The sequence below is a fragment of the Brevundimonas sp. 374 genome, from assembly GCF_900102995.1.
Classification (GTDB): Bacteria; Pseudomonadota; Alphaproteobacteria; order Caulobacterales; family Caulobacteraceae; genus Brevundimonas; species Brevundimonas vesicularis_C.
Genome location: NZ_FNKT01000009.1, coordinates 1 through 57,671 on the forward strand (window position 1 = coordinate 1; position 57,671 = coordinate 57,671).

The window sequence follows — 57,671 nt, forward strand, 5'->3', positions numbered from 1 at the left end:
GACCAGGGCGACTTCGCCGGGTCCGAACAGGAGATGATCCGCACCCATCTGTCCGGCTATCCCCAGGCCATCGACGCCGGGGTGCTGTCGATCATGGCCAGCTTCTCCAGCTGGAACGGCGTCAAACACTCGGGCAACGAGACCATTCTGACCGACGTGCTGCGCGGCCCGCTGGGCTTCGACGGCTTCGTGGTGTCGGACTGGAACGCTCAGGGCCAGCTGCCGGGCTGTTCGAACGAAAGCTGCGCCCTGGCCTTCAACGCCGGCATCGACATGTTCATGGCGCCGGACAGCTGGAAGCCGCTGTTCGCCTCGACCCTGGCCCAGGTGAAGTCGGGCGAAATCCCGATGGCGCGCCTGGACGAGGCGGTGCGTCGCATCCTGCGCGTCAAGGTCAAGACCGGCCTGTTCAACGACAGCCGCCCGGTCGAGGGGCATCTGAACGAACTGGGCTCGCCGGCCCACCGCGCCCTGGCGCGCGAGGCGGTGCGCAAGTCGCTGGTGCTGCTGAAGAACGAGGGCTCGGTGCTGCCGATCCGCTCGGGCGCGCGGGTGCTGGTCGCCGGTCACGCCGACGATATCGGCCAGGCCTCGGGCGGCTGGACCCTGACATGGCAGGGCACGGGCAACTCGAACGCCGACTTCCCCAACGGCCAGTCGATCTGGGGCGGCATCCGCGAGGCGGTCGCCGCGGGCGGCGGTCAGGCGACGCTCAGCCCCGACGGGGCCTTCACCCAGAAGCCCGACGTGGCCATCGTCGTCTTCGGCGAAACCCCCTATGCCGAGTTCCAGGGCGATGTGGACACGCTGGACTTCCTGCCGACCGAACCGTTGGAGACGCTGAAGCGCCTGAAGGCGGCGGGCATTCCGACCGTGTCGGTCTTCCTGTCGGGCCGCCCGATGTGGACCAACCCTGAGATCAATGCATCCGACGCCTTCGTCGCCGCCTGGCTGCCGGGCACGGAGGGCGGCGGGATCGCCGATGTGCTGGTCGGCGATGCGGCGGGCAAGCCACGCAACGACTTTACCGGAACCCTGTCCTTCAGCTGGCCCAAGACCGCCAGGGGCGAGCCGCTGAACGTGGGCCAGCCGGGCTATGACCCGCAGTTCGCCTATGGCTACGGCCTGACCTATGCCCGCACGGCGCGTGTCGGCGCCCTGTCCGAAGACAGCGGCGTGGTCGGGTCCGGCAGCAATCTGGATCGCTATTTCGTCGATGGCCGCTTCGTGGCTCCTTGGTCGCTGATGCTGCGCGACGCCGGCGGCGAGTTCCGCCTGGGCGCCGAAAAGAGCGGCGCCAGTCCGCGCGGCGGCGTGTCGGCACGCGCCACCGACGGCGCCGGTCAGGAATCGGCGCGCGCCCTGACCTTCTCGCAGGGCGGGGGGCAGGCCATCATCGCGGCTCAAGCGGTCGATCTGACGCGCCAGTCGAACGGCGAGATGGCCATCGCCTTCCGCTATCGCGTCGATGCGCGCGCGCGCGGCCCGGTCTTCCTGACGCTGGGCGCCGGATCGGTCGACATCTCCAGCCTGATCAACGCCGCGCCCGTTGGTGAATGGCGCACGCTGAAGGTGCGGCTGTCGTGCCTGCGCGACCGCGGCGCTGACATCGCCGCCGTCGATCAACCCTGGGGCCTGCGCGCCAATGCCGACTTCGCGGTCACGGTCGAGGACATCCGCCTGGCGTCGAACGAGGGCGACGCCGTCTGTCCGACGCAGTAGGCTGGCGCTCGCCAAGGGGGAACCGGCCGCGTGACCAATGCTGAACTGAGCGTGGCCTTCTTCCTGCAGATGGCGATCATCATCGCCGCCTGCCGCATCGTGGGTTGGCTGGCCAAACGCTACCTCGGCCAGCCGCAGGTGGTGGGCGAGATGATCGCCGGAGTGGTCCTCGGGCCATCGCTGTTTGGCCTGTTGGCGCCCGATCTTCAGGCGGCCCTGTTCCCCAAGGAGTCGCGGTCGATCCTGTTCGTCGGCGCCCAGTTGGGCGTTGGCCTCTACATGTTCCTGGTCGGGCTGGGCTTCCGTCGCGACCACTTCCGGGCCAATGCGAAAAGTGCGGCTGCCGTGTCGCTGGCGGGCATGGCGGCGCCCTTCGTGGTCGCCGTCGCCCTTGCGCCCTGGCTGGTCGCTGAGGGTCTGTTCGGGCAGGGCATCCAGACCTGGCAGGCCATGCTGTTCATGGGCGCGGCCATCTCGATCACGGCCTTTCCCATGCTGGCGCGCATCATCCATGAGCGGGGGCTCAGCGGCACGCGGCTGGGTTCGCTGTCCCTGGCGGCGGGCGCCATCGACGACGCCGGCGCCTGGTGCGTCCTGGCCATCGTTTTGGCCAGCTTCGGCGCCGGGCCGATGCTGGCGGTGACGGCCATCGCGGGGGGCGGCGCCTTCGCCCTGTTCATGCTGACGCTGGGACCGAAGCTGCTGGCGCCGCTGGGCCGGATCGTCGAGCGGGAAGGGCGGCTCAGCCCGACCGTGCTTGGGATCGTGCTGATCCTGTTCATGCTCAGCGCCTGGGCCATGGACGCAGTCGGCATCCATGCTGTCTTCGGCGGGTTCATCCTGGGCGTCGCCATGCCGCGCGGCCTGCTGGGCGAGGAAATCCGGCGCCAGCTGGAGCCGTTCGCCGTCCTGGTGCTGCTGCCGATGTTCTTCACCTTCTCGGGCCTGAACACCCAGCTCACCATGGTCAACAGCCTGGGGTTGCTGGCCGTCACCGTCGTCATCCTGCTGGGCTCGATCCTGGCCAAGGGCGGCGCCTGCTGGGCCGCCGCGCGCCTGACGGGTCAGGACAACGCCACGGCCATGGGCATCGGCGCCCTTATGAACGCGCGCGGCCTGATGGAGCTGATCATCATCAACATCGGCCTGCAAAAAGGCGTCATCGGCCCGGCCCTGTTCTCCATCCTGGTGCTGATGGCCATCATCACCACCCTGATGGCCTCCCCCCTGTTCGAATGGGTTTACGGCCGGAAGGCGAGGGCGCGGGGCGAACTGGGCACGACCGGTGATCACGACGACGCTGCGCCGGTACGCGCCTAAATCCAGATCCATAACTCGAGGGCGACGCCTGTGAAGTACTTACACATCAAAGGTTTGGCGCTGGTCGCAACCCTCATCGGCGCCTCTATGGATGCGAACGCCCAGACGCCAGAACCAAGGGTGATTTCGATCGATGTCGGCGGTGCGTCCACGCCCCGCGATCGCATGGCCGAGTTCTCGGTCGGCGCCGACTATCCCGGCACGACGATCCGTCCCGAGACTTTGGCGCAGTTGAAAACGGCCCGCGACGAGCTGGGTTTCCGCTACATCCGCTTTCACGACATCTTCCATGACGACATGGGCGTCTATCGCGAGGTGGACGGCCGCCCCGTTTATGACTGGACCAAGATCGACCATCTCTACGACAGCTTCCTGGCCATCGGCATCAAGCCGTTCATCGAACTGGGCTTCACCCCCGATGCGATGAAGACGTCGGACCAGACGCTCTTCTACTGGAAGGGCAACACTTCGCACCCGCAGCCCGAAAAATGGGTTGGGCTGGTCGACGCCTTCGTGCGGCATCTGATCGACCGGTACGGTATCGACGAGGTTCGGTCGTGGTATTTCGAGTTCTGGAACGAGCCGAACCTGGACGGATTCTGGGAGCGGGCGGACCAGGCCGCCTACTTTGACTACTACGTACGGACGTCGCAGACGATCAAGGCGATCGATCCCGCGCTTCGCGTCGGCGGGCCGGCGACGGCCGGGGCGGCCTGGGTTCCAGAATTCCTCGCCTACGCCGATCAACACCGGGCGCCGGTCGATTTCGTCACCACCCATACCTATGGCGTCGAGGGCGGGTTCCTGGACGAGAAGGGGGAGGGGGACAACAAGCTGTCGCGCAATCCTGACGCCGTGGTCGCCGACGTGCGCAAGGTCCGGGCCGAGATCGAGGCTTCGACGCGTCCGGGGCTGCCGCTGTTCTTCACGGAATGGAGCACCAGCTACAATCCGCGCGATCCGATCCACGACGACTATTTCGGCGCGTCCTATATCCTGACCAAGCTGCGTCAGAGCGAGGGTCTGGCGCAGGGCATGAGCTATTGGGCCTACAGCGACCTGTTCGAAGAGCCAGGCCCGCAGACCAAACCATTCGATGGCGGCTTCGGACTGATGAATCCCCAGGGCGTGCGCAAGCCGACGTGGTTCGCCTACAAATATCTGAACAGCATGGGCGACCGCGAACTACCGACTGGCGACGACCAGAGCATCGCAGCGCTGAAAGACGACACGGTGCAGGTGCTGGCCTGGCGCTACGAACTGCCGGACCAGCCGATCAGCAACCGACCCTTTTTCCGCCAGGTGCGGGAGCCTGCGACGGCTGCGCCTTTGAGGATCGCATTGAGCGGCCTGCGCCCCGGCGTTCATGTCGCCACGATCCGCCGCGTCGGTTTCAAGTCGAATGACGCATACACCGCCTATCTGGAGATGGGATCGCCGGCGACGCTCAGTGAAGAACAGTTGGAGGCACTGCAAACGCTGACGCTGGACCAACCAGAGACCCTGACGGTCACCGCTCGTGCCGACGGTGAGGCCCAGATGGAGGTGCCTATGCGTGTCTACGACGTGGTCATGGTCGAGATCGCGGCCTCGCAGGGACGCTGAAGCTCAAAGGCGCGGCTGTGACTTCAAATCCCTCCAGCTCAATTCGCTAGCCGCCGTCTTGGCGGATGGGGCGAGCCGGGTGTCGTCCAGCCTATTTCCGCAGAGATAGTCAGCAGATGGGCGTCGTCCGTGGAGCCTGGACCGACGGGCATTGCAAATGGTGGACGTAACTGCGTGAGCGTGCTGCTGTCTCTGACGTGACTGATCAACAGAATCCCCGCCGCAACCACACCATGGGCGATATCGCGCGCCTAGCCGGCGTGTCGCCAATGACGGTGTCGCGCGTGGTCAATGGCGATGCGCGGGTGCGCGGGGCGACGCGTGAGCGCGTCGAGGCGATCATTCGAGAGACCGGCTACGTGCCCGATCCCGCGGCGCGAATCCTGGCGCGGGCCGGAGGTGGACGGATCGGCCTGCTCTACGCCAACCCGTCCAGCGCCTATCTGGCCGAACTTCTGTCGGGCGCCCTGGATGGGGCGCGATCGGTAGGTTTGCTACTGCTGATCGAGCCATCGCGGCCCGGCGCGCCTGATGAAGAGCGCGAAGCGGTTCAGCGGCTGGCGGCCGGCGGAGCACAGGGTGTGATCGTTCCGCCGCCGCTGGGCGAATCGGACGCCACCCTGGACGCTATCGGCAAGAGCGGGATGAAGGCGGTGGTTCTGGCGGCGCCCGCGCTTCGGGACGGTCTGATCTCCCTGCGGGTGGACGACCAGGGTGCGGCCCACGAGATGATGCGGCATCTGCTGGGGTTGGGCCACCGCGCCGTCGGCTTCGTCGAAGGGCGTCGGGATCAGACCGCCACTGCGGATCGTCGCCACGGCGCCCAAGTCGCGGTCGATGCGGTGAGGGGCGCGACGATGTGGGCCGAGGCGGGCGACTTCACTTATCGTTCCGGCTTCCAGGCGGGGCAGCGGCTGCTGGGGCGCTCACCCCGGCCGACGGCCATTTTCGCCAGTAACGATGACATGGCCGCAGGCGTTCTGGCGGCCGTTCACGCTGCGGGCCTGTCGACACCGGGCGACATATCGGTGGCCGGGTTCGATGATACCTATTTGGCCGCCAGCGTCTGGCCGACCCTGACCACCATCCGCCAGCCGGTCGCCGAAATGGCCCGATCGGCCGCGGTCATCCTGGGGCGGGGCGGCGAGGCGGACGGTCCAGTCCCCCACCAATTCATCGCCAGAGAAAGCACCGCGCCTCCATACGATTGACATCCATCCCTTGCTCAAAGATGTTAGCGCTAACACGTCCGAGAGCGTGGGGAGGATGAGATTGTTGCTTGCCGATTGCCTGCCGGCGGACTGGCGCAATGCGCGCCTGCTCGGACGGGTCCTTACCGAGGTCGGACCCTCGCCCGTTCTGGTGCGGGGCGGGCGGCTCTATGATCTTTCGAACCACGTCGCCACAACGGCCCAGGCAGTCGCGCGGGACGATCTGGACGCGGCCGGCATGGATATGGGGCCGCTGGACGAACTGACGGTCGCCTCGACGTGGTCGTCGAACGCGGCGGACGTGCGGCTGCTGTCGCCGCTGGACCTGCAATGCATCAAGGCCTCGGGCGTGACCTTTGCGGTCTCGGCCTTGGAACGGGTGATCGAGGAGCGGGCGCGCGGTGACGCCGACGCCGCCAACGCCGTGCGCCAGTCCATCCTCAACCGGATCGGCGGCGACCTGAAGAATCTGCGGCCGGGTTCGGATCAAGCCGAGGCCGTCAAGGCGCAGCTGATCGCCGAGGGCTTGTGGTCGCAATATCTCGAAGTCGCCATCGGCCCCTATGCCGAGATCTTCACCAAGGCGCCGGTGCTGGCCTCGGTCGGCTGGGGCGCCGAGGTCGGGGTGCGGGCGGACTCAGCCTGGAACAACCCGGAGCCGGAGGTGGTCGTCGTCTGCGATCCGTCCGGCCGCCCGGTCGGCGCCAGCCTGGGCAACGACGTCAATCTGCGCGACATCGAGGGCCGGTCGGCCCTGCTGCTGGGCAAGGCCAAGGACAACAACGCCTCGGCCTCAATCGGCCCCTTCATCCGCCTGTTCGACGACGACTTCACGATGGACGACGTGCGCTCAGCGACGGTCCGGCTGGAGGTCGAGGGAACGGACGGCTTCATGATGACGGGCGAAAGCTCGATGAGCCTGATCAGCCGCGATCCCGAGGAACTGGTGCGTCAGACCCTGAGCGCGCATCAGTATCCCGACGGTTTCGCCCTGTATCTCGGGACCATGTTCGCGCCGATCGACGACCGCGATGCGCCGGGCAAGGGCTTCACCCACAAGATGGGCGACCGGGTCCGCGTCTCGTCCGAGAAACTGGGCGTGCTGGAAAACATCGTCGCGACCTGCGACCAGGCCCCGCCCTGGAAGTTCGGGGTGCTGGAGCTGATGCGCAATCTGGCCGGTCGCGGCCTTCTCGGAGTTTCCGCATGAGCGGCGCCATCTATCCGTCGCTAAAGGGCCGTCTGGTCGTCGTCACCGGCGGCGGGTCCGGCATCGGCGCCGGTTTCACCGAGGCCTTTGCGCGTCAGGGCGCCCGTGTCGTCTTCTTCGACATCGCCGAGGCGGACTCGAAGGCGCTGGAGGCATCACTGGCCGAACTGTCGCCGGCTCCAAAATTCCACCAGTGCGACCTCATGGACGTGTTCGCCTTGCAGGCCTGCCTGGCCGAGATCGTCGCCGAACATGGTCCCATCGATGTCCTGATTAATAACGCCGCTAACGACGACCGGCACATGCTGGCCGAGGTCACGCCCGACTACTGGGACAATCGGATCAACGTGAACCTGCGTCACCTCTATTTCGCAGCCCAGTCGGTCGCCGCCGGGATGCGCGAGCAGGGCAGGGGGGTCATCATCAACCTGGGCTCGATCAGCTGGCATCTGGGGCTGCCGGATCTGTCGCTTTACGAAACCGCCAAGGCGGGCATTGAGGGCATGACTCGCGCCCTGGCGCGCGAGCTGGGCGGTGACGGCGTGCGTGTCGTCTGCATCGTGCCGGGCAATGTCCAGACCCCGCGTCAGATGAAATGGTACACGCCGGAAGGAGAGGCCGAGATCGTGGCGGCGCAATGCCTGCCGGGCCGGCTTCAGCCCGACGACGTCGCGGCGCTCGGCCTGTTCCTCGCATCCGACGATGCACGTTTGATTACAGGCCACGAGTATTTCGTGGACGCTGGCTGGCGATAGGTTTTCTGAGTTTCACGCCCGCGTCAGACGGGCATTCGGAGGGAATATCGAGATGGCAGGACCGACGGGGGGCACAGGCCCCGACATCGCGGGTGACGACCGCGTCAACATGGCGTTCATCGCCCTGATCGTGGCGGTCGCCACCATCGGCGGCTTCATGTTCGGCTATGATTCCGGCGTCATCAACGGCACCCAAGACGGGCTGGAGGCGGCCTTCAACCTGTCGGCCTTGGGCACCGGTTTCAACGTCGGCGCCATCCTCTTGGGCTGCGCCGTCGGCGCCTTCATCGCGGGACGTTTGGCCGACGCTATCGGCCGTCGCACGGTGATGCAGATCGCCGCCGGCCTGTTCATCGTCTCGGCCTTCTGGGCGGGTGCGGCCGACAGTTCGGCCCACTTCATCATCGCCCGGTTCATAGGCGGCCTGGGCGTGGGCGCGGCCTCGGTCCTGTCGCCGGCCTATATCTCCGAAGTTACGCCGGCCTCAATCCGTGGTCGACTGTCGTCGGTGCAGCAGATTATGATCATCACCGGCCTGACCGGCGCCTTCGTGGCCAACTACGCCCTGGCCAAGACCGCCGGCGGTTCGACGGCCGACTTCTGGCTGGGCTTCCCCGCCTGGCGCTGGATGTTCTGGCTGCAGGTGATCCCCGCCGCCATCTATCTGCTGGCCCTGCTGGTCATCCCCGAAAGCCCGCGCTTCCTAGTCGCCAAAAAGAAGGACGCCCAGGCCGAGGCCGTGCTGTCCAGGCTGTTCGGACCCGGCGCCGGCGCGCGCAAGGTCGGTGAAATCCGCGCCTCGCTGAGCGCTGACCACAAGCCCAAGTTCGTCGATCTGCTGGATCCCGCAACCAAAAAGGTACGCCCCATCGTCTGGGCCGGCCTGATCCTGGCCGTGTTCCAGCAACTGGTCGGCATCAACATCGTCTTCTACTACGGCGCGGTGCTGTGGCAGTCGGTCGGCTTCTCCGAGAACGACGCGCTGCAGATCAACATCCTGTCCGGCGTCCTGTCGATCGCGGCCTGTCTGGCCGCCATTTCGGTCATCGACAAGATCGGCCGTAAGCCGCTGCTGCTGATCGGTTCGGCGGGCATGTTCGTGACCCTGGCTGTCGTCGCCTGGTGCTTCTCCAAGGCCGCCCTCATCGACGGGTCGCTGCACCTGGACGACCAGACGGGCCTGATCGCCCTGATCGCGGCCAACGCCTATGTGGTCTTCTTCAACTTCAGCTGGGGGCCCGTCATGTGGGTCATGCTGGGCGAGATGTTCCCCAACCAGATGCGCGGTTCGGCCCTGGCCGTCGCGGGCTTCGCCCAGTGGATCGCCAACTTCGCCATCTCGGTCAGTTTCCCGTGGATGGCGGCGACGCTGGGTCTGGTCGTCACCTACGGCTTCTATGCGGTCAGCGCATTGATCTCCTTCTTCCTGGTCCAGGCTTGGGTGAAGGAAACGCGCGGTCGCGAACTGGAAGACATGACGGGCTGATCTTTCGCCATCTCATACCCACCTCCCCGAAACGGGCGGCGCTCCCCCGCCGCCCGTCAGCCTTATGAAAAGGATGTCCCATGACCGACACGCTTGAACTTTCGCACTGGATCGGCGGCGAGAAGGTCGCGGGAGCCCTGGCGGGCGAGAGCCTGAACCCGTCGGATATCCGCGACGTCGTGGCCCGCACGCCCAAGGGCGGGGCCGCCGAGGTGGATCAGGCCGTCGCCGCCGCCCGCGCCGCCTTCCCCGGCTGGTCCGACGCCTCGCCCGAGGTCCGCTTCGACGTGCTGGACAAGGCCGGTTCGCTGATCATGGAACGGGCCGCCGAGATCGGTCGCCTGCTGTCTCGCGAAGAGGGCAAGACCCTGCCTGAGGGCATCGGCGAGACCATGCGCGCCGCCCGCATCCTGAAATATTTCGCCGGCGAGGCCCTGCGCGTCCACGGCCAGAACCTGGCCTCGACACGGCCGGGCGTCGAGATCCAGACCTATCGCCAGGCCGTCGGCGTGTTCGGCCTGATCACGCCGTGGAACTTCCCCATCGCCATTCCGGCGTGGAAGATCGCCCCGGCCATCGCCTTCGGCAACACGGTCGTCATCAAGCCCGCCGGCCCGACCCCGGCGACGGCCGAGGCTCTGATCGCCATTCTGCATGAGGCCGACTTGCCCAAGGGCGTGGTCAATATGGTCATCGGCGACGGCGACGTCGGCCGCGCCATCGTCGCCCACCCGGGCATCGACGGCATCTCCTTCACCGGCTCGCAGGCCGTAGGCGCGGGCGTCGCCGAGGGCGCGGTCAAGCGCCAGGCGCGGGTCCAGTTGGAGATGGGCGGCAAGAACCCCCTGATTGTTCTGGACGACGCCGATCTGGATCGGGCGGTGAACATCGCGCTGGACGGCAGCTTCTTCGCCACCGGCCAGCGGTGCACCGCCTCCAGCCGCCTGATCGTTCAGGACGGCATCCACGACCGGTTCGTCGCCGCCCTGGCCGAGAAGGTCGCGGCGCTTCGCGTAGGCCACGCTCTGGATTCCAATACCCAGATGGGCCCGGCCGTGACCGAGGCCCAGCGCGAGGTCTCCTACAAATACATCGACATCGCCCGCGAGGCCGGCGGCCGCATCGTCACCGGCGGCGAGCGCCTGACCTTCGACGCCCCCGGCTGGTACGTCCAGCCAACCCTGATCGCCGACACCGCCGCCGACGCGCGCATCAACAACGAAGAGGTCTTCGGCCCCGTCGCCTCGACCATCCGCGTCGCCAGTTATGAGGAGGCGCTGGCCGTCGCCAACGGCGTCGAGTTCGGCCTGTCGGCCGGCATCGTCACCCAGTCGCTGAAACACGCCCGCGACTTCCAGAAGAACGCCCGCGCCGGCATGACGATGGTCAACCTGGCCACCGCCGGCGTCGACTATCACGTCCCCTTCGGCGGCTCGAAGAAGTCCTCCTACGGCTCACGCGAACAGGGCTTCGCGGCGGTGGAGTTCTACACCCAGATCAAGACCAGTTACTCGGCGGGCTGATCGATGAGCGAGCCGGAACTGATCTGGGATGTCCAGGCGGAGCTGGGCGAAGGCCCCGTCTGGGACGCCGCGCGCGGCGCGGTGTGGTTCGTCGACATCAAGGGTCGAAAACTGCACCGCTACACCCCCGCGACCGGTGAGAAACGGTCGTGGGACACGCCGGACCAGACCGGATTTGCTTTGCCCGCCGAGGACGGGTCGCTGATCTGCGGCGTTCGGGGCGGATTGTATCGCTTCGACCCGGAGGAGGGCGACTTCTCGCGCTTTCAGCCGGTCGAGGAAGACCGGCCGCAGAACCGGCTGAACGACGGCTTCGTCGCGCCGGACGGGTCGCTGTGGTTCGGCTCGATGGACGACAGCGAGGAAGTCGAGTCCGGCGCCCTCTATCGCTGGTTCCGGGGCGAGCTGACGCGGCACGACGACGACTATGGGGTCACCAACGGCCCCTGCCTCAGCCCCGACGGCCGCACCCTCTATCACCACGACACGCTGAAGAAGACCGTCCTGGCTTTCGACCATCAGGACGGCGTGATCTCCAACCGCCGCGTCTTCGCCGTGACCGAGGACGGCTATGCCGACGGCCCCAGCATGGATGCGGCGGGCGTGCTTCACGTCGGTCTTTTCAACGGCTGGGGCGTGGCGCGTTTCGCCCCCGACGGCACGCGGATCGGCAAGATCGACATGCCGGTCCAGACCGTGACCAAGGCGGCCTTCGGCGGCCCGGACCTACGCGACCTCTATATGACCACGGCTTGGCTGGGGAACGCCGACAAGCGCACGGACCAGCCGACTTTGGGCGGTCTTTATCGCGTGCGCGTCGAGACGCCGGGCCTGCCGCAGAACCGGATCCGCCTATGATCGCCCTGACGGCCGGCGACTGGCGCGCGACCCTGGCGCCGGACATGGGTGGGGCGATGCTGAGCCTAGACTGGCGCGGTCGACCCGTGCTTCGCCCGACGCCTGACGGTGCGACCGATATCTTGCAGACGTCCTGTTTCCCGCTGGTGCCATACGCCAATCGGATTGCGAACGGACGTTTCGTATTTGAAGGGCGCTCGGTTCGGTTGCCAGTCCTGGAACGATTTGCGTCTCATGCCATCCACGGTGAGGGCTGGTTACAGCCCTGGACCATTCAAAGCCGATCCTCGGATGTCGTTGCAATGACACTAGACTGGCAAGGCGAGCCGGCCGGTTGGCCGTGGCCTTGGCGAGCGAAGCAGGTCGTATCCCTGGCGGACTCTGGACTAGAAATCGAGCTGTCCGTGACAAACGCGGGGGACGAGATCATGCCCGCTGGATTGGGGCTGCATCCCTATTTCCATCGTCATCCACACTCTCGTCTGGCGCTGACGGCGTCCGGTGTTTTGGCCACGAACGCGTTTGATCTTCCTGATCGGTTTATCTCACCCCTCGACCTGGTCGACTGGTCTTCGGGGCGCGCTTTGAACGAGGTGCCTTTTGTTGACCACGCCTACGGCGGTTGGAACGGCGTCGCCCGGATGACAGGCGGATCGTGCGAGGTCGTGATGAAGGCATCGTCGTCCGCCGCCTGGGTACAGGTCTATGCTCCCACCGATACAGATTTCTTCTGTGTCGAACCTGTCACCCACTGTCCCGACGCTTTCAACGGGCCCGTCTCTTGGGGGGGCAGCGCCAATGGCTTGGTTGCACTTAAGCCCGGCGAAACCCTCACGATTCACATGACGGTTTCAGCTTCCGCGCGCGACTAGTCGGGGCGGCGGATCGCCAGATCGGTTTAACAAGACGACGATCTACACACAGGTTAACGAATGTCGCTAGGCTGCCAGAGCCGCCTTTGGTGACGCCAGCCACTCCAACTCGTCGCCGTAGGGATGGCAGTGCGCTAGGACGCGGGTTTCGCCGGTGGGCCAGGCTGTCAGGCGCAGTTCGACGTGGCTGCGGTCGCGGGTCCATTCGAAGCTGATCCAGAGCAGCGGGTGGTCGGCGTCGGCTCGGCGGCCGGCGGTCGAGAGCAGCGCTGCGATCTGGAGCCGGTCGTCGTCGCTCAGATATTGCAGCACCATGGTGTGCATGACGACGCGGCATCGCCCGGCTGGCTGCGGCTCGGCCAGCCGGTCGGCCAACCAGGTCACGGCGTCGCCCTGATCGATGCGCGGCGGATGATCGGCGGCGATGCGTAGGGCGTTCTCGAGGCGTTGGGTGCGCGCCGGCTGGTCAGCCCATGCAAAGGCCAGCAGACGTTCGCGATGCGTCGGGTCTGCGGCGTTCAGCGGGTGCAGATCGACGCCGCGCGCCGCCGCAATGGAGACCGGGACGACCTTGGGCAATGGACCCTGCCACAGGGGCTCGATCTGCACGTCCGAGAAAGGAGCGCCGGCTGACGCCCACCCCAGAACATAGGCGTAGCGATCCAGATTCAGGTTCAGGCCGCAGCTGGACCCGAGCTCGAGCAACTCGAAAGGCATGGCGCGATCCAGAGGGGCGGCCATCAGCGCGCTCATCAGCGCGGCGGCGCGCGCCACCTCGTTCGTTTGCGGCGGATGCAGGATCCAGTCGGCGATGTATCGATCGTTCCGGGCCAGGGCGTCGGCCACGGCCGCGTCGAAGTCGGTGTGTTCACGACGATAAAGGCTGGTCAGGGCGTAGGACCGGCCCGCGCGCGCCAGGGCATGCAGGGCGCCGTTCAAACGCAGAGCCAAGGCGGCTGCGGCTTGATCTCCCGACCAGTCATACAGCCGTGCGGCGGTGAGCGGCGCATGCGACAGCTGCCGGCTTGCGGCTTCGAGAACGCGAGCGACAAAGGGCGACCCCATGGCGCGGCAGCGGTCGGCCTGGGCCGCGAGTTCCTGGGTGAAACGGTCGGCGACGGGGCAGATCATCCAGTCACCAATCGCATCGTCGCGCATTCCGAATAAAACGAACTGTTACTTGTGTGTCCCCGGCCTGAAGAAGTATTCACCCGGGGGTTGCGACCCGGCGTTGCTTGAAGCGCGGACGGGAAGGGTGACTTACCTATGATCACCTCGCTTAACAGCGCATGAATCTCGCGAAATTCAGGTCCGGTCGATGTAAGCGGCCGGGCGTCGGCAGCTTAACTATCTTTTTAGTCGTTTCGTCATAAGGGTGGATAGTCACCTGAAAAACAGGGTGTTTTGCGTAGCTCGAACCGAGACCGGGCTGTGCGCAGTGGCGTCAGCTGAGTAATCGGTTGCCTCTAGGTAAGTATAAGTGCGTAACGGGGGCGAGCTCATGATGTCGAAGATGCGAATTCCGAGAAAGCTGCGGCTTTCCTTCATCCTGATCTGCGTCTCGGCGGCGATCATGATGGCGGTCTTTTTCGCCACGATCATGATGATCCGCGCGTCCATCGAGAGCAACAATCTCAGCCGCACGATCGAGGCGCAGGCGATGTCGCTGGAAACCGCGATCCTGCGTCAGAACAGCCAGTTTCGAGGCTTTCTGGTCACCGGCGACGAGACCTATCTGAAATCCTACTACGAAGGGCGCGACGAGTTCGACAAGGTCGTCGTCGAGTTGAAGGGTCAGCTGGGCGACGCCGAAAAGCAGGCCCTGCTCGAAAAATCGCGCCTCGCCACCCTTGCTTGGAGGGCCGATTGGGGTGACCGCATGATCGCCGAGGTTCGCGCCGGCAAGCGCGAGCAGGCCCAGCAAGACGTGCGAGACGCGGGCAAGAAGGTGTTGGTCAGCGACGCCGTCCTGCCTCTGCGCGACCTGCGCGAGGCCGAAGCCGCGGTCACCGAGAAAAATCTGGAACGTCAGCAAGCTGCGATCGTCACCGCGATCATTGCCCTGATTGTCGGCGGCATCGCCCTAATCACGATCGCCATGGTGCTGTCGGCCATGCTCAGCCGCATGATCGCGCGTCCGATCACAGTCCTGACCGAGGCCATGGGCCAACTGGCAAAGGGCGACAACGACATCGTCGTGGACGCCAGCCATGCCGACGAACTGGGCGATATGGCGCGCGCGGTCCTGGTGTTCCGCGACACGGCTCTGGCCAAGGCCGAGGCGGAACGAGCCAAGGCGGCCGCCGATCTGGCCAAGGACGCGGCCGAGCGCGAGAAGATCGTCGCCGACGCCGCGCAACGTCACGTCGTCAAGGAGCTCGACACAGCTCTGGAGGCCTTGGCCGCCGGTGATTTGACCCACACCATTCGCACGCCGTTCGCCCCGGAGTACGAGCGCCTGCGCACGGCCTTCAACGTGGCGGTGCAGGGCCTGGAAGAAAGCCTGGCCAGCGTCGCCGGCTCGGCCCAAAGCGTTCGCCTGGGCGCCACGCAGATCTGCTCGGCGTCCGAAACCCTGTCGTTGCGAACCGAACAGCAGGCGTCCAGCCTGCAGCAAACCACCACCGCCACCAACCACGTCACCGACATGGTCGGCGACACGGCGCGCAGCGCGGCCAACGCCCGTAACGCCATCACCCTAGCCAATGGCGACGCCGCAGACGGTCGCGTGATCGTTGAAGAAGCGATCGTCGCCATGGACGCCATCAAGGCCGGATCGCAGGAGATCGGCGAGATCATCAACATGATCGACGCCATCGCCTTGCAGACCAATCTTCTGGCCTTGAACGCCGGCGTCGAGGCCGCGAGAGCGGGCGATGCCGGACGTGGGTTCGCCGTTGTCGCCGGCGAGGTGCGCGAACTGGCCAAGCGCACCGTCGACGCCGCCAAGGACATCAAGCAACTGATCAGCAAGTCGTCGGACGAGGTGCGGCTGGGCGTCGATCGGGTCGGCGAAACGAGCGAGATGCTGGCGCGGGTCGTGTCCAAGATTGGCGACGCCAACACCCTGATCGTGGACATCGCGCAAGGGGCGCAGGTCCAGTCCGAGAACCTGAAGCAGGTCAACAGCGCTGTCGGCAGCATGGACCGTATGACCCAGCAGAACGCCGCCATGGCGGAAGAGGCGACGGCGGCCGCGCGCATCCTGGCGACCGAAGCCGATGAGCTGGCGACCCTGGTTTCCAGATTCCGTCTGAATACGACGACCTCGGCCGCGCCGGTGCCTCGCCGAGACACCGCGTCCGTGCCGCGACCGGCACCAAAGAGCGTCCGCACGGTTGGTGCGCTCGCGCTGTCCAGCGAAGCAGCCGATGACGACTGGAGCGAGTTCTAAGATATCGATCCAGTTGAGTGGTGAAGAAGCCGGCGCAACAATCCGAACTTTATAAGCGCCGTTATGTCAGTATTAATCCGTAGTCTGGCATTATAAATCATCAAACACATCCGTGTTTTATTGATAACAGCCATGCAAGAAACTGCATGGAAGAATTTCCGAACGAAAATCAGTTGTCCAGTCTCTGCACTGCAAGACAACGCCTTGGAGGCTTCCTTGAAATCCCTGTATCTCACGGCTGCGTTTGCGCCGCTTATCCTCGCCATGCCCGCTCATGCGCAGACGCAGCCTGCGCCGCAGCGCCAGACGGCCTGGGAGGCCAGCCGGACGCGGGCCAATGACGACGTGATCGTGACGGGCGTGGCCAAGGCGCGCGACAGGCTGGACAGCGCGACCTCGACCAGCTCGATCAATGATGTCGAGATCGCCAAGATCGGCGCCTATTCCGTCAACGACCTGTTCCGCACCATCCCCGGCATTCGCGCCGAGGCCAGCACGGGCGAAACCAACGGCAACTATACGATCCGCGGCCTGCCCATGGTCAGCACCGGCGCGAAGTACCTGCAATTCCAAGAAGACGGTCTGCCGGTCCTGGAGTTCGGCGACATCCTGGCGCTGACGTCCGACTATTTCATGCGCTACGACTTCAACGTCGGCCAGATCGAGTCCATCCGCGGCGGGTCGTCCTCGACCTTCGCATCGAACGCGCCGGGCGGCGTGATCAACCTGATCTCGCAGACGGGTGAGGTCGAAGGCGGCTCGGTCCAGGTGTCTTCGGGCCTGGATTACGACACCTATCGCGGCGACTTCAGCTATGGCGGTCACCTGAGCGACACCGTGCGCTTCCACGTCGGCGGCTTCTATCGCGAGGGTGAAGGCCCGCGCGACTCCGGCTTCACGGGCAACAAGGGCGGCCAGATCAAGGCCAACATCACCAAGACCTTCGACGGCGGCTTCGTGCGTCTGTACGGCAAGATCCTGGACGACACCGTCGTCGCCTATGGTCCGACGCCTCTGCTGGTGTCCGGCACGAACGACGATCCCAACTACAGCGACGTTCCCAACTTCTCGATGACGCGCGACACCCTGACGTCGCGCAACACCACGGTCTTCCCGCTGCTGGACGGCGACAACAACCTGAAGCGCGTCAATCTGCAGGACGGCAATCAGGTTCAGGTGCGCGCGTTGGGCTTCCAGACCCGCTTCAACCTGCACGGCTGGACGATTTCCGAGCACATGCGCTATGCGCAGCAATCGGGTGATCAGTCGTTCAACTACCCGCTGGCCGTGGTGCCGGCGGCCCAGGCGCCGCTGGCGTTCGGTCGTCGTCCCGGAACCCTGGCCTACGCCACAGGTCCGCGCGCCGGTCAGGCGATCACCAGCCCGACGACCCTGAACGGCAACGGCCTGCTGGCCTATTCGACCCTGGTCCACACCGACATCGACAGCCTGGACAACTTCACCAACGATCTGCGCGCCAACCGCGTCTGGAAGATCGGCGGCGGCGACCTGACGACCACCGTCGGCGTCTATTCGGCCCAGCAGGATCTGAAGTTCGATCGCCAGTATATCCCCTTCCTTCAGGACGTCGTGGGCGGCGGAAACTCGGCCCTGGTCGATATCTTCAATACGAACGGCACGCCCCGCACCCAGGACGGCGTGGTCAACTTCTTCGGTCCCTCGGGCGCCGGGTCGAACTCGCGCACCGATGTGACCTACAAGGTGCTGGCGCCCTATGCCTCGCTGAACTACCGGCTGGGCAAGCTGGCGCTGGGTGGGTCGATCCGTTTCGACAGCGGCGACGTTAGCGGCCGCACGGTGGCCAACGGTCTGACCGACGTCCGCACCATCGACGTGGACAACGATGGCGTCATCTCGGAAGCCGAGCGCACCTTCGCCTTCGCGCCTGCCGCCAGCGCGACGCCGGTCGACTACGACTACGACTATGTCTCGTATTCGCTCAGCGCCAACTACCGCGTCTCGGACAGCTTCTCGACCTTCGCTCGTTACAGCGAGGGCGCGCGCGCCGCAGCGGACAAGATCCTGCGTTCGCCGGCCATCAGCAATGTCGATGGCGACCTGCTGCAGGCTGACGCGGCCTATGATCCGGTGAACCAGGCCGAGATCGGCATGAAGTATCGCGCCAACGGCCTGTTCGCCAACGTCACGGGCTTCTGGGCCGAGGTCAGCGAGACCAATCAGCAGATCCGCGCGGATGCCGGCGGCGTCACTCGTCTGGTGCTGGTCCAGCGCAGCTACGAGGCCAAGGGCGCCGAATTCGAGGCCGGCGTGCGTCACGGTCCGTTCAGCCTGACCGGCAGCGCCACCGTCACCAGCGCCGAGATCACCAAGGCCGAGGACGCGGCCCTGGTCGGCAACTCGCCGCGCCGTCAGGCCGACCTGATCTTCCAGGTCATGCCGCAGTACGAGACGGACCTGTTCACGGTGGGCGCCAGCGTCGTCGGCACGACCGAGAGCTATACGCAGGACGTCAACCAGTTGAAGATGCCGGGCTACGCCACGGTCAACGCCTTCGTCCAGGTGCGCCCCATCGACCGCGTCGTGCTGTCGGTGACCGCCAACAACCTGTTCGACGAAACCGCGCTGACGGAAGTGTCGGCCGACACGCTGCCCGCCAGCGGCGTTGTGTTGGCCCAAGCCCTGCCTGGCCGCACCATCACCGCAGCCGTGCGCTTCTACTTCTGACGCAAAGCAGGCTTCCGGACGCGAGCCCGGAAGCCTGTTCTGTCAGGGGCTATATCCAATGACAGCGGGCGGCGTTGTTGAGGAGGCGGGCGGCTTCGAAGATCAGGTGATCGGCGGACAGGGGCTTGGGGATGACGACGTCGGCGCCGGCGCGTGAGGCCAGATCGCGATGGTTGGACGAGGCGTTGGCGGTCAGCATGGCGATCGGGAGCCTGTTGGCCTCGCGCTCTTGTTCACCTCTGCGGATGCTGCGGATGGCCTCGACGCCGTCCATGACCGGCATCTGCATGTCCATCATGATCAGGTCGTAGGCGTGCGCTGACCACAGGTCGACGGCTTCCTGGCCGTTTTCGGCGACATCGATCTGACAGCCGAAGCCGCTGAGGAGCGCCTGGACGACCTGCTGGTTGACGAGATTGTCCTCCGCCAAGAGGATCCGCGCGCCGTAGAGTCGATCCAGCGCCTCCACATGGCTCTCGCTTTCGCGGGTGATCTCGCCGCTGGGATCCATCGGCAAGTCGAGAACGAAGAGCGTTCCCCGACCGGGCTTTGAACGCACCCTGAGGCCGCCGCTCATCAGCTCCGCCAGACGACGACTGATGGAAAGGCCAAGGCCCGTGCCGCCGAACCGCCGCGAGATGGAATCGTCGGCCTGGCTGAACGGCGAGAACAACAGTTTCGCCGTCGATCGATCAAAGCCCATGCCGGTATCGGCGACGCGGATGCGAAGACGCCGGGACGGCTTCGAGTAGCGCGCATCGACCAGCACCTGGCCGACTGCAGTGAACTTGATGGCGTTGGAGACCAGGTTCAGCACGATCTGACGCAGCCGGGCCCCGTCGCCCATGAGGTGAGGCGGAAGACCGTCGAAACGGGAGATCAGCTCAAGTCCCTTTTCGCTGGCCAGCGGCCGCATCAGATCCACCGCGCCGGAAATGGTGTCGGACGGCGCAAAGGGTTCGTTGACCAGGTTCATTTCGCCGGCCTGGATTTTGGACAGGTCCAGCACATCGTCCAGGATGCGCCTCAACGTCTCGCCGGACTTGATGATCAGATCGACCTTTTGACGGGCATCGTCGGGTAGGTCGGCGCCTGACAGGGACTGCGCCAGGCCCAGGACGCCGTTCAACGGCGTACGAACCTCATGGCTCATCGTCGCGAGGAAGGTGTCGCGCAGCGCAGCGGCGCGTTCGGCGACGAGCCGCGCTTCCGAAAGGGCCTCCAGAGCCAGCACATGTTCGGTCACCTCGAAACGGATGGCCGTGTAGGACGTCGGGCCCTCGGGACCGCTGAGCGCCGGGACGATGGTCGTGTCGACCCAATAGAGGCTGCCGTCCTTGCGACGGTTCCGCAACGTGCCGGTCCACACCTTGCCGCTGCGGATCGTGCGATACAGATCCTGGAAGAAGGCCTTGGAATGCAGGCCGGAGTTCACGATTCGGTGGGTCGAGCCGATCAACTCTTCTCGGCTGTAACCGCTGACTGCGACGAACTTCTCATTGCAGTCGGTGATGACGCCATGGCGATCGGTCGTCACCAGAATAGCCGCGACTTCGAGCGCTCTTCGAAGCTCGGCATCCAGCGCGCCTGCCGTGCTCATCCCCAGCGATCGGGTCGCTGTCAAAGGGTGGGCGGGATGTCTTTTGACCGACGCCATCGGCTCTTTCCGGTTGTTGCCTCGCCACTTTGTTTCCAAAGGCTTGCGCGGCAATCTAGGATTGCGTCGGTATGAAATCATTTCCTCATGGATGCGCTGTTAGGAGTTCGATAGCCCTAAGGGTTGACCTTCGTCTATCTTGCAGGTTGCCGCCAATCCTGTCACACCGGACCTATGGGTGTTCGGGGGACGATGGATGAGTTCACCGTGCGGGAGTTCGATGATCCCGCGATGGCGCTCTATGCGCTCGACACCGCCTTGCTCGAACTCGATCGCCAGCTTGATCGCGTCCTGCGCGCCGATGGTCAAAGCAATGCCGCCGTCCGCGCCTTGAGCCTGATTGCCGGCGAGGGCCGTCGCGGTGTCAAACAATGCGCTCTCGGATCGACGCTTCAGGCGCCGCCGGCCTCGCTGTCGCGTCTGGTCGATCATCTGGTTCGCGCCGATCTGGTCAAGCGTTCGCCCCATCCGAACGACCGGCGCGTCACCATGCTGGAAATCACCGAGGCAGGCCGCGCCGTTCTCGAAGATCGGCGGTCGCAATACGGCCGTCTGGCCGGACTGTTGACCAGCGAGGGTCTGACGACCGCCGCCCAGCTGATCCCGCTGCTGCAGGCCATGGCAAAGGACGTCGGTCACGCCGCGACATGACGTCAGACCGGCGCAAACAATGCTTCCGCTGTGAAACAGTCTACAGGCTGAAGAGACTTCAACCGGCCTTTAGATCGAACCTCGTCCAACTGACCGCCATGCAAGGGGGCCGTCATGTCGGACGCAATGAATCTGGACCAAAGACTTCGCTTCTTGAAGCTGGACAAGGCCGCGAGGTCTCGTCTCGCTGACGCCAGACCCGTCATCGAGGCCGCGCTTCAGCCCAGCCTTGAAGCCTTTTACGCCCAGGTTCGTGCGACGCCGGACGTGGCCCGCTTCTTCGGTGCGGAAAGCCAGATCGCTGGAGCCAAGGACGCCCAGGCGCGACACTGGGGCCTGATCGCCTCAGGCGCCTTTGATCCGGCCTATGTCGAGGGCGTGCGCCGCATCGGCCAGACCCACGCCCGCATCGGGCTGGAGCCGCGCTGGTATATCGGCGGCTACGCCCTGGTCCTGGAAGGGCTGATCGAGGCGATCGTCACATCCCACGCCAAGACGCGGTCGCTGTTTTCGAAGCGCGACGACGGCAAGGCTCTGTCGGCGACGCTGGCCAGTGTGGTGAAAGCCGCCATGCTCGACATGGATTTCGTCATTTCGCTGTATCTGGAAGCCGCCGAGACCAAGCGCCTGGAGGCGGACCAGAAGCGCGCAGAGGCCGAGGCCGAGCAGACGCGGGTGGTGGAGGATACCGCGGCGGCTCTGGCGGCTCTGGCGCAGGGCGACCTTCGGACTCGCATCGCGTCGGACTTCACCGGCGGCTACGCGCGCCTGAAGACCGACTTCAACACCGCCATGCAGCGTCTGGACGACGCCATGGCCGAGATCGCCAGCAATACGGGCGCCATGCAACTGGGCGCCGCCGAAATCAGCGAAGCGGCTGACGACCTGTCGCGGCGCACCGAACATCAGGCGGCGACGCTGGAGGAAACGGCGGCCGCGCTGGACGAGATCACCGCCACGGTGAAGCGTGCGGCCGAAGGCGCCAGTCGCGCCGCCGCGGTCGTCGAAACCTCTCGCCAATCCGCCGAGCAGTCGCGCGAGGTGGTCAGCCGCGCCGTTGAGGCCATGACCGCGATCGAACAGTCGTCGTCGCAGATCAACCAGATCATCGGCGTCATCGACGAGATCGCCTTCCAGACCAACCTTCTGGCCTTGAACGCGGGCGTGGAGGCTGCGCGCGCGGGTGACGCGGGACGAGGGTTCGCCGTGGTGGCCTCCGAGGTTCGGGCCCTGGCGCAGCGCTCCGCAGAGGCCGCCAAGGAGATCAAGTCGTTGATCACCACCTCGTCCGTCCAGGTGAAGTCCGGCGTCACCTTGGTCGCAGAAACGGGCGAGGCCCTATCGTCCATCGTCAAGCGCGTCGCCGAAATCGACGAGCTCATGAACGAGATTACGGCCTCGACGCGCGAGCAGTCGACGGCGCTGGAAGAGGTCAACACCGCCGTCAACCAGATGGACCAGGTGACCCAGCAGAACGCCGCCATGGTCGAACAATCGACGGCGGCCAGCCACAGCCTGACTTCTGAAAGCCGTCAGCTGTCGGATCTGGTCCAGCGCTTCAGCCTGACGCGCGAAACCGCGCTGAGCAGCCGAGCCCTCGCCGCGCCGGCGCCGCGCAAGCCGAGCGCGGCACGGCCCATACGTCCGGCCGCGCTGCGATCCTCCGGCTCGGCCGCGCTGGCCGTCGTGGAGGAGGCGGACACGGCCGGCTGGGAGGAGTTTTGACAATGAGCCAAGGAAGCGCAAGCTACCGGATGACCCTCGCCTGCGGGCGGCTTTTGATGCTCGACGAGATCAATGCGCTAACGTCGCGCTGGAACGAAGCCCTGGCCGCCAGCCAGACCGACGAACAGACCTTCCAGACCATATCGATCGCCTGGCGCGACATGGGCGCCTTCATCAGCCGCGCCGTCTTTCAGAACGCCGCCGACGTCCGCCGACTATCGCTCGAACACCGCTGCCAAAGCGCCGGCAACGACAACGGCTGACTGACGGAGCTCCCTATTCGGCTGCGACCACGACGGCTGGTCGGCGTGACATCAGCACGATCATCAGCAGACCAAGGGCGGACGCGCCGGCGCCGGCCAGAGCAACGGCTGGATAGCCGAGGCCGCCGGCGATGACGGCGCCGCCCAGAGCGGCCCCGATGGCGTTGCCGAGATTAAAAGCGCCGATGTTGACGGCCGAAGCCAGGTTCGGGGCCTCACGCGCTGCATCCATCACGCGAACCTGAAGCGGCGGCACGAGCGCGAAGCTGGCGATGCCCCACAGGAAGATGAGAACGGCGCTTACGTTGGCCAAAGGCATGGCCACGGCGAAGGTCAGCAGGACGAGCGACAGGCCGGCGAGGGTTACGATCAGCGTACGATCGACAGAATGGTCAGCAAACTTGCCGCCGATCCAGTTGCCGACGGTCAGGCCAAGCCCATAGAGGACGAGCATCGCGGTGATGAAACCCAGCGATGCGCCGGTCTGTTCGCGCAGGATCGGCGTGATGTAGGTGAAGACGGTGAACATGGCGCTGGAGCCGATAACGGTCAGGGCCAAGGCCGACAGGACACGTCTGCGGCCAAGCACGCGCAGTTCAGCCAACATGTCGCCGGCGGCAGGTGCGGCGGCTTTCGGTAGCGTTAGGGCGAGGGCCGCCATCACCATGACGCCGATCATCGCAATGCCCCAGAAGCTGGCCCGCCATCCCAAGGTTTCCCCAGCCCAGGTGGCCACAGGCACGCCCACGACATTGGCGATGGTCAAGCCCATGAACATGGCAGCCACCGCCCCGGCCTTGCGGTCCGGCGGCACGAGCCCGGCCGCGACAATGGCGCCGACCCCAAAGAAGGCGCCATGGTTCAGCGACGTGATGATCCGCGCGATCATCAGCAGGGCGTAGTTGTCAGCGAGCGCAGACAGCGCATTGCCAATCGTGAAGATGCCGGCGAGCCCGGTGAGCAGGGTGCGGCGAGGAACGCGGCCTGTGGCCAAGGTCATCAAGGGCGCGCCCAGGACGACGCCCAGAGCGTAGGCGCTGATCAGCAGACCGGCCGATGGAATAGACACGCTTAGATCGGTTGCAATGACGGGCAACAGCCCCATCGGGGCGAACTCGGTCACGCCGATGCCGAACGCGCCGGCGGCAAGCGCCAGCAGGGGAGGGTTGAGTTTCATAGGATGGAAATCCGCAGACCAATAAGACTTGCGCACAGATGGACGCGGTCGTGCCCAGCGGTTAGGCCTTCCGAAAGCGAAGGATTTTTGAAATGCACGCAAAGGCGCCGTCAGCGGGCGCAGATCGCGCCCGCGATATGGAGGTGTTCGCGGCTGTGGCTGCGGCCGGCAGCTTTTCAGCCGCAGGTCGGGTTCTTGGGCTGACGCCATCGGCCGTAAGCCGAACGATCGATCGGATCGAGGCGCGACTGGGTGTGCGGCTCGTTCTGAGGACAACCCGCGCATTGACGTTGACGGCCGAAGGCCAGGCCTATCTCAGCGCCGCAAGGAGAATTGTCGCCGACCTGGATGAGGCTGAACAGTCCATTTCGGACCAGGGCGCGCCGCAGGGACGCCTAAGGGTTAGCGCATCCCTGGCGCACGGTCGGCAGGTGGTCGTGCCGCTGATCGGCGCGTTCGTGGCGCGCTACCCGCAAATCCTCGTCGACATCAATCTGACGGATACTGTCGTGGATGTCGCGGCTGGGCAGGCCGATGTCGCCATTCGTTTCGGGCCGTTGCTGGACAGTCCGCTGACGGCGCGACGGCTGGGTGAGACAGGACGAACGATCGTGGCGTCGCCGGCCTATCTCGCGCGTCGCGGCGTGCCGCGCGTGCCGGAGGACCTGCACCAACATGACTGTCTGAACTTCAACTTCCGAAGGTTGGAGCCCGTGTGGCCTTTCCGACGGGACGGTCGTGACTATGCGCTCACGGTTCGCGGCCCCGTGGAAGCAAACAATGGCGAGAGCCTGACGCAGCTTGCGCTGGCCGGCGTCGGCGTAACGCGTGTGGGCAACTTCAGCGTCGCCGACGCCATTGCGAAGGGTGAGCTCGTACCGCTGCTTGAGGATTTCAATCCTGGCGATCGTGAGCCCATCCATGCTGTATTCGTCGGCGGCGCCAGCGTTCCCGCTCGCGTCCGGGTGTTCGTCGACTTCTTGGTCGATCAACTGCGGCCACGGTCGGTTGCAAGGGACGCTACCGAAGTCGCCCCTAGTGCTGAAACGGGGTGATCGCGGCAATTCGTCGTAGAAATGATCCCCGCGGAACCGTCACAGCTGGCTTGGCTTTTCCCTTTCACGGGGATCAGGAGATCCGGCAAGGGCGAGGGTGCAGGTTTGAGTTGGATGCCGTATTGCGGTCCTGCGCCAGCTTTTGGCGAGTGGCGCTGGAACCTTGATCCGATCTTGCTGGCCGTTCTCGTCGCAGCTGCGGGCGTGGTCCTGTGGCGGCTGGAAGGGCGGCGGCGCGGCTATGGTCTGGCGGCCGTCGCGGTATTGGCCGTTGGATTTGTCTCCCCGCTGTGCGCCCTTAGCTCGGCGCTGTTCTCGGCGAGGACAGTTCATCATGTACTGTTGGTCGGCGTCGCCGCGCCCTTGCTGGCGGCGGCCCTGCCCATGAGACGATATGGGTCGCTGATCCTGGCGACGGCGGTGCAGGCGGTGGTGTTCTGGGCCTGGCACGCGCCTGACGCGTATGGCGCCGCCCTGTCGAGAGATGCGGTCTATTGGGTGATGCAGATCAGTCTGCTGGCGAGCGCCGTCTGGTTCTGGTGCGCGACGCGGTCGGCGTCTGCGCCGGCGGCGGTCATCGCCCTATTGGCGGCCATGCTGGCGATGGGGCTGCTTGGTGCGGTGCTGACCTTCGCGGGGCAGGCGGTCTATGCGCCCCATGCCTATTCGACCCTGGCCTGGGGCCTGACGCCGCTGGAGGATCAGCAGGCGGCCGGACTGATCATGTGGGCGCCGGCGGCGGCGCTGTATCTGTTCGCCGCCCTGTGGCGGCTGGGGCGGATGATCGGCCCGGACGCCGAGGCGCATCCGGCATGATCGAAAGACTGTTCAGGCAGCTGCTGGAATGGGCGGCGGGTCACCATGACGAGGGCCGCTATTCGCCCGTCGGCATCGGCTTTCATTGGGTGATGGCGGGGCTGGTGATCTTCCAGCTCGGCTGGGGCTGGTGGATGGGGCGGCAGCCGGTGGGCGGGGCCATGATGGCCGCCTACGACCTGCATTTCGCGATCGGCGTGCTGATGCTGATCCTGGTGATCGGCCGGCTGTCATGGCGACTGCTGGCGCCCGACCTGATCAATGATGCGGACAAGCCGGGTTGGGAAAGCATGGCCGCCCATGTGACCCACTATGTCTTCTACATCTGCCTGTTCGGCCTGCCGCTGTCGGGCTGGGCCATGATCTCGGCGACGGATCGGACGCGTCAGCTGGAGACGTTGGGCTTCATCAAATGGCCGCTGCTGCCGCTGCAGGATCTGTCGAACACTCAGCTATGGGCGATCGAGGCGGCGGCGGAATGGATGCACTGGGGACTGGTCATCACGCTGCTGCTGATGATCCCGATCCACGCCGGCGCGGCGCTCAAGCACCATCTGATCGATAGGGACGACGTGTTTCACGCGATGCTGCCGGTCGTGCCGCTGCTTCGACCGAAGCGGACCCGGTGGCAGCGGCGCTGGCGCGCGCTGGAGAAGCGGGTTGCGTCAACAGCCAGGACGCTATGGCGCGGGCTTCTGGGTCCGAAAGCGATTTGACGGCGGCGGCCATGACGCCGCGCGGGTCGTTGCGGCGTTTGCCCGCTTTCCAGCGGTCGATCTGTTCCAGTGTGTAGGCGGCGGGCTGACCGGCGATCTGCGGGTTGCCGCCTTGGCCCGAGCCTTGACCCCGGTCGCCGTGACATGAGGCGCAGGCGACGATGCCGCGCGAAGGGTCGCCGTTCAGATAGAGGGCGGGCGCAGGCACCATCGACGCGGGCGTTTGCGTCGGCGGCGCGGGCAGGGCGGCGTAGTAGGCGGCGACCTCGCGTCGGCCCTGTTGGTCCAAGGCCTTGGCGATGCGCGTCATGGCGTCGTCGGGACGAAGGCCCGATGCATAGTCTTCCAACTGCTTTTGCAGATAGCCGGCGTCCAAGCCTGCCAGGCGCGGGGCGGCGACCCCATCCCCGCCGCCGCCCAGGCCGTGACAGGTGAAGCAGGCGTTGGCCGCCCCGCCGGCGCCGCCGCTCATGGCGATGACCTGACCATTCGCCGTGAAGGTGCGATCCGTCTGGCCCGGCGTGGAGTCGCAGGCGGCGAGGCCGGTTAGCAGAACAAGGACGGAAAGGGAGGCGCGCACGGCGGTGCAACACCTGCTTATGGCGAAGGTTCCTTGTGGCGATGCGCCGAGGCTCCATGTCGCAGTCGGGAACCTCCTTCCGACAAGAGGATTGCTCTGGCGAAGCTTTGGGGGGCGGATGGGTTTTCGGACAGCGGGCGAGGCGATGGGACGACGGGCGGCGGTCTGTGCGCTGGCGCTCGCCCTGTGCGCCTGCGTGGACAAGTCCGACCTGCCTCGGCCGGTAGTTCAGGCCGATGCCGCCGCCGGACTGGCGGTGATCAAGGAGGTCGGTTGCGCCGCCTGTCACCGGATACCCGGCGTCGCCTGGCCCGAGGGCCGGTCCGGCTCGAACCTAGCGGGGTTCGGCGCGCGCCCCCTGATCGCCGGACGCTTGCCGAACCAGCCCGATGTCCTGATCCGCTGGCTGATCGACGCGCCGTCGATGGACCCCGGAACCGCCATGCCGCCCATGCCCCTGACGCAAGACCAAGCCCGCGACGTCGCGGCATACCTGTACACGCTCGATGAAGACTGACGCCCCTCCCGGAATCGCCGGCTGGCCGCCGCCCGTGCTGGATCCGGCCGGGCCGTTCGCCGGACCGATCCAGACCGTCGCCTGGGTGCTGTTCACCATGGCGGCGGTGGTCATGATCGTGGTGGCCGTGGCGCTCGGCATCGCCCTGTTCGGGCCGCGCAAATGGAAGCGGCGGGTTGGCGGCGAACGCCTGATTTGGATTGCGGGACTGATATTCCCGGTGGTCGTTCTGACCGGGCTGTTGGTCTATGGGCTGACCACCACGGCGCGGGTGGCCGATGCGCCCAAGCCCGGCGAAATGCGGGTGCGCGTCACTGGCGAAATGTGGTGGTGGCGCGTCGCCTATCTGGATGGTCAGGGGCGCGAGATCGTGCAGGACGCCAACGAGGTCCACATTCCGGCCGGCCAGCCTGTCGTGTTCGAGCTGGAAAGCGCGGACGTGATCCACAGCTTCTGGGTGCCGCGCCTGGGCGGAAAGACCGACATGATCCCCGGCCGCCGCAACTTCATGCGCCTACAAGCCGACGCGCCTGGCACCTATGGCGGCCAATGCGCCGAATACTGCGGCGGTCCTCACGCCCTAATGGGGCTGGTGGTCGTGGCCCATGCGCCGGACGACTATGCCGCCTGGTTGGCGCGGCAGTTGCGGCCGGCCGCCGTCGTGCCCTCGGCCCAGGGGCCGCTCGCCTTGATCGACCAAGGGCGCAACGTCTTCGCTGCTTCGGGCTGCGCCGCCTGTCACACTATTCGCGGAACCGAGGCGAACGGTCTGGCGGGACCGGACCTCACCCACGTCGGCTCGCGCCAGACGCTGGGCGCCGGCATCCTTCCGAACAATCAGGGGACGATGGCCGGCTGGATTTCGGACAGCCAGAGCCTGAAGCCCGGCAATCGTATGCCGTCCTATGCGGTCCTCTCGGGCCAGGACGTGCGCGCCGTCGCCGCCTATCTGGAAAGTCTGAAATGAGTTCGGAAACCGGGTTCGATCCCGAACTCTACAAACGCTTCCCAACCACCGAAGCCCGACCCGAGGGCGAGCTGGAGCAGCTCGACGAGGTCTGGTGCGGCCCGCGGCGGCCGTGGGAGTGGATCACGGCGATCAACAACAACTACATCGGCGTCTATTACGTCGGCGCGGCCATGCTGTTCTTTGTGCTGGCAGGCGTGCTGGCGCTGTTGATGCGGACCCAACTGGCCCTGCCGATGACGGGTTTCCTGGCGCAGGAGACCTACAACCAGATCTTCACCATGCACGGCACGGTGATGATGTTCCTGTTCGCGGTGCCCGCGGTCGAGGCGCTGGGCGTGCTGTTGCTGCCGCAGATGCTGGGGGCGCGCGATCTGCCGTTCCCGAGGCTGAGCGCCTACGCCTTCTGGGCCTATCTGGTCGGGGGGCTGTGCTTCTTCGCCTCGCTGTTCTTCGGCCTGGCGCCGAATGGCGGCTGGTTCATGTATCCGCCGCTGACGTCGACGACTTACTCGCCGGGCATCAACGCCGACTTCTGGCTCTTGGGCATCGGCTTCATCGAGATTTCGGCCATCGCCGGCGCCATCGAGATCATCGTCGGGGTGCTGAAGACGCGGGCGCCGGGCATGACGCTGGACAAACTGCCGATCTTCGCCTGGGCCATGCTGATCTTCGCCTGCATGATCATCATCGCCTTCCCGTCGATCATTCTGTCGACCCTGCTGCTGGAGCTGGAACGCGCGCTGGGCTGGCCCTTCTTCGATGCGGCCAAGGGCGGCGACCCCATGCTATGGCAACACCTGTTCTGGTTCTTCGGCCACCCCGAGGTCTACATCATCTTCCTGCCGGCGGCGGGGGCGATGTCGACCCTGATCCCGGCCGTCGCCCAGACCAAGCTGGTCGGCTATCGGCTGGTGGTCCTGGCTATGCTGGCGACCGGCTTCATCAGCTTCGGCGTCTGGGCGCACCACATGTTCACCACGGGCATGCCGCAGATCTCGATCAACTATTTCAGCGCCGCCTCCATGGCCGTCAGCGTGCCGGCAGGGGTGCAGGTCTTCGCCTGGATCGCCACACTGGCGGCGGGCAAGATGCGGTTCAACACGCCGGGCCTGTTTGCGGTCGGGGGGCTGGTGATCTTCGTCATGGGCGGGCTGACCGGGGTGATGGTCGCCATGGTGCCGTTCGACTGGCAGGCCCACGACAGCTATTTCATCGTCGCCCACCTGCATTACGTCCTGATCGGCGGGATGGTCTTCCCGCTGTTCGCCGCCATCTACTACTGGACGCCGATGTCCAGCAGCCGGCCGCTCAGCGAGCGTTGGGGCAAGTGGATCTTCTGGCTGATGTTCGTCGGTCACAACGTCACCTTCATGCCCATGCACCTGACCGGGCTGATGGGCATGCCGCGCCGGGTCTATACCTATCTGCCGGATCGGGGCTGGGACCTGCCCAATATGATCTCGACCGTCGGCTCCTTCATGTTCGGCCTGGCGGTGGTGCTGTGGATGATCGACATGATCCGCAACTTTCGGCCCTTCGGAGAGAAGGACGCGGGCAATGTCTTTGGCGGGCCGGGGCTGGAGTGGCTGCCCGCCGGTCGATACTCGCTGCGGTCCGTCCCGGTGATCAAGAGCCTGTATCCGGTGTGGGACCAGCCGAACCTGGCGCGCGATGTCGAGGCCGGCCGCTACTTCCTGCCCGGCGCCCCGCGCGGAGAGCGAGAAACCATGATCACAAGTCCGATCAACGCCGAGCCTCAATATCTCCAGCGGATGCCCCGGCCGTCCAGCTGGTATGTCTGGGGCGCGATCTTCACCGCCGGCTTCTTTTTGATTTTGACGATCCAGGCCTACGTCGCCTCCTTGGTCAGCGGCGTGCTGGCCGTCTACTGCATCCTCAAATGGTGCTGGGGACTGGATCGACCCAGCGGTCCAGCGGCGGTGGATGTCGGCGGCGGCGTGCGACTGCCGACCTATGTGTCCGGCCCCAGCAGTCATGGGTGGTGGGCGATGGTCATCACCCTGATCGTGTCGGGCATGGTCGCGATCATGGCCTGCTTCTCCTACGTCTTCCTGTGGAGCCGCCGGCCGGACCTGTGGGAGGCGCCGCCCGAGATCGGCTCGCTGCCTTTGACCCTGGGTCTGCTGGCGGCCGCCGGACTCGGCGCCTGGGCGTCTCAAGGCGCGCTGAAGCTGGACCGGCCGCGCAGCGCCGGCATCGCCGCCATTCTGATGCTGGTCGCCACCGTGGCGGCGGGCGGCGCCTTTGCGACCGAGGCCTCGGCCTGGTGGAACTCGGGCCTGCGCCCCGACGTCTCCAGCCAGGGCGCGACCGTCTATGCGCTGTTGGCCTGGCAGGGGACATTCGTCGGCATCTCGTTGTTGATGGGACCGTTCGTCGTGCTGCGCTGGCTTTGCGGCCTGGTGTCGCCGCGTTACACGGCGACGTTCGAAGTGGTCGCCCTGTTCGTGGCCTTCACGGCGGTTCAGGGCGCGGCGACGACCCTGCTGATCCGCCTGTTCCCGGGCGTCGGCGCATGAGGTTCTGGCTGCTTATGCTGGGCGGCCTGCTGATCTGGGCCGCCCATTTCCTGGGCCTGTATCTGCTGTCCAGCGCCGCCGACGTGGCGCGTGGGGATGCCGACGCCTGGAACGCTTTCGGGCTGACTTTCAGCGTCCTCTGCCTGGCAAGCATTGGCGCCCTATGTTGGAAATGCCTGATTGCCCTGCGTGCAAAGCCGGAAGCGACACGATCCTTCGGCTTGCTCCTCGCGATAGCCGGGAGCTTGCTTGGTGCAATCGGCGTCGTGTTTCAAACTCTGGTGCTTATCGTCGATGGCAGAATATGGAGCTGATTGTGCGGCCTGATCTCTACCGACAATCAGGCCGCATAGTATCTTCTGTAGGCCCGGTAGTCGTAGTCGGCTTGGCCATAACCTAGGCCGGCCTCCGCCCGGACATCGACCTGGCTCAGGGTGACGCCGGAAAGGCGAACACCGGATTGGCTGAGGATGCGGATCGCAGCGGCGACGGCCCGCGCGGGGGTTTTTCGCCAGCGGGCGAGCAGGATGACGGTGTCGGCCTTGGCCGCCAGGATGCGGGCGTCGGCGAGGACCAGGACAGGTGCGGTGTCGATGACGATCAGGTCGAAGGCCTGACGCAGTTCGTCGAGCAGGGCGTTCATCGGCGGGGCGCCGAACAGGTCGTCGGCCGACAGGCCTGATCCCGACAGGGGCAGAAGTTGTGCGCCGGAGGCCGGGTCCAGCACCAAGACGTTTCGCCAGGCCGCTGCGCCATGCAGGACCTCGGCTAGGCCGTGGTCAGGGTTCAGGCCCAGCATTCGCGTCACGCCGCGCCGACGCGGGTCGCCGTCGATCAGTAGAACGCGTCCGCCGGAGCGCGCAGCGACGCGGGCCAGACAGACGGCTGTAGTGGTCTTGCCTTCGCCAGGCAGGGCGGACGTGACGGCGACGATGCGCGCGGACGGTTCGCCCACGACGCTGACGATGGGGGTGATCGAGGTGCGTAGCGCCCGGAAGGCCTCGGCGAAGACCGACAGCGGGCGTTGGACGACGAGGTCGATCGGATGCAGCGTCTGATCCTCAGCCGTCGCCACGGAGGAGGCCAGCGGAACGGCGCCGACGGCGGCGACGCTCAGCCTGCGCTCGATGTCATCGGGGCCGCTGAGACCTGTCTGCGTGGCGTTGGCGATGATGACGGCGCCGGTTCCCGCCGCCGCGCCGAGCATTAGGCCCAGCGCGAGGCTGATCATCAGGTTCGGCGCGCTTTGCGCGGTCGGAGGCGTGGCGCGCGAGACGATGCGGGCGTCCGCCTGTTCGACGCCGGTCTGGGCGCTGGTCTCGCGATAACGATCCAAGAAGGCGCGGTAGATGGCGCGGGCGGCTTCGGCCTCGCCTTCCAGTTCGCGCAGGCGCACCGAGGCGGCATTGTTGTCGGCCAGCGCGCCGCGCGCGGCGTCCAGGCTGGACTGGACCGAGGCGGCGCGTTGGCGGGCAACCTGGGCTTGGGCGTCGAGATTGGAGACGACACGGCGGATCTCGGCCTGGATCTGAGCGTCGATGTCGGACAGCTCCTGACGGGCGCGGATCATGTCGGGGTGCAAAGGGCCGTAGCGGACAGAAAGGTCCGCGACGCGCGTACTGATCGCGGCGCGCTGGGCACGCAGGTTCTGGACGACGGGAGAGGAGAGGGCCTCGCCGACATCGTCGCCGTTGGAGCCGGCCGCCATCTGGGCGCGTGCGGTGCGCAGGCGGGCGTCCTGCTCGGCCTGCTGTGCGCGGGCCAAGGCGAGTTGCTGGTTGTAGGCCGAGATCTCCTGCTCCGTCAGGGTGGCGCCCTGGGCGCTGAGCAGGCCGTTTTCTATCCGGTAGGCTGAGACGGCCGCGTCGGCGGCCTCGACCTGGCGGCGCAGATCTTCCAGCCGGGCGCCTAGGAAGGTGTTGGCCTGGTCGTTAGCGTCGAATTTGGCGGTGAGTTGAGACTGGAGATAGGCGTCGGCGAAGGCGTTGGCGATGCGGGCCGCCTTGATCGGACTTTCGGAGGTGACGCTGACCGCCATCGAATAGGTCAGGCCGACGCGGCGCACGGTCAGGCGTCGCCGGACGGCGTCGATCACCTGTTGCCGCTCGATCTGAGGGTCGGTAGCCGAAGGCGTGGCGCGCGGCAGGCGCCGGGTAAGGGGCGAGGATCGCAGGCGAGCGTTGAACTCGCGATCGCGAATTAGATCCAACGTCTGCACGACTTGGGCGGCAAGCTGGGGTGACTTCAGAACCTCGACCTCGGTGTCGACGATGGCCGCCTCGGCGTCGAGCGCCGACAGCACGGCCTGTCCCGCCACGACCTGTTCCTTGCGGGTGTTGATCTGGAGGCTGGCGGTCGCAGTATAGACGGGCGGCTGGCCCAGCATCAGCGCCAGCACGATCAGGCAGACGGCTGCTGCGACAGCGATAAACAGGCCGAGACGACGCCGGAAGGCGGCGATCAGGGCGTGGAGGTCGATGGCGTCGTCCGCAGGCTGGCCGGGACCGCCGATCGTGGGGTCGTGGTGGGTCATCGCGCCATCGAACGGTGATCGTTCCGTCCAGTGGTGCGATGATGCCTTCAGGTTGTCAATCTTCGCGCTGTGGCCGTGTGTTCAGAACTGCGAGACGACAGCGACGGAAAGGCGCGTCGAGCGATAGCTCGGTCCTGCCGCCGCGCCGGACGAGGATTGATCGAGAAAGGTCACGCCGGCGGTCAGACCGTAGCGACGGTTGAGGCGATAGACGGCGCTGAAGCCGGCGGTAAAGCGCGTGTCCGTGCGGTCGAGGCCGTTGTAGCCGTCCTCGCTCCACGCCGTTTCCGCCGTCAGGATCAGGTTGCGCAGCAGTTCGTGGTCCACGCTGATCGACAGGTCGGTGCGCAGGGCGCCGGCCGAGTCGATCACGCCGGTGTCCGCGACGCTGCGCGCCGCGGTGGCGGTCAGAGTCGTCAGTTGGGTGGGGAACCACGACAGGCGCGCACGACCGCCGAAGCCGTCGAGATCGCCATAGGCTGCGTCTTGGAAGTCCTGGCGGATGTATCCGGCGGCGACCTCGCCCCGGATCAGCGCGCCCAGCTCGAAGTCCACGCCAGCCAAGGCTTCGTGACCGGAAGAGGATCGTTCCGGCGACCCTGCCACCTTGCGATAGTTGCGGTCATCGCGGGCGACCTGAAAGAACAGAGCCGTCGCGGGAGAGAGGGCGTGGTCGGCGCGGCCGGCCAGGCGGGCGACGGTGCGGTCCCGCCCGTCCTGTTCGATGACGGCGCCGGCGGCGCTCAGACCATCGCGGTAGTCGTAGCGAAGAACGGCGGCGTTGGCGGACAGGCGCAATCGACCCCGAGTGCGTGTCGCCGCCAGCGAGGCGGAGGCCAGATCGAAGGCGATCGGGCGGCGAGCGGCGGGGCCGGCTCCGGCGGCCGTGCGGGCCTCGTGATCGCGGGCGTAGTCCGCGGCCATGGTGATGTCGGCGCCGCGAACCATGTCGAGACGGCCGGCGCCGCCCAGGCTCCAGTCGGTCGTGTTCTCGCTGTCGAAGTCGAGGTTACGGTCGATCTCGGCGCGGACGCGGGTTTCAAGCGCGTGGCGCGACCAATTGGATCGGACGACGACCTCAGGCGTCACCCGCAAGGTCGTTGCGGACTGACGGTCGGCTTCGGCCGCAAAGACATTGTCGTCATAAACGACGCCCGACTGAAGCCGGGGAAAGGCCGTGAAGCCGCCGGCCCGGATGCCGAGCGGGTCATAGGCGGGTTGCGGCCGATCACGCACGGCGACCGCGCGGTTGCGAAAGAAGAGGTCGATTTGCGCGTCCTGAGCCGAGCGCAAAGCCTGGGCGGAGGCGTCGGTTGCGCCGAACAGCAACAGGACGACGCCGGCCGGCAGGATTTCGCGTCGCATCGGCCCCCCAGCCTTCTTGCGTCAACCGTTCTCGTATTGACGCCACCAGGCGACGAACTTTTCCAGTCCGATCTCCAGCGGGACCTTGGGCTGATAACCGCACAAGGCGTTCAGCTTTGAAATGTCGGCATAGGTGGCGGTGACGTCGCCGGGCTGCATCGGCCGCATGATCTTGTTCGCGCTGACGCCCAGCGCCGTTTCCAGCGTGGAGATCATCTCCATTAGGCCGACGGGCTGGCTGTCGCCGATGTTGTAGACCTCATGGACGCCTTGCGCGGGGGGACGGTCCAGAACGGCGACCACGCCGTCGACGATGTCGTCGATATAGGTGAAGTCGCGCGCCATCTTGCCTTCGCCATAAACCTCGATCGGCTCGCCGCGCACGATCTTCTGGGTGAAGCTGAAATAGGCCATGTCGGGCCGGCCCCAGGGGCCATAGACGGTGAAGAACCGCAGGCCCGATTGCGGAAAGCCATAAAGCTTGGCGTAACTCTGGCTCATCAGTTCGCACGAGCGTTTGGTCGCGGCGTAGAGCGAAACCGGGTGGACGGTCGGATCGTCCTCTCGGAAGCCCGAACCTTCCAGAGGCCGGTCGCCATAGACCGAGCTGGACGAGGCATAGACCAGGTGCGTCACTTGATTGTGCCGCGCAGCCTCCAGCATCGACAGATGGCCGGCCAGGTTGGACCGCTCGTAGGCGAAGGGGTTTTCGAGCGAATAGCGGACTCCCGCCTGAGCCGCGAGGTGAACGATCCGCTTTACCCCGGCGTCTGAAACGAGGGCGCGCATCTGCGCGTGGTCGGCGATGTCGGCGCGGACCATCTTGAAGCCGTCTCGCCCTTCCAGGCGGGCGGCGCGGGCGGCCTTCAGGTGCGGATCATAATAGTCGTTGAAGACATCGACGCCGATCACCTGCTCGCCCCGGTCCAGCAGACGCTCGGCGACGTGCATGCCGATGAAGCCGGCCGCGCCCGTGACGAGGATCGGCGCGCCCATCAGCCGCGCCCGATGCCCATATAGCGGAAACCGCGATGCTTCATGTCTTCGGGCCGATAGATGTTGCGCAGATCGACCAGGACCGGCTGTTTCATCAGCAGCTTGATGCGGTCCAGATCCAGGGCGCGGAACTGGTCCCATTCGGTGACGAGGACCACGGCGTCGGCGCCGACGACGGCGTCATAGGCGCTGTCCTTCATCTGGATGTCCGGCAACAGCTTGGCGGCCTCATGCATGCCTTCGGGATCGAAGGCCTGGACGGTCGCGCCTGCGGCGATCAGGGCAGGCGCGATGTCCAGTGATGGGGCGTCACGCATGTCGTCGGTGTTGGGCTTGAACGTCAGGCCCAGGAGGGCGATCGTCTTGCCCTGGACGCTCGTGCCCAGGGTCGCGGCGACGCGGTCGGCCATGGCCTTCTTGCGGGCGTCGTTGACCTCGACCGTCGCCTCAATCAGCTTTGTCGGCGCGCCATACTGCTGGGCGGTGCGGACCAGGGCGATAGTGTCCTTGGGGAAGCACGAGCCGCCATAGCCGGGGCCGGCGTGCAGGAACTTCGAGCCGATACGCTTGTCCAGGCCGATGCCGCGCGCGACCTGCTGGACGTCGGCCCCGACGGCTTCGCACAGGTCGGCCATCTCGTTGATGAAGGTGATCTTCATCGCCAGGAAGGCGTTGGCGGCGTATTTGATCAGCTCGGACGTGCGACGGCCCACAAACAGCAGCGGGCTCTCATTCAGGTTCAGCGGACGATAAAGTTCGCTCATCACCTTTTGCGCGCGACCGCCGGTGTCGCCGGTCATGTCGTCGATGCCGATGACGACGCGGTCGGGACGTTTGAAGTCGCCGATCGCGGCGCCTTCACGCAGAAATTCGGGGTTGGAGACGACGGCGAAGTCGGCCTTCGGATTGGTCTTGCGGATAATCGCCTCGACCTCGTCGCCCGTGCCGACCGGGACGGTCGATTTGGTGACGACGACCGTGAAGCCTTCGATCAGGCCGGCGATCTCCTCGGCGGCGGCGTGGACGTAGGACAGGTCGGCATGGCCGTCGCCGCGACGCGTCGGCGTGCCCACGGCGATGAAGACGGCGTCCGCCCGGCGAATGGCCTCGGCGCCGTCCAGGGTGAAGAACAGTCGGCCTTCGCGCACATTGGCGGCGACCAGATCATCCAGCCCCGGCTCGTAGATCGGGATTTCGCCCCGCTCCAGCCGTTCGATCTTGGACGGGTCCTTGTCGATGCAGGTGACGACATGGCCGAAGTCGGCGAAACAGGCGCCGGACACCAGGCCCACATAGCCCGTCCCAATCATCGCTACGCGCATCGAAATCCCTCATCAGCCGCGAGCCGACCTTTAGCGGTGCGGTGCGCCCGGGGACAATGGCTTTTGGTTTCGCGGTGCAACGCGCCTGCAGCCGACGCCGTCCAGCGCCGGCTGCAGGATCGGGCTTTACAGGACGCCGATCATCGAGGCGACCAGCGGGTGACGGACGATGTCGCGCTCGGCCAGACGCACCACGGCGATGTCGGGCACGGCCTCCAGTCGAGCCGAGATGTCCGACAGGCCCGAGATGCCAGGCAGCAGGTCCGACTGCTGCGGATCGCCGGTCACCACCATGGTCGAATGCCAGCCCAGGCGGGTCAGCAGCATCTTGAGCTGGACGTAGGTGCAGTTCTGCGCCTCGTCCACGACGATGAAGGCGTTGTTCAGCGTGCGGCCGCGCATATAGCCGACCGGGGCGATCTCGATCAGACCTTCGGCCATCAGCGCCTTGACCCGCTTCATCGACAGACGATCGGACAGGGCGTCGTAGAGCGGGCGCAGATAGGGAGCCAGCTTGTCTTCCATGTCGCCGGGCAGGAAGCCGATGGATTCGCCGGCCTCGACAGCAGGGCGGCTCAGGACGATGCGGCCGACCTTGCCCGCCTCCAGCGCCTCGACCGCCTTGGCGACGGCGAGGTAGGTCTTGCCGGTGCCTGCGGGACCCAGCGCCATGACCAGGTTGTGGTGGTCGATGGCTTCCATCAACTCGCCCTGGCCCTCGGATTTGGGCTTCAACGTCTTCAGATAGCCTTGGTCGCGGTCGTCGTTCGAAGGGTAGGGCGACCACCCTGATCGCTCGTTATGCGGGGCGTGAAGCCGACGAACTTTCGACTCCTCCATGAAATCACGCGAATCCAGGATTCCGTGTTCACGCGTTTGACGCTTGGTTGCAGCACGCTTGGTCATGGACGCCTCCAGGGCATGAAAAAAGGCGGACCCGAACGGGCGCCGCCTTGGATGGTCTTGGGGAGGAAGAGGTCGCGGCCTGCAGAGCAACGGCCCGGATCGACAGCAGAGCCGTCTGCAACGGGGTGCGCCCGCCGCCGAACAACCGAACCAGGATCCCAACGCGCCACGCGAAAGCCCCGACTTGATGACCGGATCGGGCTTGATCCGGTTTCGGATCCGGGGCCGAAATGGCGACCCACGAATCGCATCAACAGAATGATGCTATCGTGGTTAGCGATCCGTTAAAGCCCTCGTTTTTCAAAGATTAGGCGGTGTACAGATGACCATTTACGCCTTGGGCGACAGCAAACCACAGCTTCCGCCGCAGGGCGAATACTGGGTGGCGCCAGGCGCGTCCGTAATAGGGAATGTGATTCTCCATTCCAACGCCAGTGTCTGGTTCGGCGCCGTGCTGCGCGGGGACAACGATCCGATCACAGTGGGGCCTGACAGCAACATTCAGGACGGCAGCGTGCTGCACACCGACATGGGTTCGCCGCTGACGCTGGGACGCGGCGTGACGGTGGGACACAAGGCCATGCTGCATGGCTGCGAGGTCGGGGACTACAGCCTGATCGGCATCGGGGCGGTGGTGCTGAACGGGGTCAAGATCGGGCGCAACTGTATCATCGGCGCCAATGCGCTGATTACCGAGGGCAAGATCATCCCGGACAACAGTCTGGTGGTGGGCCAGCCCGGCAAGGTGGTGCGGGAACGTGACCCGGCGCACATCGCCGTGCTGCAGATGTCGGCCGAACACTATGTGCAGAACTGGAAGCGGTTCGCGGCGGAGCTGCGGCCTCTATGATCGGCTGAGGATGGTTCGCGCCGCCGCCGCATCGGCGTCTATCTGGGTCTTCAGGGCGTCGAGACCGTCGAAGGTCTCCTCGCCGCGCAGCCAGACGACCAGATCAGTGTCCAGCGTCTGGCCGTAGAGGTCGCCGTCGAAGTCGAACAGCCAGACCTCCATCAGCGGGGTCTCCAGCGCATACATGGGACGCACGCCCAGGCTGGCGACGCCGTCGATCACCCGCCCGTCCGGCAATCGGCTGCGGGTCGCATAGACGCCATAGGCGGGGCGCATATAGTCGCCGAGTGCGACATTGGCCGTCGGCACGCCGATGGTGCGGCCGCGCTTGTCGCCGTGGATCACCTCGCCGCGAATAGCGAAGGGGCGGCCCAGGATGGCGGCGACGCGGGCCATGTCGCCGGCCTTCAGGGCCTCGCGCACGGCGCTGGACGACAGTTTCAGCCCGTCCGCGTCATCCAGCCGTTCGGCGACAGAAACGGTGAAGCCCAGCCGCTCGCCATAGGCGCGCAAGGCCTCGGGCGAGCCGGATCGGCCCTTGCCGAAGGTGAAGTCGAACCCGACGGCGGCGTGGCGAATGCCCAGACCCTCGGCCAGAACCCGCTCGGCGAAGGCGGAGTCGGTCATGCCGGCCATCTCGGCGTCGAAGGGCAGAAGATACAGGATCTCCACACCCAGCGGCGCTAAGGCCTCGGCCATCTGGTCGGCCGTCATCAGTCGAAAGGGCGCGGCGTCCTTCTGGAACCAGCGGCGGGGATGAGGATCGAAGCTGACGACGCCCAACGGCGCGCCCAGCCGTTCCGCCGCGTCACGTGCGCTGGCGATGACGGTCTGATGCCCGCGATGCACGCCGTCGAAGGCGCCGACGGCGACCGCCGCGCCTTTCAGCGCGTCCGGCACCTCGCGCCAGTCGCGCCAAATACGCGCAACCTGCATCAACGCTGGGACGGTTTGCGCCGGCGGGGGACGCGGACGACGGCGACGCCGTCCATGATCATGGTCTCGCCGACGAAGCCTTCGCAGCTGAGCTTGACCCGCGCGCTCTCGGGCTCGACCTCGATCACGGTGATCAGGATGCGCACGACGTCGTCGATCCGCACCGGCTGATGGAAGGCCAGGGTCTGGGAAATGTAGATCGAGCCGGCGCCCGGCAGGATGGTGCCGACCACCGCAGAGCCGAACGAGGCGCTGAGCAGGCCGTGGGCGATCCGGCCGCGATAGGCGGTCTTAGAGGCGAAGGCCTCGTCCAGATGCACCGGGTTGAAGTCGTCGGACGCCTCGGCGAACAGCCGAATGCGGTCCTCCGTCGCGACGACGATTTTCTCGGCCGCCATGCCGACGTGAAGTTCGTCCAGGATGTAACCACCGGACGGATGCTGCTGAACCAATTCGACCATGGATGAGGCTTTAGCGGCGGTGCGACAAAATGGCGAGCCTTACCAGTTCAGTTCGAGCGCGGCGTATCGCGCATAGGTCGTTTCCGCCTTCAGCAGAGCGGCGGCGCGGGCCGGGTCGAGCGCGCCGTCTTCGCCCTTGGCCTGGTCGCCGTGGATGCCTTGGGCGATGAACAGGCAGTCGAGCCCTTGCGCGTTTGCGCCCATCACGTCGGTGACGACGCCGTCGCCGATGCACAGGATGCGCGAGCGATCGACGGGGCGGCCCAGCAGGCCTTTCGCCTCCTTGATCGCCAGATCATAGATCGGGGCGAAGGGCTTGCCCGCCATCACGACCCGGCCGCCCTGCGATTCATAAAGGTCGGCCAGCGATCCGCCGCAGTAGATCAGCTGGTCGCCGCGCTGCACGACGCGGTCGGGATTGGCGCAGATCAGTTCGATGTCGCGTGCGGCGCCAACGGCGAATCGCTCACGGTAGTCTTCGGGCGTTTCGACTGTGTCGTCGACCGGGCCGGTGACGGAGATGAAGGCGGCGTCCTCAGGCGACGCGGCGCGCTCGAGGCCAAGACCCGCGTACAGCGGCGCGTCACGTTCGGGGCCGACGATCCAGGCCGGGCCGGGCGCGCGCTTGGCCAGTTCGGCGCGGGTCGCATCGCCGGAGGTGACGAAGGCCTTCCATGCCTCACGCGGCACGCTCAGCTCATCCAACTGAGCGATCACGTCCGACGCTGGACGGGGCGAGTTGGAGATCAGCACGACATGGCCGCCCTCGCGGTTGAACCGCGTCAGCGCCTCGCACGGGCCAGCCCAGCTTTCGCGCCCATTATGGATCACGCCCCAGACGTCGCAGAGCAAGATGTCATAATCGCCGGCAACGGCGCCGAGGTGGGGCAGGGCGTGGGGGAGGTTCATGGGACTTTGGTAGCCGCTACGACGCAGAGGCGAAAGTCTCCTCCCCATGAAATGGGGAGGGGGACCGCGAAGCGGTGGAGGGGTCCTGAAACTGGCTCGGCGCCTGTTGTGGGGGAAGAACCCCTCCGTCGCGGCGCGAAGGGGCACCGCGCCACCTCCCCGCAAAGCGGGGAGGAGACGGGACAGTGGCTCTAGTAGCGCCTGCGCTGCTCGGCGCTGCGCAGGGTGGAGCGCAGGAACTCGGCCGGGGGGTCGGTCTCAGCCAGGACCTGTTCCTTGATGGCGCGGGGTTCGCCGAACAGGTGGCCCTGGCCCATTCCCACGTCCAGTTCGAGGATGTCGACGACCTGGCGTTCGTTCTCGACCTTTTCGGCGATGACCTCGACGCCGTAGCGGCGGGTCAGGGCGGCGAAGTCGGCGGCCTGGATGTCGGGCATGGAGCGCAAGGGGGCGCCGCCGTCCAGGTCCAGCAGTTGTTCGATCATCAGGTCGGCCGCGACCTTGATGAACTTGACGTCCGAGCGTTGCAGATCGGCGAAGTCGAGATTCAGCGTCTGCACCTTATCCAGCGAGAAGCGGAAGCCCAGGTCGGCTAGCTTGGCCATGTTGCGCGCCTCGATAGCGCCGCGGGCGTCGAAGGTGGCCTGACCCAGTTCGAAGATCAGCGCCTGGTTCAGGTCGCGGTTCTCGCTGAGGAAGTCCAGGAACTGTGGGAAGAAGGTCTCGTCGCCCAGCGAGGTCAGGGCCACGTTGCAGAAAACGCCGACCTTGCGATCCTGACGCGCCAGCCGCCGCACGATCTGGGCGCAGCGGAACAGCAGCAGATTGTCGATCGCCGGCACCAGGCCCTCGCCCTCGGCCAGGGACAGATATTCCGCCGGCATCATGACGCGGTCGGTGGCGTCGCGCAGCCGGGTGAAGCTCTCGTAGAAGATGGTTCGGCGCTGGGGCAGGGAGACGACCGGCTGAAGATACAGATCGACGCGCCCTTCGCTGAGCGCTTCGTGGATGGTGCGCAGCAGAACGTTGGACTGAGCCATGCGGCGGCCCTCGAAAGTCTCCACGCCGATATGCGGAGCGGCGGCCAGGCGCTCGTCGATGCTTTCGCTCATCTGCTGGACCAGCGATTCTAGCATCCGGACCTCGCCGGTCAGGGCGTCGGTGTCGGACAGGACGCCGGTCTCGATGGCGTGCGCCAGTTCGGTCAGGGCGCCCTGGGTCGACTCCATCGCATCGGCGAGCAGGCGGTGGGCCTCGCGGACCTGGCCGATCTCCTTTTTGAGGACGCGACGCTCGGCGATGCCGGTGACGATGCCGTGGAAGGCGCCCAACAGCCCAAGTGCGCCGAGCATTCCGGCCACGCCTGCGCCGATCCCCAGGCCCGCGCGCCACAGGAAGGCGCCCACGGTCATGCCAAGGAACAGATAGGCGAAGTAGAGAAAGCCCGTTGTTACGTTGCGCATCGGCTGGCGGTCGGCCACTCCCGGATGGAATCGCCTGAGTATCAGGCTATCAATGTCATTCGGCTAGAGCGGGGCTGCAAATATCCCCGCCAAACCTACGGGAAACGCAATGGAACTGTTCGATCTGACCGGCAAGGTCGCAATCATCACCGGCTCGTCGCGGGGAATCGGCAAGGCCATCGCCGAACGGCTGGCCGAACATGGCGCCAAGGTCGTCATCTCGTCGCGCAAGGCCGGGCCGTGCGACGAGGTCGCCGCCGAGATCAACGGCAAATATGGGGAGGGTCGGGCCATCGCGGTGCCGGCCAACATCGCCTCGAAGGAAGATCTTCAGCGGCTGGTCGACGAGACAAACGCCGTCTTCGGCCAGATCGACATCCTGGTGTGCAATGCCGCGACCAATCCGTACGCCGGGCCGATGGCGGGCATCGCCGACGACCAGTTCGAGAAGATACTGCAGAATAACGTCATCTCGAACCACTGGCTGATCCAGATGGTCGCGCCGCAGATGGTGGAGCGGAAAGATGGGGCGATCCTGGTCATCTCGTCCATCGGAGGGCTTCGCGGCAACGCCCTGATCGGCGCCTACAATATCTCCAAGGCGGCGGACATGCAGCTGGTGCGCAATCTGGCGGTGGAGTGGGGGCCGTCGAACGTGCGGGTCAACTGCATCGCGCCCGGGCTGGTTCAGACCGATTTCGCCAAATATCTGTGGGAGAATCCGGAGCTGCTGAAACAGGTCACCGAACCGGCGCCGCTGAAAAGGATCGGTCAGCCCGATGAAATCGCGGGCACGGCGGTCTATCTGTGCAGCCCTGCGTCGGCCTATGTGACCGGCCAGACCCTTGTGGTGGACGGTGGATTGACGATTGCCTGGTGAAGACACGCGCTCAAGCAGCCCGAAGGGCGGTAGCGCAAAAGATTGGAAGCAGGATTTTGCATGGCGCCTGGAGGCCTTCGGCTTTCAGGCGCTGTTCGGCTTTCTGCGCCTGCTGGGCGTCGAGCGGGCGTCGGGGTTGGGCGGCTGGCTGCTGCGCACGCTGGGGCCGCTGACCGGCACGCAGAAGACGGTAATGCGCAACCTGCGGATCGCCTTTCCTGACATGCCGGCAGACGAGCGCGAGGCGCTGGCCTTGGCGCAATGGGATCAGACGGGCCGGACCTTCGCCGAACTGGCGGTCATGGATCATCTGACGCCCGAAGGCGGGCGGGTCGAGGTGGTCGGGATGGAGCGGCTGCACGCCCTGCGCGACAGCGGCAAGCCGGCCGTTTTGATCTCGGGCCATCTGGCCAACTTCGAGGTGATGGCGGCGGTGATCATGGCCTCGGGCGTGCCGTGTCAGGTGACCTATCGCGCCGCCAATAATCCGTACGTCGACGCCCTGATCCGCCAGAGCCGGGAGCGTTACGGCATCCGCCTGTTCGCGCCCAAGGGCGACGGGACGCGCGAACTGATGGCGGGGATGAGGCGCGGCGATTCCATCGCCCTGTTGGTCGATCAGAAATACAATCAGGGGCCAGAGGTGGAGTTCTTCGGTCAGCCGGTGAACGCCTCGCCTGGGGCGGCCAGGCTGGCGTTGAAGTTCGACACGGTCATGCTGCCGCTGTCGGTGGTGCGCCTGCCGGGCGTGCGGTTCCGGGTGACGGCGCACGAGCCAATCGTGGTCAGCCAGAGCGAGGACAAGGCGGCCGATACGCTGGCCGGCATCCAGGCCGCCAATCGCTTCGTCGAGGACCGGGTGAAAGAGCATCCGGTGGACTGGTTCTGGGTCCACAAGCGTTGGCCGGACAAGGTTTATGCGGCGTTGGACCGCGAGGCGTCCGATCCTCGACGGTAAGGCCCGGCGTAGTCCGGCGTATCGCGACGCCGACGGCAGGGCCCGATATAGCCATCGGCCTTGATGAGGGGGCGGGGCTTCATGATGACGGCGTTCAGCCGATCCAGCACGGCCTTGGCGGTGATCGGCTTGACGATGAACTCGGTCACCCCGGCGTCGCGGGCCTCGTAGACGCGGCTGCGTTCGGAATGGCCGGTCATCATGATGATCGGCAGAAACGGATTGGGGCTGTCGGGGCTGGTGCGGACGAGGCGGGTGAACTCGACCCCGTCCAGCGGGAACATGTTGAAATCGACGATGGCCAGATCGATCGCGTGGCGACGCAGCAAATCGAAAGCCGTCGCGCCTTCGGACGCCTCATAGACGTTGCGGATGTCGGCCGAATGCAGCACGGCTGACGCGATGGCGCGCATATTCTGATTGTCGTCCACAAGCAGGACGTTCAGCGATTTCAGAGAAAACATCGGGCCCCGCCAGATCTTCGATCGAGGCTAAGTGGATATGCGTAGTCTCGCAAGAGGAGCCTTTGATCAGGCTAGACTTTCTGGAACACGCGCCCCGATCATGAGTGACGGATCCAGGTTGCGATCGCGCCATTTCATGCGCCAGCACAGGTGGGGGCCGGTGGCGCGGCCGGTCATGCCGACGCGGCCCAGCGCATCGCCGCGCCGGACGCGTTGGCCCAGCGCCACGTCCAGCCGCGACTGATGCAAATAGCAGCTGATCAGGCCCTGACCGTGGTCGATCAGGGTCAGACCGCCCTCGAAATGCATGTCGGGGCGGACGAAGGCGATGCGGCCGTCGGCGGGTGCGCGGATCACGCTGCCCTGGGGGGCGGCCAGGTCGATGCCGTAGTGCGGCCGGGCGGGCGTGCCGTTCAGGACGCGCTGGGCGCCCCAGGCGCTGGAGACGCGGTAGCTCTCGAGCGGCCAGGCGAAGCCATCCTTGAAGTCGTCGGCGTCGATGCGGCTGGCGAAGCCCTCCGTCTTCAGCGCGATCTCCTGCTGGATGCGGGCCAGGAGGGCGGGATCGCTGGGCTCGACGGTCGAGGACGGCAGGCCGTTCACGCTGGTCGAGGGGAAGGCGTAGGGAGCGATGTCGAGGGTGCGCCGGGCGGACCGGCCGTCGGCGCGGGCCTCGATCTGGACGCTGGCGGAGGCGTCGCGGTCGAAGCCGATCACGAAGAGGCCGGCGGCCGAGGCGGTGGTCAGGGCCTCGCCGTCGACGAAGATCAGGGCGCGCGGCGCGGTGCGGCCGAAGGCGTAGCCGCTCTGACGCCAGGCGCCGTTCAAGGCCAGCGGCAGGGTGTTCCGGTCTTCAGCCATCAATGGCGCGGCGATCAGGCTGGCGCCCGCGCCGGTCAGCAGGGCGCGGCGCGACGGGATCATCGATCGCCTTGCTGGGCCGCGATGAACTCGGCCGGGCCGAAATAGGGCTGCTGACGGCTGGGGCTCCAGTAGCGGAGGACTTCCAGCGGGATCGGTTTGTCCGTCACGGCGCAGCGCACGAAGCGGCCGGGCTTCAAGACGGCGAACTCGCCGTCGCCATAGTGAAGCACGGCCTGATCTGCGGCGATTTTGTCCATGAGCAGACGATAGCGGGCGGCGCGCGGCGCGGAAAGGGGCTCAGGGCGCCGCCACCGCATCCGTGATCGGGCCGTCCGCAGCTGCGGGTCGGATCGCGCCAGCGGCGGGCGGCTTCGGCTTGCCGCCCATCCGGTCGGTGAACAGGAAGACGAAGGGGTTCAGCGAGATCGACAGCAGGGCGGCGGCCAGGATCAGGTCGTGAGTCTCGCGGCTCATGGCGCCCAGCGACACGCCCAGCGCGGCCAGGATGAAGGAGAACTCGCCGATCTGGGCCAGGGACGCGGCGACGGTGAAGCCGGTCGGCCGATCCAGCTTGAAGGTCTTGGTGATGATCAGGGCCGCGACCGACTTGCCGACGATGACGATGCCCAGCACACCCAGGACTGCCCACGGCTGGCGCACCACGATCATCGGGTCGAACAGCATGCCGACCGAAACGAAGAACAGCACCGCGAAGGCGTCGCGCAGCGGCAGGGACCGCTCGGCCGCATTGTGACCCAGGGGCGAGGCGTTCATCACCAGACCGGCCAGGAAGGCGCCCAGCGCGAAAGAGTGGAACAGGAAATAGGCCAGCCAGGCGATGCCCAGGGCGATGGCCAGGACGCCCAGGGTGAAGAGCTCGCGCGACTTGGTGTGGGCGATGCGGATCAGCAGCCAGGGGATGACCTTGCCGCCGACGACCAGCATGCCGACCACGAACAGCACGACCTTGAGCAGGGTCAGGCCGACGTCGGTCCCCAGTGCGGCGAAGTCCGTCTGGGTTCCGGCAGGGACCAGCACCATGGGCAGCATGACCAGGGCGATGACGATGACCAGATCCTCGACGATCAGCCAGCCCACGGCGATGCGGCCGATCTCGCCCTTGACCTGTTTACGCTCCTCCAGCGCCCGCAGCAGGACGACGGTCGAGGCGACGGACAAGGCAAAGCCCATCAGCAGGGCCTCGACATCGCCCAGGCCCAGCACGAACCGGCCGAGCCCCCAGCCCAGCACGGTGGCGACGCCGATCTGAACCAGGGCGCCGGGGATGGCGACCTTTCGGACCTGCATCAGATCCGTGGGCGAGAAGTGCAGGCCGACGCCGAACATCAGCAGGATGACGCCGATCTCGGCCAGCTGCGGGGCCAGTTCGGTGTCGGCGACGAAGCCGCCCGTATAGGGGCCGACGATCACGCCCGCGACCAGATAGCCGACCAGGGGCGACAGTTTCAGCCGATGCGCCAGCATGCCGAACACGAAGGCGAGGACGAAGCCCCCGACCAGGGTGAGAATCAGGCTGTCGGCATGCGGCATCAGGGCTCCTGTCGCGAGCGAAGGTGGGATTTGGGTAGGCTTTGCAGTTGGGGCGCGAGGGGCGGTTTGACAAGATGACGCGGTGTCGCGCGGGACGGAAAACGGCTTTGTCTTCGCGGCGTTCGGCCTGCGAAGTTTGGAGGGCTGGGCGGAGCGCCGGGCCTTCGCCCGGAGTGTGAGTTTGTAAGTACCGTTTCGACGAAGGGTGTGACGCTCCGCGCGGGTGGTTGGCCTGCAGGCTCGGGGCGCCGAGCGGTGGCGGTCTTATCGCCTAACCCCATAAGCCTGCGACGGGCGGGTCGGAGCAGCGATCCCCGATCCCCGGTTCGGCCGAGTATCCCCCTCGACCCTGCGACGCGACTGCGGACGCCGGGGCGATTCCCCGACCGATCAGTCCCGGCGCCGCCGCGATGGGATTTCACCACCGCCCCCGTTCCCTCCGCTCCCGCCGCCGCAAGGTCGCAGGCCAGGCGAGCCCTCCAAGCGACGAGACAGATGCATTATGGGGCTGTTTAACCCCGTGGATGGGAGACGGGGGACATAAATCGGCAAGCGGTTGAAATCGCTGCGGATGGACCAGCGGCATTGCGATGGCTGAGCATCGTCTCCTCCCCATGAAATGGGGAGGTGGCTCGAAGCGCAGCGGAGAGACGGAGGGGCTCTTCAGCGAATCCCCGACCTCTGTGGGGCTTCAAGAACCCCTCCACCGCTTCGCGGTCCCCCTCCCCACAAGTGGGGAGGAGACTTTGCTGCGATCAGGCGTGCGTCTGGTCCCAATACCGAACCGCATCGGCGTCGCGGGCCGAGAGGTCGGGATAGGCGGGGTCGGAGCCGACGTCGGGGACCCGGCGCCAGGAGCGGGCGCATTTCGGGTTGTCGGCGACAGCGACCGTGACCGAGATGGTTTCGCCTTCGACAAGATCGGCGCCCGAGGTGCGGAAGATCTCGGCAGCGTCGAGGCCTTCGAACGGGGCGAAGGCGGAGGCCGGTGCGGTGACGGTCGGCCACGCGTCAAGGGCGCCGCCGATCAGCTTCTCGCGGCGGGCGGCTTCAAGCGATTCATTGACCACTTCGAGAACCGTATTGATCGCCGCCCAACGCTCGGCCTCGGCCGGATTACGCCATTCCGCCGGAGTGTCGGGGATGACCCGCGCGCAGTTGGAGCCGGCGTCGGGGAAGCGCGTGGTCCAGGCCTCTTCCATCGTGAAGGGCGTCAGCGGGGCCAGCCAGGCGGTGAGGCGCATGAAGACCTCGTCCATCACCGTGCGGGCGGCGCGACGGCGCAGGCTGTCGGGGCGGTCGCAGTACAGGGCGTCCTTGCGGATGTCGAAATACAGGGCCGACAGGTCGCCGGCGCAGAACTCCAACACCGGACGGACGACGTCCTGGAAGCGGTATTCGGCGTAGGCGGCGCGGACCTGGGCGTCGAGTTCGTGCAGGCGGTGCAGGATGAACCGCTCCAGCGGCGGCATCTGGTCCAGCGGCAGGCGTTCGGCCTCGTCGAAATCGGCCAGGGCGCCCAGCAGGTAGCGGACGGTGTTCCTGAGCTTGCGATAGGCGTCGACCGTGGTCTGCAGGATCTGTTTGCCGATCCGCTGGTCGTCCGAATAATCGACCAGGGCGACCCACAGGCGCAGGATGTCGGCGCCGGACTCCTTAATGATGGTCAGAGGGTCGGTCGTATTGCCCTTGGACTTGGACATCTTCTCCCCCTTTTCGTCGAGGGTGAAGCCGTGGGTCAGGACCGCCTTGAACGGGGCGCGGCCGCGCGTGCCGCAGCCTTCCAGCAGGGACGACTGGAACCAGCCGCGGTGCTGGTCGGAGCCTTCCAGGTAGAGATCGGCGGGCCAGTGGGCGGGACGGTCGCCGGTGTAGCCGTTTTCCGTCAGGCGCGGGTCCAGCGTGAAGGCATGAGTCGAGCCGGAATCGAACCAGACGTCCAGGATATCCTCGACCTTTTCGTAGCGGGCCGGGTCGTGGGCGCCCAGGAAATCGCTGTCGGGCGCGGTGAACCAGATGTCGGCGCCGTGTTCGGCGACGGCCGCGACGATGCGGGCGTCGACCTCGGGGTCATGCAGGGGCTGGCCCGTCTGTTTGTCGATGAACATGGCGAGCGGCGTGCCCCAGGCGCGCTGGCGGCTGACCAGCCAGTCGGGACGGCCCTCGACCATCGAGCGGATGCGGTTCTTGCCGGCGACGGGATGGAATGCGGTGGCGTCGATGGCGTTCAGCGCCGTCTCGCGAAGGGTGTCGCCGCTCTTCAGCGGCCCCCCTTCCAGCGGAGTGTCCATGCGGATGAACCACTGGGGGGTGTTGCGGAAGATGATCGGGGCCTTGGAGCGCCAGCTGTGCGGATAGGAGTGCTCCAGCCGCCCGCGCGCCAACAGATTGCCGGCCTCGATCAGCTTTTCCATCACCGCGCCGTTGGCGGGACCGAACTTGCCGGTCTTCTTGCCTTCGGTTTCCAGCACCTTCAGGCCCGCGAACAGGGGGACGCCGGGGTAGTAGGCGCCGTCTGGATCGACGGTGTCGGGCACTTCGTGATGACCGTGGGCCTTCCAAACCTCGAAGTCGTCGGCGCCGTGGCCGGGCGCGGTGTGGACGAAGCCGGTGCCGGCGTCGTCGGTGACGTGATCGCCGGCGAGCAGGGGCACGGAGAAGCCGTAGCCGCTGTCGAGCGCGGCCAGCGGGTGGGCGGTCTCCAGGCCCGAAGGATTGATGTCATAGACGCGGGTCCAGGCGGCGATCTTGGCGGCCTTGAACACCTCCTCGGCCAGCTTGTCGGCCAGGATCAGGCGGTCGCCGGGCTTGGCCCAGGGCGCGAACTCCAGGCCTTCCTCCATGGCCGTGACCTCATACAGGCCATAGGCGATCTCGGGGCCGTAGGAGATGGCGCGGTTGGCCGGGATGGTCCAGGGCGTGGTCGTCCAGATGACGATGGACGGGGTGCTGGAGCGGAAGGCCAGCAGGTCGTCGGGATGGTCGTCCGACATGGCCGTGACCGGGAACTTGACCCAGATCGTCGGACTGACGTGGTCGTGATACTCGATCTCGGCGTCGGCCAAGGCTGTGCGCTCGACCGGCGACCACATGACGGGCTTGGAGCCGCGATAGAGCTGGCCCGAGTTCTTGAACTTGTGGAACTCGGCGACGATGGCGGCTTCAGAGGTGAAGTCCATGGTGGCGTAGCGGTTGGCGAAGTCGCCGACGATGCCCAGCCGGTGGAACTGGTCCTTTTGCAGGTCGATGTATTTGCCGGCGTATTCCCGGCAGGCGCGGCGGAACTCGTCCTTGGACACCTCGTCCTTGCGGCGGCCCTTGGCGCGGAACTGCTCCTCGATCTTCCACTCGATCGGCAGGCCGTGGCAGTCCCAGCCGGGGACGTAATCGACATCGTAACCCAGGAGGAACCGGCTGCGGACCACGAAGTCCTTCAGCGTCTTGTTCAGGGCGTGGCCGATGTGGATGTCGCCGTTGGCGTAGGGCGGGCCGTCGTGAAGAACGTAGAGGGGGGCGTTCTGCTTCTGCCGCTCGGCGCGCAGGGTCCCGTAGAGGTCGCCCCACTGTTCCAGAATGACCGGCTCCTTCTGGGGCAGGCCGCCGCGCATGGGGAAGGGGGTCTCGGGCAGGAAGACGGTGTCGCGATAGTCGCGGGCGGTGGATTCAGAGGTGTTTTCGGGGGCGTCGGCCATGGGTCGTCTCGGCGTCTTGAAAATTATGTCGCTGTTCTCTTCGCCCTATCGCGCTTCGCGCTGCTTGAGGGCTGTCGATCCCGGCGTGCACGGGGCCATGCGGCCCAGGAGCGCTACGCCGGGCGGCTAATCGAAATCAGGCGAATGGAGACGCGGACGGTCATTGTGCGGGCGGTCTAGCAGACGGATGCGGCATTGCGCCATCCCGAAGCGCAGGCCTCATCAACGGAAACGAAAGGCTTTTGCGGTTTTGTGACGGGAGGATCGGCCGGAATCTTGTTCGGCCGACACGATATTCGCTTGGGAGTTCCCGCCGATGCGGCTGCGGATCACGAAATGGATGCTGGGCCTGGCGGCCGGTCTCGCCGTCTCGGCGGGCGCCGGAGCCGCGCTGGCGCAATGCACATCCGGCTGCCAGCCGCCGCCCTGCACCTCGTGCGAGCCGCCGCCTCCGCCCGAGCCGCCGCCTTGCAACGGCGGTGGAAACTGCGGTCCTGGCGGCGGTGGAAACTGGAACGGCAACATCAACACAAACGTCAATGTGAACGTGAACCTTGGCGCGAGCGCCAATGCGAACGCGGGCGCCGGGGCCAACGCCAACTCGGGCGCGCGGTCCTACGTCAATGCGCGGGCCGGCGGCTTCTCGGGCAGCTTCGGCGGAGGCGGCGGCGCGGCCTATGTCAGCGTGGATCAGCCCTATCCGACCACCATCCAGGGCCTGGCCGTCGAGGGCGTGATCGCCCAGACCGTGCGCACACCCTACAGCGCATTCCGCAGCATGATGAAGCGGGTCGTCATCCAGGCCGTCTGCATCGACGACCGCCAGGTGCCGCACCCCGCCTCGCAGGTGCGGCCGGATCGCGAGATCGCCGAAGGGTTCGAGGGCGAGCTGTATCGCTGCCTGTCGGGCACCTGGCTGCAGGCGACCATCGCCGACTACAACGGCGACATCAGCTTCGATCACGGCACGACCCTGACCTGCCGCAAGCATGAGGCGCTGTGGTACGGGACGGGCGGCAAGCTGGAATGCCGGCCCGAGAAGCCCGAGCGGGATTGCAACGAGCGTTCGCTGCTGCGTCGCTACGGCGCCGGGATCAAGATCCTGACGATGTATCGCGAAGAGGAATACACCGAATACCGCGAGGAACAGGTCGAGAGCGCGACCGTGCTGACCGGGGTGATCACCCTGGACGGCGGCGTCGGCGGCCGGGTCTTCTGAACCGGACCTAAACACGCCCGTTCAGCCGCCGATCAGGCGGGACATGAGATAAGGCGACCGTCGGCTCTCCGTCGACGATCCTGACGACTGGCCCCGGTTCGCGAGAGCCGGGGCCTTTTTCGTGGGCGTTACTGGGCCGCCGGTTGAGCGGTGACGGTGGCGCGCCAGGCGCTGTCGGCCTTCAGATACTGGCGAGCCAGGGCCTGAAGGTCGGCGGCGGTGACGGCTTCCAGGGTGGCGATCTGGTTGCGGGTCTGGTCCAGCGTCGCCGGATCGCTCTGGGCCTGCGACAGTTGGGTCAGCCAATAGCCGTTGTCGGCCATGCTGCGACGGATGCGCTCGACGGCCGGGCGACGGGCGCGGTTCAGTTCGTCCTCGCTGATCGGATTGTCGCGCAGGTCGGCGGCGATGGCGTCCACCGTCTCGAACAGCTTGGGCAGTGCGGCCGGCGGGGTTTCCGCAGTCACCGAGATGAAGCCGTAGCCCGGATAGGTGTCCGAGGCGGTCGAGCCGGCGCTGGGCGAATAGGCCAGGCCCTGCTTCTCACGGATTTCGTCGTTCAGGCGCAGTTGCAGCACGTCCGACAGGATCGACAGCTGACGCGCGGTCTTGCGATCTTCAACCTGGTCGGTGGTCGGCCAGGCGACGAAGCCCAGCGCCTGTTCGGCGGGGCCGGTGTGATACAGCTGGACCGGCGTAGCGGTCGGGGCGGGGAACTTGCGCACCGTCGAGCCGGCGGGCGGTGTGGGCACCTGACCGCGCGAGGGCAGGGCGCCGAAGGTCGAGCCGACGGCGGCCATGACCGCGTCGACGTCGACGTCGCCGACGACGGTGATCTCGACCGGACCCTGGGCCAGGGCCGAGCGAACGCCGGAGCGGATGTCGTCGATCTGGATCGCGGCGATCTGTTCGGCCGTCGGGGTCGTCTCACGCGCGTCGCCGCTGGCCAGCAGGCCCGAGGCGTCGCGTTGGAAGACGCCGCGCGGCGTGGCGCCCAGCTGGGCCAGGATCTGCGGGAACATGGCCTTGGTCTGTTCGAACGAGGCGCCGCGCAGACCCGGATCGGTGAGATAGGCGGCCAAGACCTGAAGCTCCAGCTGGAGATCGGCGGGCTTGGTGGCGCCGGCGAAGATGTAGGCGTCGCCGGCCTGATTGACAGCGGCGCTGTAGGTGCGTCCGCTGAGGACGCGGTTCATCTCGTCCAGGCTGAGCTTGCCCAGACCGCCGGGGGCCAGGACGGTGCTGGCCATCGACAGGGGCGACAGGGTGTCGGCAGGCAGGCCCAGTTCGCCAAGACCGGTGCGGGCGCTGACCAGAATCTGATCGGCGCGGAAGTCGGTCTTCTTGATGTTCAGCAAGGTGCCGTTCGGGAAGCGAACCAGGGTCGCACCCAGGTCTGCGACTTCGGAACGGGCGGCGGGGACCGCCGGGGCGCCGAAGCTGTCATAGGGCCATTTCAGTTCAGCCTCGGCGGCTCGGGCCTGCACCGGAGTGTTACGCGAGGCTTCCAGCGCGGCGGTGACGGCGGCCTCGCCGCCCTCGACCGGGACGGGGGAGCTGAACAGAAGCAGCGGGCCCTGGCCCTCGAACACCGCCTTGGTCGCCTGATTGACCTGGTCGACGGTCAGGCCTTCGACAGCCTTGTTGAAGAGATCGAGATTGGTCTGTGGCGAGCTGAAGACCTGGTCGTCGTTGACGGCGCCCAGGAGGCCGGTCGCCAGGGCCGGGGTCGAACGGGTCGCGGCTGAGGCCACGGCGTTCTGAAGCGCGGTGCGGGTGTTGATGATCTCGCGCTGAAGCTCGGCGTCGCTGACGCCGTATTCGGCCAGACGACGGCTTTCCTGCTCGACGCTTTCCAGCGCACGCTGCCAGCCGCCGGGATTGAAGGCGACCGACAGGGTGCCGGCGTCCAGGCTGTCGAACAGCGACTGATAGCCGGCGCCGGCGCCGATGAAGGGCGGGTTGTCGGCGCGGGCGATCTCGCCCAGGCGACGGTTCAGCACGGCCAGACCCAGGCCGCGACGGACGTCGGCGGCGCGCTCGGCGGCCGTGTCGGGGCTGAGGTCCGGGGCCTTGATCCAGTTGATCTGGATGGAGGACTGAATGCCCGGCTCGACCAGGATGCTGGTCTGCGGCTGACGCGGGGCGACGGTTCCCAGGTCAGGCTCCGGACCATCGGCGGCGGTCGGCTTCCAGTCGACAAAGGCCGCGCGGACCTTGGCCTCCATCGCATCCACGTCGAAGTCGCCCACGGCGATGAAGGTGGCGCGCGAGGGGCGATAGTAGGCGTCGTAGAAGTCGACGAAGCGCTGGCGCGGCGCGGTGCGGATGATGTCGAGGTCGCCGATGGGCAGGCGTTCCGACAGACGCTGGCCGGGCGCCAGAAGGCCGAGCTGGGTCTTCAGCACGCGCAGTTGCGGCGTGTCGCGGGTCCGTTCTTCGCCGACGATGACGCCGCGTTCGGAATCGATGGCATCTGGCGCCATCAGGGCCGCCGACATCATCTCACGCAGGATGTGCAGGCTGGGATCGACCGTCTCGTCCTTGGTGTTGGGCAGCTCCAGCATATAGGCGGTCTGGTCGAAGCTGGTAAAGGCGTTGGTGTCGGCGCCGAAGGCCAGACCCAGGCGTTCGAGGATGCGCAACATCTCGTTTTCCGGCACGTCCTTGGTGCCGTTGAAGGCCATGTGCTCCATGAAGTGAGCCAGACCCTTCTGATCGTCGCGCTCCATCAGCGAGCCGGCGTCGATGCGCAGACGGAATGAGGCCTGACCCGGAGGCGTCGCATTGTGCAGCAGGGCGTAGCGCATGCCGTTGGGCAGCAGCCCGTAACGGACGGCTGGATCGGCGGGGATGTCGCTGGCGGCCTGGGCCCAGGGGGCGGACGGCGCGACCTGACCGGCGGCGGCCGCAGCGGGCGGCGCAGTTTGGGCGAGAGCAGGGGCGGCGAACGCCCCGGTGGTCAGGGCCAGTCCCGAGACGGCGACAAGCAGTAGATGACGCGCAGAACGCATAGTATCACTCCGAAACCGCAACCCCCGATGGCGCGATGCCGGATGTGTAAAGTGTGCTTGCCTACGCCACAAGCGGGGCTGGCGAACCTTACCGACTTGTCATGTTCGGATCAGCCGCCGGGGCGGCTGATGTAGAAGCTGGCGCTGTTGCCGACGGCGTTGGCGCCGACCACGGCGGTGCGTCCGGACGAGACCGTGGCGTTGGTGGTCGCGGTGACATTGCCGGTGTTGGTCTGGTTGTTGTTGACGTTGACGTCTCCGCCGCACTGGGAACAGGCATAGCCCGTCACCGCATTGCCGACGGCGTCGGAGCCGACATAGGCGTCATAGCCATTGACGCCGACATAGGTCGCGTTGGCCTCGACTCCGCCGGTGTTCAGCTGGGTGTTGTCCAGCTTCAGATAGATGTCGTTGTTGCCGGCGACCGTCTCGTTGGCGACGCTGCGGGCCGCCAGAACCGTCTGGCCCTGGAGGTTGGTCTGGACGCGGGCGTCGGCGCGGACGCGGCCGGCGTTGGCCTGGTCCGTCTGGATCAGCATGGAGCCGCCGGCGTTGGCGGTGATCGCCTGGTTGGCCCCGGCATTGGCGCCGACCGTCAGGTCCCAGCCGTTGTCGACATAGACATCGGTGCGCGCCTCGGTCGTCGAAGCGGCGTTCGACTGGCGGATAGCCAGATCCTGATGCGAGGCGCCAGTCGTATTGGTCTGAACCGCATTGGCGACGGCCTGGGACGAGAAGGTCGCGGGCGCGGGAATGTACTGAACGTCGGCGACGGTCTCGGCGAAGACAGTGGTCTGGGCACGCTGGTCGATGACACCGGTCAGGGACGAGGAGGGGCCGCCCAGGGCGACGGTGTTGGCGACGGCGGTGCTGGTCGCGAAACCGCCCTGCAGCACGCGGCCGTTCGGCGCCTGAACATAGGTTCCGGCCTCGACCCGGTCGCCGGTCGCGGACTGGCTCGAGTCCACGGCGAAGGTTGCGCGATCGGTGGTCACGCCGAGATAGTTGCCGCGCGCGGTCGTATCGACGCTGAGTTGGCCGTCGGCCTCTCCGTTCACGACCACATTGCTGCGGGCCACGGTGGCGCCGGTCATCAACTGGCGCGAGACCAGGCCGGCGGAGGCGGCTGTGACCCCGCCCGCAAGAGCATTGCCTTGGGCGTTTGTGCTGACGGTCACCTGATCGACGGACAGGTCGATATCCACCAGGCCGGTGACATCGCCAGTCTGCATCTGGGTGCTGGAGCAGGTTTCGCCGGCTTGCGGATCGCAGGTCGGCGTTTGCTGGGCGCTCGCCTCAGTGGCGAGTGCGGCGAACGTCGCCGTCGCGGCCATCATGCCAACGAGACGGATCGGCGCGGGTCTGGCCATTGTTGGTGTCCTGAGTGGGATAGGCCGGATAATAGCCGCCGGTCGGGCCGACCGTGGAATCGCCGAGCGGGTCGTTGGCGGGGTTCAGGCAGATTTCGGGGCCGGGCGCGCCATAGAGGTTGGCCATGAACTCGACCGTGGCCCGTTCGACCAGGGCGCGGACGGCCAACTGCGTCGGCTCCATCCCGCCCGTGCCGGCCGAGATGTCGAAAACGTTGCCGTTCAGGAAGTCGAACACGCCGGCCGAGATTTCGCGGCCGATGATCTGCTTCTGATAGGAGACGACATCGACCACCTCCAGCGTGGTCGTCTGGACCAGGCGCAGATCCATGGCGATGTTCATCACATAGACGCGGTGGTTGACGATGCCCGAGCCGGGTCGGTTGCTGTCCACCTCGCCGCCGGCGATGTCGAAGCCGCCGGAGCGAATGTTGTAGTTCACCTCGGTGATGCCGCCGACCACATAGAAGTCGGAGCCCGGCACCTGACCCGCCAGGATGCGGCGGTACTGGGTGTCCTCTGGCCCCTTGGCGTCGGGAGCCTGGTCGCCGATCAGCTTGTTGTTGGCGTAGCGCAACTCAAGCTCGGA

General features: G+C 66.3%; 46 protein-coding genes and 1 pseudogene (1 of these 47 running past the window's edge). 26 read left to right on the plus strand and 21 right to left on the minus strand.

Annotated elements, in window-relative coordinates:
- From BLR19_RS14315 to BLR19_RS14360, 10 genes are all read left to right on the plus strand, one after another.
- Positions 1 to 1,722, plus strand: a 1,722-nt coding sequence (locus BLR19_RS14315) for a glycoside hydrolase family 3 protein (RefSeq protein WP_143007317.1), incomplete at its 5' end; no start/stop codon positions are given.
- Between the two features lie 30 nt (positions 1,723 to 1,752).
- Positions 1,753 to 3,042, plus strand: a complete 1,290-nt coding sequence (locus BLR19_RS14320) for a cation:proton antiporter (RefSeq protein WP_091752436.1) — start codon at positions 1,753 to 1,755, stop codon at positions 3,040 to 3,042.
- Between the two features lie 87 nt (positions 3,043 to 3,129).
- On the plus strand, positions 3,130 to 4,647 hold the full coding sequence (locus BLR19_RS14325; RefSeq protein WP_176758367.1) for a GH39 family glycosyl hydrolase: 1,518 nt from the start codon (positions 3,130 to 3,132) through the stop codon (positions 4,645 to 4,647).
- 197 nt (positions 4,648 to 4,844) lie between these two features.
- Positions 4,845 to 5,858, plus strand: coding sequence for a LacI family DNA-binding transcriptional regulator (locus BLR19_RS14330; protein ID WP_255366704.1), 1,014 nt, complete (start codon positions 4,845 to 4,847; stop codon positions 5,856 to 5,858).
- Between the two features lie 61 nt (positions 5,859 to 5,919).
- Complete coding sequence (locus tag BLR19_RS14335; protein ID WP_218119439.1) at positions 5,920 to 7,068, plus strand: fumarylacetoacetate hydrolase family protein; 1,149 nt, start codon at positions 5,920 to 5,922, stop codon at positions 7,066 to 7,068.
- Positions 7,065 to 7,823, plus strand: a complete 759-nt coding sequence (locus BLR19_RS14340) for an SDR family NAD(P)-dependent oxidoreductase (protein ID WP_091752445.1) — start codon at positions 7,065 to 7,067, stop codon at positions 7,821 to 7,823. The genes BLR19_RS14335 and BLR19_RS14340 overlap by 4 nt, the downstream gene beginning before the upstream one ends.
- A gap of 52 nt (positions 7,824 to 7,875) precedes the next feature.
- Positions 7,876 to 9,309: a sugar porter family MFS transporter gene (locus BLR19_RS14345; RefSeq protein WP_091752449.1), complete on the plus strand. Its 1,434-nt coding sequence runs from the start codon at positions 7,876 to 7,878 to the stop codon at positions 9,307 to 9,309.
- Between the two features lie 80 nt (positions 9,310 to 9,389).
- Positions 9,390 to 10,832: an aldehyde dehydrogenase family protein gene (locus BLR19_RS14350; protein WP_091752452.1), complete on the plus strand. Its 1,443-nt coding sequence runs from the start codon at positions 9,390 to 9,392 to the stop codon at positions 10,830 to 10,832.
- A gap of 3 nt (positions 10,833 to 10,835) precedes the next feature.
- Positions 10,836 to 11,690 carry an SMP-30/gluconolactonase/LRE family protein gene (locus BLR19_RS14355; RefSeq protein ID WP_091752455.1) on the plus strand — a complete coding sequence of 285 codons (855 nt, stop codon included), beginning with the start codon at positions 10,836 to 10,838 and terminating at the stop codon, positions 11,688 to 11,690.
- Complete coding sequence (locus tag BLR19_RS14360) at positions 11,687 to 12,562, plus strand: aldose 1-epimerase (protein ID WP_091752458.1); 876 nt, start codon at positions 11,687 to 11,689, stop codon at positions 12,560 to 12,562. The genes BLR19_RS14355 and BLR19_RS14360 overlap by 4 nt, the downstream gene beginning before the upstream one ends.
- A gap of 66 nt (positions 12,563 to 12,628) precedes the next feature.
- On the opposite strand, the gene BLR19_RS14365 is transcribed toward BLR19_RS14360, so the two are convergent.
- Complete coding sequence (locus BLR19_RS14365; RefSeq protein WP_255366705.1) at positions 12,629 to 13,720, minus strand: DUF2332 domain-containing protein; 1,092 nt, start codon at positions 13,718 to 13,720, stop codon at positions 12,629 to 12,631.
- Between the two features lie 355 nt (positions 13,721 to 14,075).
- On the opposite strand from BLR19_RS14365, the gene BLR19_RS14370 reads away from it, so the two are divergent.
- A complete protein-coding gene (locus BLR19_RS14370; protein WP_255366707.1) occupies positions 14,076 to 15,956 on the plus strand; it encodes a methyl-accepting chemotaxis protein in 1,881 nt (626 codons plus the stop codon).
- A 216-nt stretch (positions 15,957 to 16,172) separates the two neighbouring features.
- On the plus strand, positions 16,173 to 18,662 hold the full coding sequence (locus BLR19_RS14375; RefSeq protein WP_091752463.1) for a TonB-dependent receptor domain-containing protein: 2,490 nt from the start codon (positions 16,173 to 16,175) through the stop codon (positions 18,660 to 18,662).
- 49 nt (positions 18,663 to 18,711) lie between these two features.
- Here the strand turns inward: BLR19_RS14375 and BLR19_RS14380 are convergent, their stop codons facing one another.
- Positions 18,712 to 20,262: a PAS domain-containing hybrid sensor histidine kinase/response regulator gene (locus BLR19_RS14380; protein WP_176758365.1), complete on the minus strand. Its 1,551-nt coding sequence runs from the start codon at positions 20,260 to 20,262 to the stop codon at positions 18,712 to 18,714.
- Positions 20,263 to 20,511: 249 nt separating this feature from the next.
- Between BLR19_RS14380 and BLR19_RS14385 the strand changes: the two genes are divergently transcribed.
- From BLR19_RS14385 to BLR19_RS14395, 3 genes are all read left to right on the plus strand, one after another.
- Positions 20,512 to 20,970, plus strand: a complete 459-nt coding sequence (locus BLR19_RS14385; RefSeq protein ID WP_176758366.1) for a MarR family winged helix-turn-helix transcriptional regulator — start codon at positions 20,512 to 20,514, stop codon at positions 20,968 to 20,970.
- Positions 20,971 to 21,084: 114 nt separating this feature from the next.
- Positions 21,085 to 22,695: a globin-coupled sensor protein gene (locus tag BLR19_RS14390; RefSeq protein WP_091752472.1), complete on the plus strand. Its 1,611-nt coding sequence runs from the start codon at positions 21,085 to 21,087 to the stop codon at positions 22,693 to 22,695.
- A gap of 2 nt (positions 22,696 to 22,697) precedes the next feature.
- Positions 22,698 to 22,958: a hypothetical protein gene (locus BLR19_RS14395; RefSeq protein ID WP_143007398.1), complete on the plus strand. Its 261-nt coding sequence runs from the start codon at positions 22,698 to 22,700 to the stop codon at positions 22,956 to 22,958.
- Between the two features lie 13 nt (positions 22,959 to 22,971).
- On the opposite strand, the gene BLR19_RS14400 is transcribed toward BLR19_RS14395, so the two are convergent.
- A complete protein-coding gene (locus tag BLR19_RS14400; RefSeq protein WP_091752478.1) occupies positions 22,972 to 24,135 on the minus strand; it encodes an MFS transporter in 1,164 nt (387 codons plus the stop codon).
- 137 nt (positions 24,136 to 24,272) lie between these two features.
- On the opposite strand from BLR19_RS14400, the gene BLR19_RS14405 reads away from it, so the two are divergent.
- The 3 genes from BLR19_RS14405 (at position 24,273) to BLR19_RS15030 (ending at position 26,722) form a co-directional block, all read left to right on the plus strand.
- On the plus strand, positions 24,273 to 25,190 hold the full coding sequence (locus tag BLR19_RS14405) for a LysR substrate-binding domain-containing protein (RefSeq protein ID WP_255366710.1): 918 nt from the start codon (positions 24,273 to 24,275) through the stop codon (positions 25,188 to 25,190).
- A gap of 174 nt (positions 25,191 to 25,364) precedes the next feature.
- On the plus strand, positions 25,365 to 26,006 hold the full coding sequence (locus tag BLR19_RS14410; RefSeq protein ID WP_255366711.1) for a cytochrome c oxidase assembly protein: 642 nt from the start codon (positions 25,365 to 25,367) through the stop codon (positions 26,004 to 26,006).
- Positions 26,003 to 26,722 carry a cytochrome b gene (locus BLR19_RS15030; RefSeq protein WP_045811114.1) on the plus strand — a complete coding sequence of 240 codons (720 nt, stop codon included), beginning with the start codon at positions 26,003 to 26,005 and terminating at the stop codon, positions 26,720 to 26,722. Before BLR19_RS14410 ends, BLR19_RS15030 begins: the two co-directional genes overlap by 4 nt.
- Here BLR19_RS15030 and BLR19_RS15035 read toward each other — a convergent pair.
- Positions 26,700 to 27,194: pseudogene (locus BLR19_RS15035) on the minus strand (cytochrome c); the annotation flags it as partial. The gene BLR19_RS15030 and the pseudogene BLR19_RS15035 overlap by 23 nt on opposite strands.
- Before the next feature lie 226 nt (positions 27,195 to 27,420).
- Here BLR19_RS15035 and BLR19_RS14425 point away from each other — a divergent pair.
- The 4 genes from BLR19_RS14425 to BLR19_RS14440 are packed head-to-tail and all read left to right on the plus strand — an operon-like array spanning position 27,421 to position 31,643.
- Positions 27,421 to 27,819 (plus strand): c-type cytochrome, encoded by a 399-nt coding sequence (locus BLR19_RS14425; protein WP_091752484.1) that lies wholly within the window; start codon positions 27,421 to 27,423, stop codon positions 27,817 to 27,819.
- Entirely contained in the window at positions 27,809 to 28,786 is a 978-nt protein-coding gene (gene coxB, locus BLR19_RS14430; RefSeq protein ID WP_091752486.1) for a cytochrome c oxidase subunit II, read from the plus strand. The genes BLR19_RS14425 and coxB overlap by 11 nt, the downstream gene beginning before the upstream one ends.
- The gene (locus tag BLR19_RS14435) at positions 28,783 to 31,329 is read left to right on the plus strand and encodes a cbb3-type cytochrome c oxidase subunit I (RefSeq protein ID WP_091752488.1); all 2,547 of its coding nucleotides are present in this window, start codon (positions 28,783 to 28,785) and stop codon (positions 31,327 to 31,329) included. Before coxB ends, BLR19_RS14435 begins: the two co-directional genes overlap by 4 nt.
- Positions 31,326 to 31,643, plus strand: a complete 318-nt coding sequence (locus BLR19_RS14440) for a hypothetical protein (protein WP_091752490.1) — start codon at positions 31,326 to 31,328, stop codon at positions 31,641 to 31,643. Before BLR19_RS14435 ends, BLR19_RS14440 begins: the two co-directional genes overlap by 4 nt.
- Positions 31,644 to 31,669: 26 nt before the next feature.
- Here BLR19_RS14440 and BLR19_RS14445 read toward each other — a convergent pair whose 3' ends face one another.
- The 5 genes from BLR19_RS14445 to BLR19_RS14465 form a co-directional block, all read right to left on the minus strand.
- On the minus strand, positions 31,670 to 33,862 hold the full coding sequence (locus tag BLR19_RS14445) for a GumC family protein (RefSeq protein ID WP_091752492.1): 2,193 nt from the start codon (positions 33,860 to 33,862) through the stop codon (positions 31,670 to 31,672).
- A gap of 81 nt (positions 33,863 to 33,943) precedes the next feature.
- The gene (locus BLR19_RS14450) at positions 33,944 to 35,227 is read right to left on the minus strand and encodes an outer membrane beta-barrel protein (RefSeq protein WP_091752494.1); all 1,284 of its coding nucleotides are present in this window, start codon (positions 35,225 to 35,227) and stop codon (positions 33,944 to 33,946) included.
- 21 nt (positions 35,228 to 35,248) lie between these two features.
- Complete coding sequence (locus BLR19_RS14455) at positions 35,249 to 36,226, minus strand: SDR family NAD(P)-dependent oxidoreductase (protein WP_091752530.1); 978 nt, start codon at positions 36,224 to 36,226, stop codon at positions 35,249 to 35,251.
- Positions 36,223 to 37,545, minus strand: a complete 1,323-nt coding sequence (locus BLR19_RS14460) for a UDP-glucose dehydrogenase family protein (RefSeq protein ID WP_091752496.1) — start codon at positions 37,543 to 37,545, stop codon at positions 36,223 to 36,225. Before BLR19_RS14460 ends, BLR19_RS14455 begins: the two co-directional genes overlap by 4 nt.
- A gap of 126 nt (positions 37,546 to 37,671) precedes the next feature.
- A complete protein-coding gene (locus BLR19_RS14465; protein ID WP_091752533.1) occupies positions 37,672 to 38,463 on the minus strand; it encodes a PhoH family protein in 792 nt (263 codons plus the stop codon).
- A 310-nt stretch (positions 38,464 to 38,773) separates the two neighbouring features.
- Between BLR19_RS14465 and BLR19_RS14470 the strand changes: the two genes are divergently transcribed.
- Complete coding sequence (locus BLR19_RS14470; protein ID WP_091752498.1) at positions 38,774 to 39,301, plus strand: gamma carbonic anhydrase family protein; 528 nt, start codon at positions 38,774 to 38,776, stop codon at positions 39,299 to 39,301.
- Here the strand turns inward: BLR19_RS14470 and BLR19_RS14475 are convergent.
- The 4 genes from BLR19_RS14475 to BLR19_RS14490 form a co-directional block, all read right to left on the minus strand.
- A complete protein-coding gene (locus BLR19_RS14475; RefSeq protein ID WP_091752500.1) occupies positions 39,296 to 40,237 on the minus strand; it encodes a bifunctional riboflavin kinase/FAD synthetase in 942 nt (313 codons plus the stop codon). The genes BLR19_RS14470 and BLR19_RS14475 overlap by 6 nt on opposite strands.
- Entirely contained in the window at positions 40,237 to 40,698 is a 462-nt protein-coding gene (locus BLR19_RS14480; protein ID WP_017506733.1) for a MaoC family dehydratase, read from the minus strand. Before BLR19_RS14480 ends, BLR19_RS14475 begins: the two co-directional genes overlap by 1 nt.
- Before the next feature lie 39 nt (positions 40,699 to 40,737).
- Complete coding sequence (locus BLR19_RS14485) at positions 40,738 to 41,607, minus strand: TIGR01459 family HAD-type hydrolase (RefSeq protein ID WP_091752502.1); 870 nt, start codon at positions 41,605 to 41,607, stop codon at positions 40,738 to 40,740.
- Positions 41,608 to 41,798: 191 nt separating this feature from the next.
- Complete coding sequence (locus tag BLR19_RS14490; RefSeq protein ID WP_091752535.1) at positions 41,799 to 43,070, minus strand: flagella assembly cyclic-di-GMP phosphodiesterase TipF; 1,272 nt, start codon at positions 43,068 to 43,070, stop codon at positions 41,799 to 41,801.
- Between the two features lie 109 nt (positions 43,071 to 43,179).
- Here BLR19_RS14490 and BLR19_RS14495 point away from each other — a divergent pair, with 109 nt between their 5' ends.
- Positions 43,180 to 43,950, plus strand: a complete 771-nt coding sequence (locus tag BLR19_RS14495; RefSeq protein ID WP_091752504.1) for an SDR family NAD(P)-dependent oxidoreductase — start codon at positions 43,180 to 43,182, stop codon at positions 43,948 to 43,950.
- Positions 43,940 to 44,908: a lysophospholipid acyltransferase family protein gene (locus BLR19_RS14500; protein WP_091752506.1), complete on the plus strand. Its 969-nt coding sequence runs from the start codon at positions 43,940 to 43,942 to the stop codon at positions 44,906 to 44,908. Before BLR19_RS14495 ends, BLR19_RS14500 begins: the two co-directional genes overlap by 11 nt.
- Here the strand turns inward: BLR19_RS14500 and BLR19_RS14505 are convergent.
- From BLR19_RS14505 to ileS, 5 genes are all read right to left on the minus strand, one after another.
- A complete protein-coding gene (locus tag BLR19_RS14505) occupies positions 44,866 to 45,372 on the minus strand; it encodes a response regulator (RefSeq protein WP_091752508.1) in 507 nt (168 codons plus the stop codon). The genes BLR19_RS14500 and BLR19_RS14505 overlap by 43 nt on opposite strands.
- 66 nt (positions 45,373 to 45,438) lie before the next feature.
- On the minus strand, positions 45,439 to 46,296 hold the full coding sequence (locus BLR19_RS14510) for a M23 family metallopeptidase (protein ID WP_091752510.1): 858 nt from the start codon (positions 46,294 to 46,296) through the stop codon (positions 45,439 to 45,441).
- Complete coding sequence (locus tag BLR19_RS14515) at positions 46,293 to 46,493, minus strand: DUF2093 domain-containing protein (RefSeq protein WP_055754203.1); 201 nt, start codon at positions 46,491 to 46,493, stop codon at positions 46,293 to 46,295. Before BLR19_RS14515 ends, BLR19_RS14510 begins: the two co-directional genes overlap by 4 nt.
- A 40-nt stretch (positions 46,494 to 46,533) precedes the next feature.
- On the minus strand, positions 46,534 to 47,787 hold the full coding sequence (locus BLR19_RS14520) for a cation:proton antiporter domain-containing protein (protein WP_091752512.1): 1,254 nt from the start codon (positions 47,785 to 47,787) through the stop codon (positions 46,534 to 46,536).
- 755 nt (positions 47,788 to 48,542) lie between these two features.
- Positions 48,543 to 51,479, minus strand: coding sequence for an isoleucine--tRNA ligase (gene ileS / locus BLR19_RS14525; protein ID WP_091752514.1), 2,937 nt, complete (start codon positions 51,477 to 51,479; stop codon positions 48,543 to 48,545).
- A 316-nt stretch (positions 51,480 to 51,795) separates the two neighbouring features.
- Between ileS and BLR19_RS14530 the strand changes: the two genes are divergently transcribed.
- Positions 51,796 to 52,698, plus strand: a complete 903-nt coding sequence (locus BLR19_RS14530; RefSeq protein WP_153923261.1) for a hypothetical protein — start codon at positions 51,796 to 51,798, stop codon at positions 52,696 to 52,698.
- Between the two features lie 128 nt (positions 52,699 to 52,826).
- Here the strand turns inward: BLR19_RS14530 and BLR19_RS14535 are convergent, their stop codons facing one another.
- The 3 genes from BLR19_RS14535 to hfaB all read right to left on the minus strand — a co-directional run.
- Complete coding sequence (locus tag BLR19_RS14535; RefSeq protein ID WP_091752516.1) at positions 52,827 to 55,712, minus strand: M16 family metallopeptidase; 2,886 nt, start codon at positions 55,710 to 55,712, stop codon at positions 52,827 to 52,829.
- Between the two features lie 110 nt (positions 55,713 to 55,822).
- Positions 55,823 to 57,082, minus strand: a complete 1,260-nt coding sequence (hfaD, locus tag BLR19_RS14540; RefSeq protein WP_255366713.1) for a holdfast anchor protein HfaD — start codon at positions 57,080 to 57,082, stop codon at positions 55,823 to 55,825.
- Positions 57,009 to 57,671: the 3' portion of a holdfast anchoring protein HfaB gene (gene hfaB / locus BLR19_RS14545; protein WP_039247049.1), read on the minus strand. It continues 354 nt past the right edge of the window; 663 of the gene's 1,017 nt are visible here — the last part of the coding sequence; the start codon falls outside the window, past its right edge; its stop codon occupies positions 57,009 to 57,011. The genes hfaD and hfaB overlap by 74 nt, the downstream gene beginning before the upstream one ends.

Excerpts from the sequence above, each read along its gene's own strand:
- BLR19_RS14325 (WP_176758367.1), top strand. The coding sequence starts at position 3,130 with ATGGATGCGAACGCCCAGACGCCAGAACCAAGGGTGATTTCGATCGAT.
- BLR19_RS14340 (WP_091752445.1), top strand. The coding sequence starts at position 7,065 with ATGAGCGGCGCCATCTATCCGTCGCTAAAGGGCCGTCTGGTCGTCGTC.
- BLR19_RS14345 (WP_091752449.1), top strand. The coding sequence starts at position 7,876 with ATGGCAGGACCGACGGGGGGCACAGGCCCCGACATCGCGGGTGACGAC.
- BLR19_RS14350 (WP_091752452.1), top strand. The coding sequence starts at position 9,390 with ATGACCGACACGCTTGAACTTTCGCACTGGATCGGCGGCGAGAAGGTC.
- BLR19_RS14355 (WP_091752455.1), top strand. The coding sequence starts at position 10,836 with ATGAGCGAGCCGGAACTGATCTGGGATGTCCAGGCGGAGCTGGGCGAA.
- BLR19_RS14360 (WP_091752458.1), top strand. The coding sequence starts at position 11,687 with ATGATCGCCCTGACGGCCGGCGACTGGCGCGCGACCCTGGCGCCGGAC.
- BLR19_RS14365 (WP_255366705.1), bottom strand. The coding sequence starts at position 13,720 with ATGCGCGACGATGCGATTGGTGACTGGATGATCTGCCCCGTCGCCGAC.
- BLR19_RS14370 (WP_255366707.1), top strand. The coding sequence starts at position 14,076 with ATGCGAATTCCGAGAAAGCTGCGGCTTTCCTTCATCCTGATCTGCGTC.
- BLR19_RS14380 (WP_176758365.1), bottom strand. The coding sequence starts at position 20,262 with ATGAGCACGGCAGGCGCGCTGGATGCCGAGCTTCGAAGAGCGCTCGAA.
- BLR19_RS14385 (WP_176758366.1), top strand. The coding sequence starts at position 20,512 with ATGGATGAGTTCACCGTGCGGGAGTTCGATGATCCCGCGATGGCGCTC.
- BLR19_RS14390 (WP_091752472.1), top strand. The coding sequence starts at position 21,085 with ATGTCGGACGCAATGAATCTGGACCAAAGACTTCGCTTCTTGAAGCTG.
- BLR19_RS14395 (WP_143007398.1), top strand. The coding sequence starts at position 22,698 with ATGAGCCAAGGAAGCGCAAGCTACCGGATGACCCTCGCCTGCGGGCGG.
- BLR19_RS14400 (WP_091752478.1), bottom strand. The coding sequence starts at position 24,135 with ATGAAACTCAACCCTCCCCTGCTGGCGCTTGCCGCCGGCGCGTTCGGC.
- BLR19_RS14405 (WP_255366710.1), top strand. The coding sequence starts at position 24,273 with ATGGAGGTGTTCGCGGCTGTGGCTGCGGCCGGCAGCTTTTCAGCCGCA.
- BLR19_RS15030 (WP_045811114.1), top strand. The coding sequence starts at position 26,003 with ATGATCGAAAGACTGTTCAGGCAGCTGCTGGAATGGGCGGCGGGTCAC.
- BLR19_RS14425 (WP_091752484.1), top strand. The coding sequence starts at position 27,421 with ATGGGTTTTCGGACAGCGGGCGAGGCGATGGGACGACGGGCGGCGGTC.
- coxB (WP_091752486.1), top strand. The coding sequence starts at position 27,809 with ATGAAGACTGACGCCCCTCCCGGAATCGCCGGCTGGCCGCCGCCCGTG.
- BLR19_RS14435 (WP_091752488.1), top strand. The coding sequence starts at position 28,783 with ATGAGTTCGGAAACCGGGTTCGATCCCGAACTCTACAAACGCTTCCCA.
- BLR19_RS14440 (WP_091752490.1), top strand. The coding sequence starts at position 31,326 with ATGAGGTTCTGGCTGCTTATGCTGGGCGGCCTGCTGATCTGGGCCGCC.
- BLR19_RS14445 (WP_091752492.1), bottom strand. The coding sequence starts at position 33,862 with ATGACCCACCACGACCCCACGATCGGCGGTCCCGGCCAGCCTGCGGAC.
- BLR19_RS14450 (WP_091752494.1), bottom strand. The coding sequence starts at position 35,227 with ATGCGACGCGAAATCCTGCCGGCCGGCGTCGTCCTGTTGCTGTTCGGC.
- BLR19_RS14460 (WP_091752496.1), bottom strand. The coding sequence starts at position 37,545 with ATGCGCGTAGCGATGATTGGGACGGGCTATGTGGGCCTGGTGTCCGGC.
- BLR19_RS14470 (WP_091752498.1), top strand. The coding sequence starts at position 38,774 with ATGACCATTTACGCCTTGGGCGACAGCAAACCACAGCTTCCGCCGCAG.
- BLR19_RS14475 (WP_091752500.1), bottom strand. The coding sequence starts at position 40,237 with ATGCAGGTTGCGCGTATTTGGCGCGACTGGCGCGAGGTGCCGGACGCG.
- BLR19_RS14480 (WP_017506733.1), bottom strand. The coding sequence starts at position 40,698 with ATGGTCGAATTGGTTCAGCAGCATCCGTCCGGTGGTTACATCCTGGAC.
- BLR19_RS14485 (WP_091752502.1), bottom strand. The coding sequence starts at position 41,607 with ATGAACCTCCCCCACGCCCTGCCCCACCTCGGCGCCGTTGCCGGCGAT.
- BLR19_RS14490 (WP_091752535.1), bottom strand. The coding sequence starts at position 43,070 with ATGCGCAACGTAACAACGGGCTTTCTCTACTTCGCCTATCTGTTCCTT.
- BLR19_RS14495 (WP_091752504.1), top strand. The coding sequence starts at position 43,180 with ATGGAACTGTTCGATCTGACCGGCAAGGTCGCAATCATCACCGGCTCG.
- BLR19_RS14505 (WP_091752508.1), bottom strand. The coding sequence starts at position 45,372 with ATGTTTTCTCTGAAATCGCTGAACGTCCTGCTTGTGGACGACAATCAG.
- BLR19_RS14510 (WP_091752510.1), bottom strand. The coding sequence starts at position 46,296 with ATGATCCCGTCGCGCCGCGCCCTGCTGACCGGCGCGGGCGCCAGCCTG.
- BLR19_RS14515 (WP_055754203.1), bottom strand. The coding sequence starts at position 46,493 with ATGGACAAAATCGCCGCAGATCAGGCCGTGCTTCACTATGGCGACGGC.
- BLR19_RS14520 (WP_091752512.1), bottom strand. The coding sequence starts at position 47,787 with ATGCCGCATGCCGACAGCCTGATTCTCACCCTGGTCGGGGGCTTCGTC.
- ileS (WP_091752514.1), bottom strand. The coding sequence starts at position 51,479 with ATGGCCGACGCCCCCGAAAACACCTCTGAATCCACCGCCCGCGACTAT.
- BLR19_RS14530 (WP_153923261.1), top strand. The coding sequence starts at position 51,796 with ATGCGGCTGCGGATCACGAAATGGATGCTGGGCCTGGCGGCCGGTCTC.
- BLR19_RS14535 (WP_091752516.1), bottom strand. The coding sequence starts at position 55,712 with ATGCGTTCTGCGCGTCATCTACTGCTTGTCGCCGTCTCGGGACTGGCC.
- hfaD (WP_255366713.1), bottom strand. The coding sequence starts at position 57,082 with ATGGCCAGACCCGCGCCGATCCGTCTCGTTGGCATGATGGCCGCGACG.